The sequence below is a fragment of the Heliobacterium mobile genome (assembly GCF_009720735.1).
Classification (GTDB): Bacteria; Bacillota; Desulfitobacteriia; order Heliobacteriales; family Heliobacteriaceae; genus Heliobacterium; species Heliobacterium mobile.
Map to the genome: position 1 here is coordinate 115,344 of NZ_WNKU01000005.1, position 57,671 is coordinate 173,014.

A 57,671-nucleotide genomic window follows, 5' to 3' on the forward strand; every position below is an offset into this window, starting at 1 on the left:
AGTTCTGCTCATGTTTGACGTGATCGTGATCACGTCGATCGCCTTTATCTTCGGCAAAGCGGTCGCTATGTACACCCTGTTAGCGGTGTTTGTCGCCAGCAGGGTGATTGATTTTGTCCAAGAGGGGGCATACACAGCCCGGGCAGCTATGATCATCTCCGAGAAGTCCGAGGAAATCGCCCGGCGCGTCGTCAGCGAACTGGAACGGGGAGCCACCGTGTTCAGCGGTCGAGGAGCCTATACTGCTGAAGAAAAGAACATTCTTTATTGTGTCGTCAGCCGTTCCGAGTTGGTCCGGCTGAAGGGAGTTGTTTATGATACAGACCCCAAGGCCTTTATGATCATCAACGAAGTCCATGAGGTGCTGGGAGAGGGATTCCGAACTTGGAATTCATAGCAGAAAAAGCGGCGGTGATACCGGTTGGAAAGAGGACGAAACTTCCGAAGGAGGTTTCGTCTTTGCTTTTTCTTGATTGATCTTTGCTTGAATATCGAGTAAGTATTCCAGCGCATGTGTTTCCAGTTTTTCGCTGGACTTTTGACTGTAGATCAAGCGCTCGATGAAGCCGACCGTCTGGGTGAACATCTGGATTTTCTCTTGCAGCAGGTCTAACATGTGCTCTTCGATCGTCCCTCGGGTGCTCAGGTTATAGACGTGAACGTCATGCTTCTGCCCCAAGCGGTGGACGCGGCCGATCCGCTGTTCCAACCGCATCGGATTCCAGGGGAGGTCATAATTGATCACTTGATGGCAAAATTGCAAGTTGATGCCTTCACCGCCCGATTCCGTGGAGATGAGGACGGGAATGTCGCTTTTCTGGAATTCATGCTGGGTCATGGCCCGGGTCCATCGTCCTAAACCGCCATGATAGACAAGCACAGGTATTCTCAGGGCCTGCAGATGCATGGCCAAATAATCTAGGGTTTGAAAGTATTCCGTAAAAATGATAACCTTTTCTTTGCTGTGCTGAAGAAAGTCGGTGACCACCTGGGCTTTGGCGTTCTGGCGGATTTGCTCGGCCAGGGGAATCAGTTCTTCCAAGCCCATCGACTCGATGGTGCCTAAGGCGGCAAAAGAACTGGAACAAACCTCCCGGAGAAGTGTAAGCAAGCCCAAGGTGCTTTTCTTCATCTCTTTGCGGCGGCGGAACTCATTGCGCAGGAAGTCGACGACGGCGTCGTAAAGCGCTTGTTCTGGCTCGGTTAAATCAAGGGGAAGCAGGTGGACATGCCGGTTCGGCAGTTTGATCGCGCATTCGCTGCGGTGATGGCGGATAAGGACGCCTGTGAGGACATCCTGTAGTTCTTTCGGGTTTTTCGGTTCTCGTTTGCCGGCGAGGAAGGCCGATTGAAAATCGGCAAAAGAGCCAAAATAACCGGGCCGCAGCAGGTCTACCAGGTGGAAAAGCTCCTTTAAGTCGTTTTGCACTGGTGTCGCCGTCAACAAAAGCAGGTGTTTCGTTTTTATGGATGATACAAATGCATAATTGCTGGAACGGGGATTTTTCAGGCGGTGTGCTTCATCGACGATGACCACGTCATATTCGATGGCTCTGATGATATCCGCATGGGGAGAGCGCTTCGCTAAGTCGATGGAGGTGACCACAAAGGGATGCCAGTTCCAACCGTATTCCCGCTTGTTGACCCAACAAGGAAAACCGAACTTGGTCCTCATCTCGTGGGCCCACTGTCCAGTCAGGTTTTTCGGCGCCAGAATCAGAACTTTATTCAGTTGGCCTCGGAATTGCAGTTCTTTCAGGACGATGCCGGCTTCAATGGTTTTACCCAGCCCGACTTCGTCGGCTAAGATAGCTCGTCCACCCATAGGATAGAGCACTTTCCAAGCCGTATCGATCTGGTGGGGGAGCGGTTCGAAGTCTAACTGTTGGAGACAGCTAATCCGGCCCAAAAGGAAACCACCTTCCAAAAGGGAGAGAATTTTTCCTCTTTAGTTATTGTGCAGGAATATTGGTTTCTTATGTCTGGAAATTTTCTAGGCTAGGGTGTATATAATATATACAGTGACGTTTTTAGGAGGGATGTGTGGTTGGGCTACAAGTTCGAATTCACCTGGGTCCTTCGACTACCGGTGGACGAGCTTCCCCAGGAACCGCCTCAGTGTCCCGGAAATCATCTGCTGTGGAAACGGACACACGGTAATATTATCCTCGGCTTTACCAAGGAAGGGGGACGGATGTACCCCGTAGGGATGCCCGTGTTGATCGTGACCAACCAAGAAGAAACCGTAGGTATTGGTCGGATTCTACGCTGCGAAATCCATGCGCTGCCGAACGGAAAGCAGACGACAGTAGTGGAATTCTCTGTGGTTCGGATGTTTGAGCCTGACGAAGGTCCCATCGTATCTAAGGTGTTCAAAGAGATGTACGGCTATTTGCCGGAAGGGTTGTAGCCGTTCCGAGCATCCCTTTGCGTACCACCCATAGAAAACCTAAAAATGGAATCAGTTTCTGTAGAGGAGGGCGTTGGCCCTGTATATTCTGTTACCGGCTTACAACGAAGCAAAAAGTTTACCTGGTTTGATGCCGAAATTCGCCGAATTGCTGCCAAAGTTTCCGGACTTACATGTGATCGTGGTGGATGATGGATCGAAAGACGGTACGGCTGAAATCGCCGAAAGTTACCAACGGCTCTATCCAGTGACGGTGCTGCGTCATGAAGTGAACAAAGGTCTGGGCAGAGGTATGATGACAGGCCTGCGCTGGATCGCCGAAAACGGGTCGAGTGATGACGTCGTCGTCACGATGGATGCCGATGATACCCATGATCCCAGCATCATCCCGGCCATGGTGGAGAAGATCAAAAAAGGGACGCATGTGGTCATCGCTTCTCGCTACCAGGACGGGGGCGAGCAAATCGGACTATCCTTTTTCCGCAAGGTCATGTCTTGGGGAGCCTCCACGTTGCTGGGGTTCATCTTTCAAATCGATGGCGTGAGAGACTACTCTTCTGGCTTTCGGGCTTATAAGATCGGCGTTCTTCAAGTTGCCTTCCAACGTTTTGGTGAATATTTTATCGAAGCCAGCGGTTTTCAATGCATGGCCGAGATCTTGCTGAAGCTGCGAACCTTAGGGCTTCGCTTTGATGAGGTTCCTCTAGTATTGCGTTACGACCGGAAAGCGGGACCTAGCAAAATGCCTGTGCTGGAAACGGTACTGCAGTATTTTTTCTTGGCTCGAAAAGTTTCCAGATTGGAGATCGTCCATGAAAAGCGCCTTGGGTAGCGGATTCTATACGATTCTCATTTCGATCTTTTTGGGTGCCTGCGGACAGGTGCTCCTTAAACTGGGTGCCAACCGACTCGCCATTGAGCCGGGTCCCTTATGGGATACGTTGGTCCAAGGGTTACTGCAGATGGCGAAAAATCCCCTCATCATCGGGGGGCTTTTCCTTTTCGGCTGTAGTTCCATTCTCTGGATAATGGCTGTGTCCAAAGTTCAGTTGAGCTTAGCCTATCCCATGGTCAGTTTGTCCTATATCATCGTGCTTTTCGCCTCTTGGGCTCTATTAGGAGAGCCGGTAACGTTAATGCGAATCGGCGGGGTGCTAGTCATTTGTTTTGGCGTTTTCCTGATCGCGCAGAGTTAAGGGAATTGCGTTGGAATTTTTCCCTATGGGCGCTCACTATCATTGTCTTGATCGGTTTCGCCATGCGACTAAAAGGCATTGAGAACCCTTTTGTCGATTTTCATGGCTGGCGTCAAAGCGATACGGCTGCCGTAGCTCGCTATTTTTATGAGCGGGAATTTAATCTGCTCCGTCCACAGCTTCCCTATTATGGGGCGCCGCCCAACTATGCCGAGTTGGAATTCGGTTTGGTTCCAGGCATCACGGCAGCATTGTATTACATATTTGGGGAAGTTCCCTGGGTAGCCCGTTTCGTAATCATCGCTTTTTCCTTGTGGTCCTTGCTGTCGGTCTACCGGATCGGCCGCCAGATCTGGGGTGAATGGGCTGGCCTCGCCGCCGCCCTTACTCTGGCTGTTCATCCCCTGTATGTTTATTTTTCTCGATCCTTTCAACCGGATGTACCCATGATTTCCCTTTCCCTGGCTGCGATGGCGAATTTTCTTGCCTGGGAAAAGGAGGCAGACCGCCGGTATATGTGGCGGGGCGTCCTCTGGATGACCTTAGCTGTCCTCGTTAAACCGCCGGCAGCCTTATTCTACCTGCCCCTCTTTTTCTGGTGGCTCAGGGCACGTGGGCCTAAATGGGAGGCGGGGCTCGCTTATGTCATCATTCCCCTTTTGTTTACGGCGGCTTATCTCCGAGCTATTCATGGCATCGCAGAACATCCTTTTGTATCAGGGCTCACCACTTCCTTTGCGGCAAGGCTCTGGCAAGAAGGGATTCCTCTCGATTGGTTTGCCGACGTCGGTCGGGGTACCTTCTTTTTTGCAGTTACACCCTTTTTTACCATTCCTGTGCTGATCGGTTTGCTGCGGGGTCTTTTTTCCAAAGAACGTTTTTGGATTGCCGGTTGGATCGCTGCTCTGGCGGCTTTCTTTCTGTTGGTCGGCAATCATGTTTTGAACAACCTGCAGTACTATTTCCTACCGGCAGTTCCCTTAGTCGCTCTGCTCACAGGGGCGACGGTGGACATGAGTTTGTCTGATTATCGGAGTTGGAAGCCGAGAACGAGTTTGCTGTTGCTGCTGTTGGTGGGCGGTTCTTTTCTCGTCTCCGCCTCTTTTCAACGGTGGTTGCCGGAAAAGTGGCTGCGGGATCAGCCTTGGACCTATGAGCGTTGGTACGATGTCGATGAGAAGACGCTGAACATCGGTCTCGCTCTGGATAAGGCGACTCCGTCCGAGTCGTTGCTGCTGATCAACGAATACTCGCCTCGCAGTCTCTTTTATAGCAGACGGTTCGGTTGGTTTATCGACCCAGCCGAGTTTTCCGCGGATTTCCTCGAGGAGGCTCGTAAGGGAGGCGCCGACTATCTCGTCTGGATAAATGAAAAGCCGCCTCAAATCGGCGGCCTGCGGGAAGGGAAATGGTTTTCAGAGGGGTTTTGGTTGATACCATTGAGGTAGCGAATACGGCATAGCTCACCGGTAAATATCGAATTGGTAACGCGTTGGCCGGTCGGTCTTATACTATGGGTTGCCCTGCCGTTCACTCGGTTGTTTCCGGTTAGTGCGATCAGCTTGCTTTTTCGGCCGATAGAAAATCTCATAAGCACCCATGGCGACTAAAAAGATGCCGAAGACCTTCCGTAGAACCGGCCCCGGGAGATAGGCAGCCAGCGAGGCGCCGCCCACAGCGCCGACGACGGCGGTCAACGCCAACAAAAAGGCAAGACGAGGCCGAACGTTGCCATTCTTAAAATGGGTCACCAAGGCCACTGCCGACATGGGCAGAAAGGCTGTCAAGGCGACCGCTTGAGCTTGATGTTGCTCTACGTCCATGAGCAGGATCAGGGCCGGGACAAGCAGGGTACCTCCGCCCACAGCGAGCCCGCTCAATATTCCCGATAAGAGCCCTACGACGATCAGCATTATTTCCATAAGAGTCGCACCCCTGCAACGACCATCACGATCCCGAGCAGCATGCGCAGGTGTTTGGGGGAGAACTTGTTCATCATTTTTGCCCCAATGTACGCACCGACCATGCCAGAGAGAGCGACCGAAAGGATCAACGACCAAGCCAGGTATCCTTTTCGCCAGTATACAAAAGCGCTGGCTACCGATGTGGGCAGGATGATCGCCAGCGAAGTTCCATGAGCTTGATGTTGCGATACTCCCAGCAAAAAGACCATGGTAGGGATGACGATGGTCCCTCCGCCGATACCGATAAGGCCGTTGACCAATCCAGTGACGAGGCCTGATGTGATCAGGATGAGATTCGTCCTACCGTTTGCAAGATTAAAAATAATTTCGACCTCCGGTAGAAGCTTTCCCTCGCCGTACTTCTTTTATCATGCACGGCGATCCTCCGGCTTTCCGTGAGCGATCTGTTCCCACCATTGAAGGTGTCCCACCTTTCAAGGCATCCCGCCTTTGAACAGGTGGTTTTTCTTTTTGGACAGGGAACGGGATTCGTTCTTTTTCCCTCCAGGCACCATTATATATCTACAGAAATTCGGCTTTGGAGGGTCCCTTGATGGCTGAACTGTTCCGTGGCGTACCACAGATGCTCTTTGTTAGTTTGATTGCAGGGCTGGCGACGACGGCTGGAGCCCTCGTGGTCCTTATGCTTGGGGTGTTGGGAAAGCGAACCTTAAGTGTCATGCTCGGTTTTGCCGCCGGTGTCATGTTGAGTGTCGTCCTCTTCGATTTACTTCCTTCTTCCTATGCTTGGGGCGGTTTCGAGTCCATGCTGAGCGGTTTTTGTCTAGGAATGATCATGCTCGCTGTGACCGATATGCTATTGACTCGCTTTACCTTATCCAGCCGAAGGGGCAGAGAAGCGGGACCGCTGCGCAAGATGGGCTATCTCATCGCCCTGGGTATTTCCCTGCACGATTTTCCCGAAGGGATCGCTATCGCTGCCGGTTCAGCTGCAGAGACCCATTTGGGCTGGCTTGTCGCCTTAGCTATCGGCTTACATAACATCCCGGAGGGTATTGCTACGGCAGCTCCGCTTAAAATGAGCGGGTTGTCGACATGGAAAATCTTTTTATTGACGGTGGGCATGGCCTTCTTTACCCCGTTAGGTACGCTGCTCGGCTTTGGCATGCTGGCCGTTTCTACGAAAGTGTTGGCGCAGATGCTCAGCCTCGCTGGTGGAGCCATGGTGTACTTGGTTTGGGACGAGTTGTGGCCCGAAGCGAAGAGGTTCTCCCAAAGCCTCGCTCTGGCGGGGATCGCCCTAGGAGGTACGGCCATGAGTGCCATTTCGCTGCTCCATCATTAACATGAAAATACTGGAATAGTTTTCTTCCCTTGTCCATATGTATGAACCAAATGACCGCAAAGGGAGGAAGTATATATGGACAGGGAACGGAGCTGGTCCGCCGGTATCATCTTGCTCGTATCAGCGCTGGTGATAGCCTTTGGTTTAGGCGGATGCCAAGCAATTGATCGGTTTGTATCGATGAAAGCGGACTTTAAAGCCAAAGAAACAGGCCTGGCAGCAAAAGAACAGGAGAAAAGTCCGAGCCTGACTCCGGAGCAGGTTATCCCTGTAGAGACAAAAGAACAACCGATAGCTGCTGGGCAAGAGCAGACGTTGACTCTGTATTTTGCTGACCCGAAAGGACAGAACCTGATCTCAGAGAAACGAGTGATTGCGAAGACGGGCAGTGTGGCCCGGGCAGCGATACAGGAATTGATCAAAGGTCCCAACATTCAATCGAAAGGCATTCCGACCATCCCCGCCGGTACCCGGTTGCTCGATATCAACGTGAAAGAGGGGCTTTGTACCGTTAACTTTAGCAAGGAGCTGCAAAAAAACCACCAAGGCGGCTCAGCCGGTGAAACGATGACGGTCTATTCGATCGTCAACACGCTGACCCAGTATCCGTCGATTGAAAAAGTACAAATTCTTGTCGAAGGGAAAAAGATCGAATCCCTCGCCGGTCACATGGATGTATCTCAAGCGATGGCTCGCAAGAAATCGATGATTATGGATGAAGCGGAGCCGGCGAAGGCAACAGGTTCTTCGGCGACTCAAGGGGACCCTAATTCCATGATGAATAGCGATAAAAAAATCCAATAGGTTCAAAGAACGGTGATGGCTTTCGCGCTGTCACCGTTTATTTTTCTCGATAATTGGCCAATAACTCTGACAATCCATTCTTCCTCTGTCCATTCCAGCGAAAAAGGATTACAATAAAAAACGTAACAGAAAGATGACGGATTTTTTCCAACATCGACATAAAACAGGACGCATCTCCCGAATTATGTAGCATAAAGATCCGCTTGATTTCGCCTTCCGGAAAATGTCCTGTTAGGTAAGTAGGGAGGAAATATGAAACATCGTCGCCTATTGTCCATAGTCCTGGGAGGGACTTTTTTCCTTTTGCCGACATCTGGCGCACTTGGGGCCGATTCGAATGGAGATGCCATCCCTGGATGGGCCTCGAGCAGCCTCAAGACATTAGAAGCTCTCAACGAAGGGGCGACCGTTACGGTGAGCGGACAGGTAGTCAATGTCCGTCGCGGCCCCGGAGTGAATTTCGATATCGTGACCATGGTGTTGAAAGGGAAGAAACTGGCTGTTCTTGATTCGAAAGAGGGGTGGACAAGGGTCCGCTTGGATAATGGGAACACCGGGTGGATTGCCGATTGGCTGCTTGCGAAGGACGATTCCGCTCAGTCTTCCACGCCGCCGGGTACATCTGAAGACAAGTCCCCACCGCTGATCATATCACCTGGCACTGTCGGCCCAGTATCGACACCAGAACCGACGCCAGAACCGAGCCCGGTCAACCCTGCCGCTGCATCGGGACCTGTTGGGTCGAATCCACGGTCATGGAAGGTCACCATACAGTATTCAGCCAATATCCGTACTTCTCCCAGTCTCCAAGGCGATATCGTTAGAACTGCCGCGGTCGGTGAAGTTTACGACCTGGCAAATGTGCAGGATGGATGGTATCAACTCCTCAGTGGGGGAAAGCCTGTCGGGTGGATTGCCTCCTGGCTGACGACAGCCCAGCCGGCGGCAACGAATCAGCCATCGACTCAACCGAGTCGAGGATCAACCAGCAGCACCGTTGCAGCCATCGCTGGTTCCTTGGTAGGAAAGACGATCATCGTCGATCCCGGCCATGGATACTTTAACACGAGTTACAATGTGGTCGACCAAGGTACCTCCGGACAAGGGGGAACGAAGGAAAAGGACATCGTTTTGGATGTGAGCCGTCGTTTGGCCAGCGTCCTGCAGTCAAAGGGCGCCCGGGTGATCATGACGCGTCAGAGTGACCAGGACATAAAGGGTGAATCGGTGGGTGACGACCTCACCTATCGTTCTGATTTAGCGAACAAAGCGAAGGCCGATCTCTTCGTGAGTATACATAACAATTCAAATTCCAGTAGCGATATCAGCGGCATCACGACGTATTATTTCAATAAAGATGGTATGCCGAAAGCTGGAGAAGGGACCCGTATGCGAGTGGCCGGTATGGTACAGCAATCGCTCATCACTGCGCTACAACGGAAAGACCTAAATACTAGAGGAGCAAACTTTGCCGTACTGCGGGAAACGAACATGCCAGCTATCTTGATTGAACTGATGTTTCTCTCCAATCCGGAGGAAGAAAAACTGCTCAATCAGGAAGCGATTCGGCAAAAAGCTGCCGAGGCGATCGCTGCTGGACTGCAAAGGCATTTTGAACAACCCTGAGCATGAGTCACCATTCTTTTCATAGCGAATAATATGTGCTATGGTTTAAAGGGTCCCATGCCGTAACGGCTAGGAGTGAGGTTTTTTGATTCGTTGCCAGCCTATTGGCGTATTTGATTCGGGTGTCGGCGGGTTTACTGTGGCCCGTGAAGTTTTCCGGCAATTGCCGGGAGAAGAGATACTCTATTTTGCCGATACAGCCCATGTACCCTACGGACCACGGCCTGCCGATGAGTTGGTCCGCTTTGCCTTCGAGATCGTCACCTTTTTGATCTCCGAAGGCGCCAAACTGATTCTTGTGGCCTGCAACACCAGCTCTTCGCTGGCCCTTGACTTGCTTCAGGAGCATTTTTCCGTTCCGATTGTAGGCGTGGTGAATCCCGGCGCAGAGGAAGCCGTAAGCGTCAGTAAAAACGGACGCATCGGTGTTTTGGCGACGGAAGCGACGATCCGCAAAGGGGCTCACGCCCAGCGCATCTTTGAACTGAAGGGGCGAGCAAAAGTTTTTGGGCAAGCTTGTCCCCGTTTTGTTCCGCTTGTAGAGACGGGCCGTTACCTCGGGTCTGAGGCTCGGCAGGCTTCCCGCGAATACTTAACCCCTTTGTTAGAAAAGAACATCGATACGATTATTTTAGGGTGTACCCATTATCCTTTCTTGGAGCCGATCATTCGGGACACGATCGGTAAAGAGATCGCTCTGGTTGACCCGGCTTGTCAGACTGTGGCACAGGGAAAAGAACTGATCGAAAAGGGAATCGTCTCGCCCAGGGACCCTCGTCTGGGAAAACCACGCCATCGTTTTTATGTAAGCGGAGATCCGCAAGCTTTTGTTCGGGTCGGGAGTCCCCTCATCGGAGGACGCCTTTTGACCGATGTTCAGCAGGTTTGCTTGGATGGCATTTTGGACAGGGAAAATCAAAAAGTGGTTATCGCCTAAGGCTCATAGGATGGATGTAGACAGAGATGACAAAGAAAATCGGCTTGACGACCACCGTACCTGTAGAGATCCTTTACGCAGCCGGTATGGTTCCGGTCGACTTAAATAATATTTTTATCGCAGGAGATGCGCCCGGTAAAGCCGTAGACTCGGCGGAACAAGCGGGATTCCCTCGCAACGTTTGCGGTTGGATCAAAGGGCTTTATACGACGCTTTTAGAATCGAATGATATCCGGGAAGTCGTGGCGGTGACTCAAGGGGACTGTTCCAATACACATGCATTGATGGAAACATGGCAGTTAGCAGGCGTAAGGGTCTATCCCTTCGCCTTTCCCTATGATCGGGACTATGACCTGCTCAAGCTCCAAATGGAGAAGTTGATCTCTGCCTTCGGCACCGATTGGGAGCAAGTACACCGATGGAAGCGGCGGCTCGATCAAGTCCGCAAAAAGGCTTGGCAGATCGATCAGATGACCTGGGAACTGGGAACGATCAGCGGCGAAAAGAACCATCTGGCTCTTGTAGGTTGTTCCGATTTTAACGGCGATCCCGACCAATACGAACGGTATCTCGATGATATGATCGATGATGCCAAAGGATCCGCCAACGGAGCCTCTCCGAATGCAGAGGCAGTCCGGATCGGATATATCGGAGTTCCGCCGATCACCACGGATCTCTATGCATATATTGAAAGCATGGGCGGTCAGGTGGTCTTTAATGAAGTTCAACGTCAGTTTGCCATGCCTTTCCATGTGGACGACGTGGTCGAGCAGTACCGGATGTATACCTATCCTTATTCGATTTTTGAACGCCTGAGAGACATCGAAGCAGAAGTGCGGCGCCGAAATATCCAGGGGATCATCCATTATACCCAGAGTTTCTGTTTTCGACAGATCGAGGATATCATCATCCGCAAGCAGCTGCCTGTTCCTGTGTTGACTTTGGAGGGCGATCGGCCTGGACCGCTGGATGCGCGAAGCCGTATGCGTGTCGATGCCTTTCTGGATATGCTTCAGGAATAGTTTTTGAAGCGGGACAGTTTAGATTAAAGAAGATTGGATCTGGATTAAAAAAGTATCGCTTTTTCAAATACCTTGATTGAGATAGGAAGAGCAACCTGTGAACATCGGTTTGGATCTCGGAAGCCGCTATGTGAAAGCCCTATTCATGCAAGACGGACAAGTTGTTGACCATCGCTTGTATGACACGTTGAAGTTTTATCGTGAGTACGGCCGTAAAGTGAATGAAGAACTGCTCGTTGATTATGAGGCGCTGAACTGGCCTGAATTCGAGCGGCTGGTTTCGACGGGCTATGGGCGCAATCTGGTCCAATTGGCAGGGGGACAAGTCATTCCAGAACTGCGCGCCCACAGCCGAGGGGCTGTCCATCAAACAGGTCTCAGCGATTTTACCTTGCTCGATCTGGGCGGCCAGGACAGCAAGGTGATCAAAATTCAGAAGGGCCGCATGGTCGACTTTCGGACAAATGATAAGTGCGCCGCCTCCTCAGGAAGATACCTGGAAAATATGGCGGAAGTTCTCGGGCTTGAAGTGCAGGATCTCGGCCATTGTCTGGAGAATCCAGTAGAGTTATCATCGACTTGTGCTGTTTTTGGTGAATCGGAACTGATCGGGAAGATCATTGAAGGCCATCCGATCGAAGACCTGGCCGCCGGTGTCAATCGAACCATCGTGAAGCGGGTCGAACCCATGCTCCGGGAATTGTTCAGCCCCACCATCGTCTTCACAGGTGGTGTCGCCCATAACAAGGCCATCGGACAGATGATCCGGGATATCATGCAGGTGGAAGTGATCATCCCGGCCCATCCCCAATTAAATGGGGCCATAGGCTGTTGTGTGTGAAAAATTTCACCCGTTGATTTTGAAGTCCCTGTCCGATTGACGGATAGGCGGCTTCATAAATAAATATATAAATATAAACGGACAAGTAAGGAGGAGCCTGGATTGCGTACCATCACTTTTGAACAAGTAGCTTCTGCGGTGGAGGAACTCTGCATCAAGGCCAACACCAACATCGGAGCCGACGTGACTGCTGCGCTGGAAAAAGCGAAAGCGACGGAAGAGTCCCCCCTGGGAAAAAGCATCTTAGGTCACATCATGGACAACAATGAAATCGCACGGAATGAACTCGTGCCCATCTGCCAAGATACGGGCATGGCTGTCGTTTTTGTGACGATTGGACAAGATGTTCACGTTGACGGCGGTCTAACCGACGCCATCAACGAAGGCGTTCGCCGCGGTTATGAAAAAGGATACCTGCGCAAGTCTGTCGTCAAAGACCCTCTCGAGCGGGTCAACACGGGCGACAATACCCCTGCCGTCATTCATTATGATATCGTTCCCGGAGACAAGCTGCACATCATGGTAGCCCCGAAAGGTTTTGGCAGCGAAAACATGAGCCAGTTGAAGATGTTCAAACCGGCTGACGGCGTCGAAGCTGTTAAAAAGTTTGTCATCGAAGCGGTCGAAAAAGCCGGTCCGAACCCCTGTCCGCCCATCGTCGTCGGCGTGGGCATCGGCGGCACCATGGAAAAGTGTGCCTTCCTCGCTAAGAAAGCCCTTCTCCGCCACATCGGCCATCGCAATGAAAAAGCTCATCTCGCCTCCCTCGAAGAAGAACTGCTGGAGAAGATCAACAACCTCGGCATTGGGCCCCAAGGTCTCGGCGGCCGCACGACGGCACTCACCGTCAACATTGAATCGTACCCGACGCACATCGCTGGCCTGCCTTGCGCCGTCAACATCAACTGCCATGTGGCCCGTCACACCGAGATTGAACTGTAATCCGGCATAAGAGGGAAGGAGAGTTGGAAATATGAATGCTGTACGCTTAACTACCCCGTTGACTCAGGAAGCCCTGCGCAAACTGAAAGCCGGAGATACGGTTTTCATCAGCGGCACCATCTACACCGGTCGTGACGCCGCCCACAAACGGATGGTCGAAGCACTTGACCGGGGAGAAGATTTACCGTTTAATGTAAAGGATGCGACGATCTACTTCGTCGGACCCTGTCCGGCGAAACCGGGCCAAGTGATCGGTTCTGCCGGCCCCACCTCGTCGTACCGCATGGACTCCTATTCGCCTCGGCTCATCGAAAAAGGACTCACCGGAATGATCGGCAAGGGCCTGCGCAATGCTGACGTGGTCAACGCCATGAAGGAGCACGGCGCTGTATACTTTGTCGCCATCGGCGGCGCCGGCGCTTTGATGGCCCGATCCATCAAGGCATCTAAAGTCATCGCCTATGATGATCTCGGAACAGAAGCTGTACGGGAACTGATCGTCGAAGATTTCCCGGTGATCGTCTGTATCGATGCCGAAGGTAACAATCTTTATGAACAAGGGCGTGCCCAATACCAGCGAGCCGGAGCCTAAAGACTCTTCCCGCTGGCTATAGGCGTCTGCCTGCTCGCCCGTGGAAGGAGGAACGATTATGGTTCGCAAGGACGGTCGTGCCCCGGACCAGATTCGAAGTGTTCAAATAGAACGAAATTATCTCATCCATCCGGAAGGTTCTGTGTTGATCACCATGGGCAATACCAAGGTGATCTGTACGGCTACGGTGGAAGAAAAAGTGCCACCCTTTCAAAAAGGTCAAGGAAAAGGCTGGGTCACTGCCGAATATGGCATGCTTCCCCGTGCCACAGGCACCCGAACCCAACGGGAGGCGACGAAGGGCAAGACGACGGGCCGCACCATGGAGATCCAGCGTCTGATCGGCAGGGCTTTGCGGTCTGTTGTCGATATGCAGGCCCTTGGAGAACGGACCATCTGGATCGACTGTGATGTGATTCAAGCCGACGGCGGAACCCGGACCGCTTCCATCACGGGAGCCTTTGTAGCCTTGAAAGACGCCTGTGATAAACTTCGACAAGCCGGATCTATCAAAAAAGAGCCTGTTCGAGAACAACTGGCCGCCATCAGCGTGGGCAAAGTAGGAGACCAGGTGGTCTTGGACCTTTGCTATGACGAAGATTCTCAGGCAGAAGTGGACATGAACGTGGTGATGACATCAAGCGGCAGGTTCGTCGAATTGCAGGGAACTGCCGAAGGGACCCCCTTTAGCCGCGAAGAGATGGATCAAATGCTCGTCTACGCAGAAAAGGGAATCCGTGAGCTCATGCAGGCCCAGCAGGGAGCAGTAACTTAACGCAAGAAGATGTAAAAAACATTGTGGTAAATCGGGGTGTAATGACTCCGCTCGCTAAGGGCTCCGCGGCTGTTCGCTCGGTTGCTGTGCGGGTGCGCCAAACCTCTGGGCTTTTCTGCATGTAAACCATGGCGCACTATTCCGCTCCGCAACATTCGCTCACGACGCCGCTCCGCCCAAAACGGTCGCTACGTCATTACACCCCAGATTTTATTTGCAGGTTCATAACTCCGTTTGTATAAGAATGAAACGAAAATCGAGATCCATACTATGCTAAGAGCCGGAATGCGGCTCTTTTTTATCATGAAATATGGTTACCCCTGCTTGACAAGACCTTCCTTTGGGACGTAGGATTATTTCGAAAAAACAAAAAAAGGGATAAACAGACGGCGGTAAGGGGGAAAGCCTCATGTATCAAATTATCTTGGCCACCCACAATATGGGGAAAGTTCGTGAATTTGAGGCCATGACTGGTGATCAAAGCTCGGCCTTTCCGATCCAGTGGCTGACCTTGCGTGACTTCCCCCACATAACAGAACTGATTGAAAACGGTGAGACTTTCCGGGACAATGCCATGATGAAGGCGGAACAGGTGGCTCGAGCTACAGGCATTCCGGCTATGGCAGATGATTCCGGTTTGGTTGTAGACGCTTTGAATGGCGCACCGGGTGTTTATTCGGCACGCTATGCTGGTGAATCGAAGGACTCCCAGCGAAATAACGAAAAACTTCTCCATGAACTGACAAATGTACCTCCGGAAAAACGGACGGCCCGTTTTGTCTGTGTGCTGGCATTAGCTCTACCGGACGGACAGAAGTTTTTTTCGGAAGGGGTCTGTCAAGGAGTGATCGCCGCTGAACCGAAAGGCGAGGGCGGCTTTGGCTATGATCCGCTTTTTTATTTACCGGCATATGATAAGACCTTTGCCGAGCTACCGGCGGAGATCAAGAATAAAATCAGTCACCGAGCCTCGGCGATGGAAAAGATGTTCTTCCTACTTAGGGTATTGCTTTTTCCGGAACCGGAACCGATGTACCGGCCGAACTTATAAACCAGTGAGACGATCCCGTCATGAGATGAGTGGCGGGATTTTTTCATGCTCACTAAATGGAAACTTTTTACATTTAAAAGACATAAGATAAATTATCCTGAGAGGAAGGGAGGTTATGAAAGATGTCGAGAGCCAGATTTCCCGTTACCGCAGCTTCTACTTCCATGTGCACCAGCGGTGTTCGCCCTCCTGCAAGCGCCTGCCCTCAGCTTCCCGGTACGTTGCTGAGAATTTTTATCCCGCCTGGAGCAGTGATCAACTTACTCAACTTGCTGGAAGTTAGTTCTCCTGCTGGAATATGCTTAATTGTACGAGTTCCTTTATTAGGCGGCGGTGGTAGCACAAGCGCACTATCGAACCTGATTCAACAGGTTCAACAATGTGGTGGGACTGTACAGTTTCAATAAGCGCAAGAAATGAGACGGTTCGTATTGAATCGTCTCATTTCTTACATCCTATTCGGAGAGCTTGATGTGAATAAGCTTAATGTGGTTAAGCTCAATGTAAAAACTGGATAATATTTTTGATGATTTTTTCTTGACGAGCGGTCGATAATATGATTAAATTTATAGGCGTCGGCATACGGAAGTTAGGCGACGAAAGAAATAAATCTGCGCTTGTAGCTCAGTTGGATAGAGCAACCGCCTTCTAAGCGGTCGGTCGGGGGTTCGAATCCCTCCAGGCGCGCCACATCTGTTGGGGTGTAGCCAAGTGGTAAGGCAGCGGACTTTGACTCCGCCATTCGTTGGTTCGAATCCAGCCTCCCCAGCCATGACTTACTTGACAAAATTGCCTTCTCCGAGTATCATTTTAAGGTGTGAGAAATTCATCGGTAACGCTGCGGGAGTGGCGGAATTGGTAGACGCACTGGATTTAGGTTCCAGCGGGCAACCGTGGGGGTTCGAGTCCCTTCTCCCGCACCATGTTTTTTGGCAGAGTGGCTAAGATACAACCTCGGTGAGCAGTCGCCGAGGTTTTCATTTTAGAATTCTTTCGTGAAAGGAGAATGAAACTCGGTAATCTGGCAAAAATAAGAAGGCTTAAGATTGGATCCCCTGCACAAGCAGGAAATGTGAATTTGCCGTAGAATAACTATCTTATGCTTTTTAATTATAGGGTTATACTGAAGTAGTGAATACGATTTCATTACGATATACAAGATGAGAGGGGTACATAGGTGAAAGCGACGGTCGAAAAAATAGACAAGAATCAAGTGGCACTGCATATCGAAGTAGAAGCCGAAAAACTTGAGAAAGCCATTAATAAAGCCTATAAAAAATTGGTAGGTAAAATCAACATCCCTGGTTTCCGGAAGGGTAAAGCTCCCCGTATGATCATCGAAGCTCGCTTTGGCAAAGAAGTCTTCTATGAAGACGCTCTGGAATTCGTTGTTCCCGAAGCTTATGCGCAAGCTATCGCTGAAAACAACATTGACCCTGTCGATCAACCGGAAATTGACGTTGAGAAAATTGAACAAGGTCAACCGCTGGTCTTTAAGGCCACGGTCACCGTTAAGCCCGAAGTTCAATTGGGCGAATATAAAGGTGTAGAAGTTGAAAATAAACCAGTCACTGTCACTGATGAAGACGTGCAGCGTCAGCTCGAAACCATGCAAAAACGGCATGCCCGCTTAATCACCGTCGGCGAAGAAGGGGAAGCCCAAGTGGGCGACACCGTCACCATTGACTTTGAAGGGTTCAAAGATGACGAGCCGTTCGAAGGCGGGAAAGGTGAAGACTATCCCCTAGAGCTGGGCAGCAACACCTTCATCCCTGGTTTTGAAGAAGCCCTCATCGGCGCTAAAGTGGGCGAAAATCGCGACCTGAACATTACCTTCCCTGCCGAATATCATGTAAAAACCCTGGCCGGCCAACCGGCTGTCTTCAAAACTGTTGTCAAGGAAATCAAGCGCAAAGAATACGCTGCCATTGATGATGAGTTCGCCAAAGATGTCAGCGACTTTGACAGCCTCGACGAACTGAAGGCAGACATTCGCAAGAACCTGGAAGAGTCTGCAGAAAAAACCCGTGAACAGGCAAAGCAAAACGACGTGCTCGAAAAAGTCGTTGCCAATGCGGAACTGGATGTTCCCCAAGTCATGGTTGACAAACGAGTCGAGCAACTGCTCGAAGACTACGGTCAACGCCTCCAGTACCAAGGTCTCTCTTTAGATCAATTTGTCGAGATGACTGGACAATCAAAAGAAGACCTGAAAACCCAATTCGTGCCGGAAGGCCTGAAATCGGTTAAGCAAGAACTCGTGCTGGAAGCGGTCGCGAAAGCAGAAGCATTGACTGTGACCGAAGAAGAAGTAGACGAAGAAATCGAAACCATGGCGAACAATTATAAACAACCAGCAGCAACGATCAAAAAAATGTTGCTGTCCCGTGGTCAAATTGACAACTTGAAGCAAAGCATTCTTCTGGATAAGACGGTCAAGTTCCTCGTAGAAAATGCGAACTTCGTTGAAGCCTAATTGAAATAAGAGAACTTGACATCTTCCCCGGACATAGACTGTACCTGAGGAGGTTCCTGGGATGAGTACTTTGGTTCCGATGGTCGTGGAACAAACCAACCGTGGGGAACGGGCCTACGATATCTACTCCAGGCTCTTAAAAGATCGTATCATAATTCTCGGCAGCCCGATTGACGACGTTGTGGCTAACTTGATTATCGCGCAACTGCTCTTTCTTGAAGCGGAAGATCCGGATAAAGACATTCACCTGTATATCAACAGCCCGGGCGGTTCCATAACATCCGGGTTCGCCATATACGATACAATGCAACTGATCCGGTGTGACGTATCGACCATCTGCGTAGGTATGGCAGCGTCGATGGGCGCCTTTTTGCTGGCGGCCGGCGCCAAAGGAAAGCGCTTCGCGACACCAAACGCAGAGATTATGATTCATCAACCTCTCGGAGGGGTAAAAGGTCAGGCGACAGAGATCGAAATTCACGCTCGACATATTCTAAAGACACGGGACCACTTAAACAGGATCTTGGCTGCTCGTACAGGCCAACCTCTGGAACGGATTGAACGGGATACCGATCGCGATTATTTCATGTCTGCCGATGAATCAAAAGCTTATGGCATCATTGACGGGGTGATGGAATTCAAGCCGGCGAAGGTATGAGCAGCAGAGAGGTGAGGATATGTACAAAGGTTTCGGTGACGATAAAGGTCAACTGAAGTGCTCCTTCTGCGGAAAGCTACAAGATCAGGTCAAAAAGCTGGTAGCCGGCCCTGGAGTTTACATCTGTGATGAGTGTATCGAGTTATGCAACGAAATCATTGAAGAAGAACTGCAGGACGAAAATACTTTTGATTTGGGCGATGTTCCCAAGCCGAAAGAAATTCGAGAAATCCTGGATCAGTATGTCATAGGGCAGGACCAAGCGAAAAAGGCTTTGTCTGTAGCGGTCTATAACCACTATAAGCGCATCAATCTGGGATCCAAAATCGACGACATTGAATTGCAAAAGTCCAATATCGTCATGCTTGGCCCCACCGGCAGCGGTAAAACCCTGTTGGCCCAAACCTTGGCCAGAATCTTAAACGTTCCCTTTGCTATCGCTGACGCTACATCGCTGACGGAAGCTGGTTACGTGGGTGAAGATGTTGAAAACATCCTCCTCAAACTCATCCAGGCGGCCGACTATGATGTGGAAAAAGCGGAAAAGGGTATCGTCTACATCGATGAAATCGATAAGATTGCCCGTAAGTCTGAGAACCCTTCCATCACCCGAGATGTCTCGGGTGAAGGAGTCCAGCAAGCACTGCTGAAAATCCTGGAAGGTACCGTCGCTTCCGTTCCGCCTCAAGGCGGACGCAAGCACCCCCACCAGGAGTTTATCCAACTGGATACAACCAACATCTTGTTTATCTGCGGTGGTGCTTTTGACGGCATCGATAAGCTCATCATGAACCGCGTCGGTAAAAAAGCCATGGGCTTCAACGCCGATATTAAGGGCAAGCAAGATAAAAATATCGGAGAAGTTCTTCGTGATATCCTTCCGGGCGACCTGCTCAAATTCGGCTTGATTCCCGAGTTTGTCGGACGTCTACCGGTTATCGTCACCTTAGACGCTCTTGATGAGGATGCCTTGGTGCGCATCTTGACCGAACCCAAGAACGCCTTGATCAAACAGTATCAAAAATTCTTTGAACTGGATCAAGTGAACTTGGAGTTTCAAGATGAGGCGCTCCGGGCCATCGCTCATGAAGCGATTAAGCGAAACACCGGTGCACGGGGCCTAAGGGCCATCATCGAAGAAGTCATGTTGGACGTCATGTTCGATATTCCCTCGCGGAATGACGTGACCAAATGCATGGTGACTAAGGAAGTTATCCTCAAACAGAAGGAACCTGTTTTGGTGACGGCCGATAGAAAAAAAAAGAAGGAAGAGTCAGCCTAGGAACGCAAGCTGAGGCCTTAGAAAAAGCCGCAGTAACAGTTCCGAACGACGCCGAGCCTTCCACTGCAACCAAACGGTCTGGAAAACCGAAGCCTGGCAATCGCCGCTAAGCTCTTCCCGACCATCACAAAGAACCTCCGAAGGATTATCCTTCGGAGGTTTTGTTTTACTGCGCAAACTCTCATAAAAAGAGCGAACCAATTAGATACTAAGACAGATTGGAACAGAGGAAACGGAGTGACCGCAGTGAATATTTGGTCGGGAATCGGTGGATTGCTAGGTCTCCTGCAGATCTTCTTCGTCATCATCACCGGACTGTACTTCTGGCATCTGCTCAGAAATCAACAGAATAACCGGCAGGCGATGGAACGAGAGTCCCGCAAAGAACTGGAAAAATTGCAGCGCATGCGCAGGTTAGCCCTATCAGAGCCTTTGTCCGAAAAGACACGCCCTAGTCGCTTTGAAGAGATTGTCGGTCAGGAGGACGGCCTTCAAGCCTTAAAAGCAGCCTTATGTGGACCCAATCCACAGCACGTGATCATATACGGGCCACCGGGCGTTGGTAAAACAGCAGCGGCCCGGCTTGTTTTGGAGGAAGCCAAGAAAAACCCTCTCTCTCCTTTTACAGAACAAGCCAAGTTCGTGGAAGTCGACGGCGCCACAGCTCGTTTTGACGAGCGAGGGATCGCCGATCCGTTAATTGGATCTGTCCACGACCCCATCTACCAAGGGGCAGGAGCTCTCGGTATGGCTGGAATCCCCCAACCGAAGCCCGGTGCCGTCACCAAGGCCCATGGAGGAATCCTTTTTATCGATGAAATCGGTGAACTTCACCCGATCCAAATTAATAAACTGTTAAAAGTATTGGAAGACCGCAAGGTTCTTTTGGAGAGCGCCTATTACTCCAGTGAAGACCCGAATGTTCCGAGTCACATACACGATATATTCCAAAACGGGCTGCCGGCAGATTTTCGCCTTGTCGGAGCGACGACACGGCAACCGCAGGAGATACCTGCTGCGATTCGCAGCCGTTGCCTGGAGATTTACTTCCGGCCGCTCACCCGGGAAGAGATCGGGATTGTGGCGTCCAACAGTGCCCGCAAAATTGAGACGGATATTCCCGCCGCCGCTATAGAAGTCATCCAGCGCTACGGGACTAACGGGCGGGAAGCCGTCAACATCGTCCAAATCGCAGCAGGATTGGCCTTAACTCGTGGTGAAGACAGATTGTCTGTCCACGATGTGGAGTGGGTCGTCCACTCCGGTCAATACAACCCACGACCCGATAAAAAAATTCCCTCAGAACCTCAAATCGGCCTTGTCAACGGCCTTGCCCTGGCGGGGCCCTCGATGGGCATCCTCATGGAAATCGAAGCGACGGCGATACCCGCGTCCAAAGGCAAGGGAACCTTAACCCTGACCGGTGTCGTCGACGAAGAGGAGATGGGAGGTCTCGGCGGTCGAACGGTAAAGCGACGGAGCCTGATCAAGACTTCCGTAGATAATGTGCTCACCGTGCTGCGCAGCACCACGGCGTTGGAACCGGATGATTGGCATATCCATATTAACTTTCCGGGAGGTACACCGACTGATGGTCCCTCAGCCGGCATCGCCATTGCCATCGCAATAACTTCAGCAGTGAAAGGGGTTCCTATCGATAACCGGTTGGCCATGACGGGAGAACTCTCTGTGCGGGGTCAGGTGAAGCCCGTCGGTGGTGTCGTCAGCAAAGTGGAAGCGGCTCGCTTAGCCGGTGCCAAACGGGTATTGATTCCGGCAGAAAACTGGCTCGATCGATTCGCCGGATTTTCCGATATCACTGTCATACCCGTACGAACAATCGATCAAGTTTTCGCAGAGACACGATTGGAAAAGCCCATAACCAGCGATACCCCTGTCAACGTAACTGCTGATCTGCTGACGGCGTCAGCCTTTCAAAGTGTAGCCCCCCGGTGAAGCAATTTTTGAGGAAGTAAGTGGGAGGAAAAAGGCTGGGCTTTGATCCCGGAATATAGTAAAATGAGGATAATCTTCTGGTCCAGAACAGGAGAGCAGGAGGTGCTGCCCTAATGGCTGAAGAAAACAAGGCGCGACCGGAAATACAGGAACTTCCCTTATTGCCGTTGCGTGGTATAATCGTTTTCCCTTACATGGTCGTCCATTTAGACGTAGGTCGGGAACGCTCCGTAAACGCCATCGAGGAAGCGATGGCTCAGGATCGGATCATTTTCCTGGCTACCCAAAAAGAAGCGCAAACAGACCAACCTGATAGAGATGACATATTCCAAATTGGCGCGATAGCGGAGATCAAACAACTGCTCAAACTGCCGGGAGGAACCATCCGGATCCTCGTAGAAGGTTTGGCCCGTGCCAGCATCGATGACTTCCTGGAAATGGATCCTTTCATCCGAGTTCGAGTTCGGGAACATCGAGAAAGCGAAACGAAGACGGCCGCTGTGGAAGCCCTCATGCGGTCGTTGATCAACCAATTTGAACAATATGTGAAGTTGTCAAAGAAGATACCGCCCGAGACCTTCGTATCTGTCGTAGCTGTGGAAGATCCGAGCCGCTTGGCTGATGTCATCTCATCCCATCTGACCTTAAAAACACCTGACAAGCAGCGGATCTTAGAAGCTTTGGACATAGAGGAACGTTTAGGCATCTTGACAGAAGTTCTGGCCAAGGAAATGGAAATCCTTGAACTGGAGCGGAAGATCAATTCTCGTGTCCGTAAACAGATGGAAAAAACCCAAAAGGAATACTACCTGCGGGAACAGATCAAAGCGATTCAGAAAGAACTTGGCGAAAAAGAAGATCGCCAGGCGGAAGGAGAAGAGCTTCGCGAGAAGATCGCTAAAGCAAAACTTCCCAAAGAGATGGAAGAAAAGGCTTTGCGCGAAGTCGAACGCCTGGAAAAGATGCCGCCCATGGTAGCCGAGGCGACCGTCGTCCGCAACTACCTCGATTGGGTCTTAGCCTTGCCCTGGGCGAAGCAGACGAAAGACCGTCTCGATATCGAAAAAGCTGAGCAAATTCTCAATGACGAGCATTTCGGTCTAGATAAGGTCAAAGAACGGATCATCGAATACCTGGCGATCCGTAAATTGGCCCAAAAAATGAAAGGCCCTATCATCTGCTTCGGAGGTCCACCTGGCGTCGGCAAAACATCACTCGCTCGTTCTATCGCCCGGGCTTTGGAACGGAAGTTTGTTCGTCTTTCTCTCGGCGGCGTCCGTGATGAGGCGGAGATCCGCGGTCACCGTCGCACATATGTGGGTGCCATGCCCGGTCGGATCATTCAAGGGATGCGAACGGCAGGGACGAAAAACCCCGTCTTCCTCCTCGACGAGATCGACAAGATGAGCAACGACTTCCGCGGTGACCCCTCTTCAGCGCTGCTAGAAGTGCTCGATCCGGAACAGAACAGCACTTTTTCCGATCACTTCATCGAATCTCCCTTCGATCTGTCTAAGGTGTTGTTCATCACCACAGCGAACGCCATTCACAACATCCCCCGGCCGCTGCTCGACCGGATGGAAGTCATCTATATTCCCGGGTACACGGAAGAGGAAAAGGTACACATCGCAATAGACCACCTCGTTCCCAAGCAGATCAAGGAACACGGCTTGAAACCGGAACAGGTGCAAATATCGGAAAACACAGTTCGCCGAGTCATCCGTGAATATACGCGAGAAGCCGGTGTCCGAAACCTGGAGCGGGAAATCGCCGCACTTTGCCGCAAGAGCGCCCGGGCCATCGTCAAGGACCCTAACAAGAAAGTATCGATCTCCTCGGGCAATCTTCCCACATATTTAGGTATCCCACGGTACCGTTACGGCCTCGCCGAAGAAGAATCGCAAGTCGGGGTAGCTACCGGGTTGGCCTGGACGGAGACCGGAGGAGATACGCTCGCCATCGAAGTGGCCTTGTTGCCAGGCAAAGGCGGTCTGTCCCTGACAGGGAAACTGGGCGATGTGATGAAAGAATCGGCTCATGCCGGTATGACTTATGTCCGCTCTCGAGCGAAAGAGTTAGGTATTCCGGAGAACTTCTATCAAACTACGGATATTCACATCCACGTTCCGGAAGGCGCTATCCCGAAGGACGGCCCCTCTGCAGGCATCACCATGGCCACAGCGTTGACGTCTGCTTTGACGAAGCGTCCTGTTCGCCGCGAAGTGGCGATGACGGGAGAGATCACCCTCCGCGGTCGGGCCTTGCCTGTCGGCGGGATCAAAGAAAAGATGTTGGCTGCCCACCGGGCCGGTTGTACAACGGTGATTTTGCCGGCTGAGAATAAAAAAGATCTGGAAGATGTACCGGCCAATATCAAGAAGAAATTGCGTTTCGTTCTCGTGGACCATATGGACCAAGTGATCAAAGAAGCCCTTTTAGAGCCGGAACAATCGACAGAGCCGGAACCGCCGGAAACGATTCCTGCCACCCTGGAGCAGGGATCGATGAACGTTTATCCAGAAGTCTTGGGTGATACTCCGCAGAATTAGTACGAGTGAGAGGTACCTTTTTCGGAGGGTACCTCTTATTACAACTAGAAAGTAATCACAAAAAAAATTCAAGCAACGTCGCCCCCTGTTCATCCTTTTTAGATCAGGGTGAATTTTGAAATGAGGTTTCATTAAATGAACGATCCAAATCAACGAGACGGTCTTAGTACTGATGAACCGAATGTTGCGGTCCCGGATGCTGGCGAACCGAATAATGCCGAATCGAAAGCACCGGAGACGCTAAAAATCAAGGAAGCTGAATTCATCATCAGTGCCGTGAAACCGGAACAGTATCCCGTCGACAATTTACCAGAGGTAGCGATGGCCGGTCGCTCCAACGTCGGCAAATCATCGATGATCAACAAGCTTTGCAACCGGCGCCATTTAGCTCGTACCTCGTCGACGCCGGGGAAGACCCAAACCTTAAACTTTTATCAGATCAACAAAGCCTATTACATCGTCGATCTCCCCGGATACGGCTATGCGAGCGTGTCGAAGACCTTGCGGGCCGGGTGGGGGCCCATGATGGAGAATTACTTGCGCAACCGTCCCCAGTTAAGAGGAGTCATCCAACTGGTCGATATTCGCCATCCACCTTCCAAAGACGACATGGCCATGTACGAATGGCTGACCCACTTTCAAATCGCCACCGCTGTCATTGCCACCAAGTCCGATAAAATCTCCCGAGGTCAGCATGGGAAGCATGTAAAAGTCATCCGGCAAACCCTCAATGTGCCGAAGGAAGTTCCCATTCTCACCTTTTCCTCAGAGACTGGAGAGGGGAAAGAAGATGTTTTGGACTTGCTCGGCTATCTCTGGGGAACGGAGATACTCGAGGCCCATCTATAGACAAGCCGTAGGAAAAAACTGAATTGATAAGGCAATCAAACTTCCAATCTGAAGGATTTACCTCGATTGGAAGTTTTTATTTTTGTCTTGGCGCACCTTTTTCCTATAAAAGTGCATATACATTTGGAGGAAAATATTTCAGCTTATCCGAAGAAGGGAGGCTTTCCGCTTGGTGCATTTTCGGGGAACGGGTTTCAAGCTGTTTCTTTGCAGCCTGCTGACGATAGCTCTCTTGCTTTCGGGCTGCTCTTTCGGCAAGGACAGTCCGACGGGCAGTACCAGCAGCGAACCTGGTAAAACCAAAAAAGTCCGACTCACGGAAGTGGTTCATTCCGTCTTTTATGCCCCCCTCTATGTGGCATTGAACCAAGGCTATTTTCAACAGGAAAACCTGGATGTTGAGAAGACCACCGCTTGGGGCGGTGACAAAGCTATGACAGCACTGGTGACTGACCAAGCTGACATCGGTCTGATCGGACCAGAAACGATCATTTACACGTATCAGCAAGGTTCTGACAAAAAGATCATGACCTTTGCTCAACTCACCCAGAGGGACGGCTCATTTTTGGTGGGCCGTAAGGGCCAGCCCTTCTCTTGGGAAGGCCTGAAAGGAAAGTCGATCATCGGTGCTCGAAAAGGCGGCGTACCGGAAATGGTCTTAGAATGGACGCTGAAGCAAAAGGGATCAAAGCCCTTGGATGATGTGAACATTATTCAAAACATTCAATTCACCGCTACGGCGGGTGCCTTTACCTCGGGTACCGGCGACTACGTAGCCCTGTTCGAGCCAACCGTATCAGAATTAGAAGCTGGCGGTGCCGGTCAGGTTGTCGCTTCCTTAGGGGTAGAGGGAGGCATTCTTCCCTACACTTGCTTTATGGCTAGCGGCGACTATATCCAGCAGAACCGGGAGGCGGTCTTAGCCTTCACCCGGGCCATCTATAAAGCACAACAATGGGTTTCGACTCATAGTGTCGACGAAATCACCGATGCCATCATGCCTTCCTTCGAGGGAAGTGATCGATCTATCGTTCATAATGCCGTAGCGCGGTATCAAGGGCAGGATACCTGGGCGAAGGATCCGAGAATACAACCGGGCGGCTTAAAATACTTGCAAGACATCATTGAATCGGCAGGGGAACTGAAGCAACGTGTACCAGACGAACAAATGGCGCTTACGGATGTAGCTGAAGAAGTCATGGCATCGGTTAAGCAGTGACCATTTAGCCGCTCACTCATCTCGGTGGGCGGCTTTTCTCACGGAAGGGGTGCATGGTGTGACAGAGTTGGCCATAGAACTGCGGAATGTGACGGTGACATACCAGACACCGAAAGGGGAAATTCCTGCCCTAGAAGACATCCAGTTGAAGGTTACACCTGGTGAGTTTGTAGCCCTTGTCGGACCGAGCGGGTGCGGAAAAAGCACGATTTTATCGCTCATCGCCGGTCTCTTTGAGCCCACCTATGGCGAAGTCTTCGTAAAAGGAGAACAGTCTGGGCGACATCAGTGCCGTATCGGATATATGCTACAGCAAGACTTTCTGCTGCCTTGGCGGACCGTTTTGGACAATGCCAATTTAGGGCTGGAACTGCAAAAAGACCGGGGAAAAGAGACCCTGGTGGAAGATTTGCTAAAAACGTATGGGCTGGAAAAATTTCTGCATCATCACCCAACGGAATTATCCGGCGGGATGCGGCAGCGGGTCGCTCTCGTGCGCACTTTGGCCGTCGATCCAGATATATTTTTGCTCGACGAACCTTTCTCAGCGCTTGACTATCAAACTCGAACGACGATCCAGGAAGAAGTTTGGCAGGCATTGAAATCACGCCGCAAGACAACGGTTCTGGTCACCCATGACGTTGGTGAAGCGGTAGCGATGAGTGATCGAGTGATCGTTCTTACATCGAGACCAGCAAAAGTGAAACGAGATCTGACGATCGAATTTGGCAAGGAACACCCCGGCCCTTGGCAAGCACGCAAATCGAAAGGTTTTGTCGATTATGTAGACCTCATCTGGGACGAACTTCGGGAATATGTCGACCGGGAGACGCCGGCAGGGAAAGGAGAGACGTAGCCATGTCAACGATTCCAAGGCAGCAGTATCTACAGAAGATGCGAAAGGAAAAGTGGTTGATCATCCTAACCCAGGCTTTTATCCTAGCTGCTTTTATTGTCGCCTGGGAGGTCATGGCGTCCGCACGCATCATCGACCCATTTCTGTTCAGCCGGCCTTCGCAGATCATTGAGCTGCTGCTCAAACTCGCCCGAGAAGGAGAACTGTTTCACCATGTAGCTGTTACCGTTGGAGAAACTTTGGCCGGCTTTTTCCTGGGAACCTTCTTAGGTTTATTGACGGCCATCCTGCTCTGGTGGTATCCATCATTGGCCCGGCTGATGGATCCCTTCTTAGTGGTGCTCAACAGCACGCCCAAAATCGCCTTAGGCCCCATCTTCATCGTGTGGATGGGCAACGGATATGGGGCAATCTTGACGATGGCCCTGACGATCTCGGTGATAACCACGATTACGGTCATCTACAGCGGTTTCACGGAGGTTCCCGAAGGGTATGTGAAGTTGATCCGCGTCTTTGGTGGGAATCGCTGGGAAATCCTGCGCAAAGTTATCTTGCCGGCATCGGTACCGACGATCATTGCAGCCTTGAAAGTGAATATCGGCTTGACTCTTGTCGGTGTCATCGTCGGTGAATTTCTCGTCTCCAAATCTGGCCTGGGCTATTTGATCATCTATGGCGGTCAGGTCTTTCAACTGACGCTGGTGATCGCGAGCATCGTCATCTTGGCCGTCGTGGCGGCAATCCTCTATCAATTCGTGGCCTGGTTCGAGCGGCGTTGGATATCGAATCCATCGAGCGGGAGTGCCCGGGTACGAGTGGGATCGGGGGGATAAGCAAAGAACGTACGGGCTATTTTTATAAAAGTCCGTTTATTGATTGGTCATCGATGAGCTATCGATGAAGATTGCCGAAATAAAGAAAGACTGCCCAAACTAGGGCAGTCTCTTACGACAATTCAAAGTTCATTCGCAGTTCTATGGCAGTTATTTACTCTTGTCTATACAGAACTGATAAACAGCGCTAGCTATGTGTCAGCCTTGATTCAGATAGTCATAACGATGGTCAAAGACTCGCTTCGTCTTTCGCTCTGTACGAGGCAGAGCGCCATGGGGGAGCACTTCCACATCAGCTAAGATGCCGATGGTCGTCTTAATATTTTTGCGGCAGGCTTTAGCCACTTCATCGACGCTGTGTCCGTTGGCCAGTTCGACACGGATGCGGATGTGATCTTTGTTATCGATCCGCTCCAAAACGATCTGATACTCACTGGACACGCCAGGGGTGTGGCGCAGGACGTGATCGATCTGGCCGGGGTAGATATTAACCCCTTTGATTTTGATCATGTCATCAGTGCGTCCCAATACCCGTCGGATCATCGGATAGGGGCTGCCACAGGAACATGCTGTCGGGATGATCGTCGTTATATCACGCGTCCGGTAGCGGATCAGGGGCATTCCTTGCTTGGCGATGGTGGTGATGACCAGTTCGCCTTCCTCGCCGGGTGGGAGCACAGAGCCAGTTTCCGGATCGATCACCTCGAAGATAAGATAGTCAGACCAGAAATGCAACCCTTCGTGGCAAGGACAGTCGATGGCGATCCCAGGACCGTATATTTCCGTTAGGCCGTATATATCGAAGGTCTCCATACCGAGAAGGCTTTCAATGCGTTCCCGCATCTTTTCGCCCCACCGTTCAGAACCGAAGACACCGATGCGAAGGCGCAACTGGTCGAGAATTCCCCGTCGCTCCGCTTCTTCTGCCAAAAGCAGTCCATAAGAGGAGGTGCCGATAAGGACGGTCGTTTGCAGGTCCGTCATCATTTCCAACTGTTTATCGGTGTTGCCGGGTCCCGTCGGAATCGTCATGGCGCCGAGCTTTTCTACACCGGCCTGAAAGCCGATACCGGCTGTCCAGAGGCCATAGCCGGGAGTCACTTGCACACGGTCACGGCGGTGTACGCCAACCGTTTCTAGACACCGTGCCATCATGATGGCCCAGTCATCCACATCTTGTTGGGTGTAGGGAACGATGACCGGTTTGCCTGTCGTGCCCGAGGAGGAATGAATGCGTACCACGTCGTCTTCGGCACAGGCCATCAACCCGAGCGGATAGCCTTTCCGCAGGTCCTGCTTTGTCGTAAAGGGGAGGCGGGCTAAGTCTTCCAGGCTGCGAATGTCTCCCGGTTGAATGCCGGCTTGTTGGAACCGTTCCCGATAGAAAGGACTTCCCTCATAAGCGCGATGAATGGTACGGATCAGCTTGGGCAGTTGGTCCTCCGCAATTTGTTCGAAATCGATCGGGCGGTTCATCACTGCCCGTTGGCAAGCATTGCTGTTCATGGCCATGTCTTTCTCCTCTCAAACTCATCTAACTCGTCAATAAAGAACCTCTCGGCTCGGCTCGATGGCCGTCTCCGGGGTGGGAAAACTTCTTCTCTTTAAGATACCAGAGGGGCCGCTTGCGGACAAGCCCCTAAGGCTTGGCCGGCCAAAAAGGCCTTTCTGTTTACCTCATGCAGGCGGGGAGGAAGAATTCTTTCAGCGGCTTGCCAGAGCATGTCGGCGCTCACGGGCATATTCGGCAAGGTGGACAGAGCACCGAGCATGACCATATTCGTGGCTCGGGCGGTTCCTGCTTCGATGGCGGCCGAGGTTGCATCAAAGAGACGGACTCGGGTTCCCTGGGACTGAAGAAAGGCCACAATCTCCTCTTCCGGGTACTGAGTCAGGCCCAGTCCTACGGCTGGCGGGATGATCGTACGCCCGTTGATGACGGCCTGTCCTTGGGGGGATAGTTTCGACCAGCCTTTCAGACTTTCCGACAGTTCCAGGCTGACTAAAAGATCGGCTGTGCCTTCGGGGATTAACGCCCCTTGAAGCTTCTCGCCGATGCGGACATGGCTGATTACGGAACCTTCCCGCTGGGCCATGCCGATCGTCTCGGAAGTTCGCACTTCATATCCGGCGGCGAGGGCAGCCTCGGCAAAAACGCGGGAGGCCAGCACGCCTCCTTGCCCGCCGACACCGGTGATCACTAGATTGAAGGTCTTCATCGTTGCACCTCCGGAGAAATGGCATCCCAGGGGCAGACTTGGGCACAGGCGCCACAGCCGAAACATTTTTCCCGGGCGATGCGCACAGCACCGCTTTTCCGTCCTTCTTGCCGTTCCTCCTCCGTGAGAGGCGCTTCAAATAATGCGGGACAGCCAAACTGACGGATACAAAGGCCGCAACGGCGGCAAGCTGCATCGTCGATCCGATGGGGGATCTGACGTTTCGCGATACTGATGCAATCGCGCCGGGCGATGATGACCGATACACCGGGGTACTCTACAGCCTCTTTTGCCGCAGCGATCATGGAGGGTAAGTCATAAGGGTCGACGGTGCGAATCCATTCGACGCCACAAGCCTGAGCGATGGCGGCAATATCGATGTAAGGAGCCGGTTCCTGCTTGCCTTTCCAGCCGAGACCCGGATGGGGCTGATGGCCTGTCATGGCAGTGGTACGGTTGTCCAGGACGACCAGGGTCATGCGAGCCTGATTGTAGACGGCGTTGATCAACGGCGGGATGCCGGAGTGGAAAAAGGTAGAATCGCCTAAAAAAGCAATATGGGGGCGAGCCGGTTCTACTCGGTCAAAACCAGCGGCCATCGCTACCGATGCACCCATACAGACGATGGTATCAGCCGCCCGCAAGGGAGGCATTACACCTAAGGTATAACAGCCGATATCGCCAGTGAATAGAGCATCCTGTCCTTTAAGGGACTTTTTGAAGGCGTAGAAAGAGTTGCGGTGGGGGCAGCCGGCGCAGAGGATCGGCGTCCGCAGGGGAGGAGCGGGGATATCTGTCAGGCCAGCCTGCGCTGTCGGCACTTCCGGCAGGCTGAGTTCGGGCAGGACTTCCGCAAAGTACCGCCGCAACGCCGCCTGTACCGTATTCGTGTTGAATTCGCCCTCGCGGGGGAGGTGGCCCGATAACTTGCCGACAATAGGAATTTGTATGCCGCGGTGGAAGGCCGCCACCGTCAGTTGCTCCTCGATGACCGGCTCCTGTTCCTCCACAATGAACACCGCATGCTTGCCTTGCAGGTAGTCGAGCACATCCTCAGCCGGTAACGGAGTGGGACCGCCCACCTTGTACACGGGCAGGGATACTCCGAGATTCGCTAAGGCTTCCTGCACATAATTGTAAGAGACACCGCCGGTCACGATACCGACCGAAACTGTATCAGCATCGCTGCATTCGGGCACAACCCGGTTCAGTTTTTTTTCTACAAACCAGCGGCCCATATCTTTTTGACAAGCGTTTAACCAGCGATGCTTTTTAGCCGATAAAGTAGGCAGGATGGCCCAATTCGGATCCCGCTCAAAATGAAGAGGAGGAAGAGGTACGGCCGGACGGGGCGGGGGACTGAACTCAACATCCTGACAAACGTGGGCCGTCCGCGTCGTCGGGCGCAGGATGACGGGAACCTTTAAGGACTCGGACAGCTCGAAGGCCAGTTTCGTCATTTCCCGAGCCTCAGCCGGCGTGGAAGGGTCGAGAACGGGAAGCTTGGCAAAGCGGGCAAAGAGCCGTGTGTCCTGTTCCGTCTGAGAACTGTGCGGACCCGGGTCATCGGCGACCACCAGGACCAGACCGCCTTTGGTGCCGAGATAAGCCAGCGTCATCAAGGGATCAGAGGCCACATTCAGGCCGACTTGCTTCATACAAGCCATGGCGCGAGCGCCAGCCCAGGATGCGGCTATCGCTGTTTCAAGGGCCACCTTCTCGTTGACGGACCATTCGGCATATATGCCATAATCAGCGGCGTGCTGAATGATATGTTCGGTCACTTCGGTAGAGGGAGTCCCGGGGTAGGCGGCGACGACGCGAACACCCGCCTCAATCGCTCCCCAGGCGATAGCTTCATTTCCCATCAAAAGCTGTCGAGGTGATGGGGTTTCTGTAGTTAGGCTCATCAGCAGTATCCTTTCCATAGAACGTTCGCTTGGGCAATCGATATCTAGCTTTATTTCGACGTCGATACATAAAACCCTCGTCATCACTGAATTTCGTTCGTCAAAGGGGTAATCTTTCTCTCAACTCCCTATGCTATAATAGGGTTTACACCGACCAGTCAGTCCGGATTCGCATGTACATAAACCGGGAGGAATGCCTTTGCGTTTAACTGAACTCGCGCTCAAACGGCCCGCCATGATGACGATGGTCGTGCTCTTCTTTGTGGTGATCGGTCTATACAGCTACCGGAGCATCGGTGTGGAGCTGTACCCGGCTTTGAATACGCCTTTCGTGACTGTATCTGTATCCTACGACGGTGCCGGTGCGGAAGAGATGGAGACCCAAGTCATCAAACCTCTGGAAGACGGCCTCTCTTCGCTACCCCATTTAAAGAAGATCACTTCCGTAGCCAATGAAGGCCGGGGAAACGTACTATTAGAGTTTGAATTGACGGCGAATGCGGACCAGGCTGCCATTGATGTTCAGAAAAAAGTGGACAGCGTCAAGGGCCGCCTCCCCGATGATGTTTCGGACCCGGTCGTAATCAAACGGGATATGAACGCAACCCCTGTCGCTTCCACCTCCTTCAGCGCCCCTCGTCCCCTTTATGAGACCTTTGACATTGCTAAAGACGTGATTAAAGAACGGCTACAAAAAGTCAACGGCGTTTCTGATGTGACGATCACCGGCGGACAGGAACGGGAGATCACCATCAATATCGACAAGACCAAGCTCCAGATGTACGGTTTGTCTATCAATCAAGTGATCCGGCGGCTTGAACAGGAAAACTTGAACGAACCTTCGGGACGCCTCGATCGTCCCGACAGGGAATACATGGTCCGCGTTCTCGGTGAATTCCGCAGTGTCGAAGAAATTAAGAACCTGGAAATTCCCACAGCTAACGGCAGCAGCATTCCCTTACGGCACATCGCCGACGTGAAAGACGGATATAAAGAAATTCGTGAGTATGCTCGTTTAAACGGCGAACCGGCCCTCGCGATCATGGTGTTTAAACAATCCGACGCCAGCCTCGTCGATGTAGGGGACCGGTTGAAAAAAGAACTGGAGAACATCAAAGCAGAACTTCCGGAAGGCTCTCAGCTCGTCATCGCCCGGGACTTTTCGAACTACATACGCCTCTCCGTCGGGGGAACCCGTTCCAGCATCATTGAAGGCATCCTCTCCACCAGCTTCGCCTTGCTCTTTTTCCTCCGCGATTGGCGGTCGATGGTTTCGGTCTTGATCGCCATCCCTACATCGCTCATCTCCACCTTGGCAGGCATGTACTTCGCCGGCTTTACCTTCAACGTCATGTCCCTCATGGGTATGGCCATGTGTATCGGGATCCTTGTAGACGACTCCATCGTAGTCTTGGAAAATATCTATCGCCACCTCGCCATGGGGAAAAGTCCGAAAAGGGCGGCTCTGGACGGCCGCTCCGAAATTGGACTTGCAGCTATCGCCATCACCGCCTCTGACATCGTCGTCTTTGCACCTATCGCCTTCATGGGGGGGATGGTGGGCCAGTTTTTCCGACAGTTCGGCTTGACTGTCGTCTTCGCCACGCTCATGTCTTTATTCGTGTCCTTTACCCTTACGCCGTTGCTCGCATCTCGACTCTTAAAGCCTATGGGAGAAGGAGAGCAGCTGCACCCGCTGGCCGGCGTTTCCTGGTATAAAGGCGTGCGCAAAGCCTTGCAGCGCTTTTTCATCCCTATCGATCACTTTGCCTGCAAATTCCGGGACACCTATCTGCGTGTCTTGGACTGGTCCTTCGGCCACCGAAAAACCGTTTTGACAGCAGCCCTAGTCGTCTTTTTGTTAGCGGTAGCGATGATTCCCTTAAAGCTCATCGGGATGGAGTTTTCACCTCAATCCGATCAGGGCGACTTACAGGTAAACGTAGAATTGCCGATTGGTACACCGATACAGAAAACAGACCAAGCCTTAAAAGAAGTGGAAGCTTACATCCAAACTATCCCGGAGGTCCGTTACTTTCAAACGGCCATCGGCTCTTCTGGTGGAATCGGGATGAGCTCTACCGGTTCCAACATCGGCCGTGTCGGTGTTTCCCTGGTGAACAAAAAGGATCGTGACCGATCGATCTGGGAAGTATCGGAGCAGATCCGCGATTGGTCGAAGACGTTCCCTTATGGAAGAGTTACTGTCGCTGAAAGCGACAGCATGCATTCCAGTTCTGGAGGACCGGTTGCAATTGAGATTTCCAGCTCCGATCACCAGGCGCTGTTGGAAGCCTCCGAGAAGATCAAGGACATCGTCGCTCAAGCTCCCGGCAGCCGGGATGTGGATACCAACTGGCGAGTCGGCCAACCGGAGGTAAAAGTCCAAATCGACCGGTTGAAAGCGGCCTACTACGGCATATCGGTGAAAGAAGTTTCCGAAACCCTCCGAGCATCCCTCAATGGCAGCGTGGCTACAGAATATCGCCAAGGCGATAAAGAGGTTGACGTTACCGTAAAGATGACCGGTTTGAATAAATCCGACCTTGATGCACTCCGCAGTGTAAACCTGGCTACAAGTGACGGAAAGGTCATACAGCTTCAACAGGTGGCGAAAATCAGCATCGGCTCCGGACCGACGGAAATCCGCCGTTCCGACCGTCAGCGAACGATCACCATCAACGCCGGTTTGCAGGGACGAGTTTTAGACGATTTCCTCAAAGACGTCGATACGGAGATCAAGCAAAAAGGCCTCCCGCGCGGTGTTTCCTACAAATTCACCGGTTCGGCCCAAAACATGCAGGAATCCTTCACAGAACTGGTGGCTGCATTGCTTTTATCGATCGTGCTCGTCTACATGGTGCTCGTCATGCTCTATGAGTCTTACATGACCCCCTTTATCCGGATGCTCTCTTTGCCACTAGGCATCGCCGGCGCCCTCTTTGCGTTGGCCATAGCGAGAAACTCGCTCAACATCTTTTCCTTCATCGGCATCATCATGATGGATGGCCTCGTCGCCAAAAACGGCACTTTGCTCATCGATTATACCCACACCTTGCTGGAACAGGGGCGCACATTGCGGGAAGCCCTGGTGGAAGCTGGCCGAACCCGCCTTCGCCCGATCATCATGACGACGATCACGATGATCTTTGGCATGATGCCTTCCGCACTCGCCTTAACCGAAGGCAGTGAAAGCCGATCCAGCATGGCTTGGGTCTTGATCGGCGGCTTAATTACATCGACCTTTTTCACGCTCATCATCATCCCCGTCGTCTATACGATTATGGATGAATGGAAAGGTAAACTCGGCATGCGGTGGCAGAGAGCGAAGTCTAAATGGACAGGGCCTGCAGCGGAGAATAACGAAGCGTTATAGCATCAAGAGTTCTATAGTGACATGACCGTAAGGTAAAAAGGATAAGCCTTCGCGAGAGGTAACTCTGCCTCTCGCGAAGGCTTTTTACATTGATTCGGCCGAAGAGATAACCCACGGACCGCCGGACAGGCACATTCCGTCATTCTTCGCATATTCATGCAAGGCTACCCGATAGAACATCTCAACGGCAAGCAGCATACAATGGCATCAAATAAATTGAAAATGAAAATCAATCCCAAGAAAGAGAGGCGATAGACATGTGTGGAATCGTTGGTTGGATCGACTGGGAAGGGGATCTCTCTCAACGGGGACCGGTCTTGCACAGCATGGTGGAAACGCTCACTCACCGGGGACCTGATGCATCGGGAGTCTGGATCTCTCCCCAAGCCCTGATCGGCCATCGCCGTCTGATCGTGATCGACCCTGTTGGCGGCGTTCAACCGATGATCCGGCAAGCAGGCGATGGTAAGTATGTACTGGCCTACAACGGCGAACTGTACAACACAGCAGAACTGCGGGAGGAGTTGAAGGCGAAAGGCCATACCTTCCGTTCCCATTCCGATACGGAGGTGCTGCTCGTCGCTTTTATCGAGTGGGGGGAGGCTTGTGTAGAACGCTTCAACGGGATCTACGCCTTCGCCGTCTGGAACGAAGCGGAACAAAGTCTCTTTTTAGCTCGTGACCGCATGGGTGTAAAACCGCTCTTTTACGCCCAACGAGGCAGCGCCTTTTTTTTCGCCTCCGAACTGAAAGCACTCTTGGCCCATCCGGATATACCTGCCCAGTTGGATGCCGAGGGGCTGGCAGAGATCTTCGCCTTAGGGCCGGCACGGACACCGGGTCATGGTGTGCTGAAGGGCATAGCGGAAGTCCGTCCCGGCTGTGCGATGCGAATCGATCGCCAAGGTGCCCGTACACGCCAATACTGGTCTCTCGTAAGCCGACCTCATCAGCATGACCTCGAAAAAACCACTGCAACAGTCCGAGATCTGCTCCTTGATGCGGTGGAGCGTCAGCTGGTCTCCGATGTCCCCGTATGTACACTTCTCTCCGGCGGCCTCGATTCGAGCGCCCTCTCGGCGATCGCAGCCAACTATTACCGCCGAAACCACCTTGGAACTTTACACACCTATTCCGTAGACTATCAGGACAATGAACGCTACTTTACACCGAGTGATTTTCAGCCGAATGCCGATGCGCCATGGATTCAACGCATGACGGAATATCTCGGAACGGTCCACCATCCTGTGGTCATCGATACGCCGCAGTTGGTGGAGGCGTTGAAGGTGTCCCTGCGAGCCCGGGATCTGCCGGGGATGGCTGACGTAGACTCATCCTTGTATTTGTTCTGCCAGGAAATCAAAAAGGGGGCCACAGTGGCCCTTTCTGGGGAGTGCGCTGATGAGGTCTTCGGCGGCTATCCCTGGTTTCACCGAGAAGAGGCACTCTGGGCCGACACCTTCCCCTGGTCCCGCCGTTTGGCCGACCGGGTAAGCCTCTTGGCTCCGGAGATCAAAGAGTATATCCAACCGGAAGCTTATGTTCGCCGCCGGTACGAAGAAACACTGGCTGAAGTTCCGCGATTGCCCGGTGAAGATCGGGAAGAAGCACGCCGCCGGGAGATGTTTTATCTGAATATCAACTGGTTTATGGCTAATCTGCTCGATCGCAAAGACCGCATGAGCATGGCTACAGGGCTGGAGGTCCGGGTTCCGTTCTGTGACCACCGTCTCGTCGAATACGTGTGGAACATCCCCTGGTCTATGAAGACTTGCGAAGGCCGGGAAAAAGGGATCTTACGGCGCGCACTGCAGGGGATTCTTCCAGAAGATGTGCTCTGGCGCAAAAAAAGCCCCTATCCCAAAACCCACCATCCCGCCTATACGTCGGCGGTTCGGGAAGAGCTGGTCCAAATCCTCGATAACCCATCATCGCCCTTGCTCAAACTGATCGATGTGGAAAAAGTCAGAGCGCTGACACGGGCCGAAGCGGCCACCACTTCTTTACCCTGGTTTGGCCAACTGATGGGCATTCCGCAATTATACGCATACCTAGCCCAGATCGACTCCTGGCTGCGAGAGTACCGGGTCACCGTTCGCTGAACCAATCTTGTCGAAGAGGTTAACGATGCTTAACTCCCCGTCTATACCCACAAGTTTCTATCCCAAAGTTCTATAGTCTTTGAAGACCCCGGAATTTAATTTTTCCGGGGTCTTTTGTCAATATCGGGATTGCATAATGTATTGAATATTGCAAAGAAGCTAATACTATTTCCTAAATAAAGCAATCACATAGCGGAACTTTGAAAATGAGATGTGATTCGATTTTGGAGGGTGGTTTTCTAACATGGGTTCCTTACAGGATCTAGCCACAAGGGAGAAAGCTTTACAGACACTAGACGAAGAGTATCGCCGCTACCGGCAGGCGCTCGAAGCCGCCTTTTCTCTGGCCGAAGAAATGATGCAAAAAGCCCTTGAGCCGGTCCGGTCAGAGTTGCAAACCATCCGTGAACGGTTGGAAACGATGCCTTCTAACGCCGATTACGCACAAGGGGTAGGTCAGGGGATTTTAGCAGATCTGTCGGAGAGTGCCCCCAATTTGGCGAACTCCGTCGTCTCCGGCGAGAGCCAGTCCTCGTCAGGTCAACGGCGGACCCGGCCCCGGAAAAAAGAAAAAGAAGAAGAGCGGATGAAAGGTTCCCGCATTCGCTGGGGCAACACGGATGACGAAATCCGCAATACCGTTTTTGAGCAGTTGAAAGCCTTGGAAGAGCGGGGAAAAGAGATCACCATCACCACGATCAAAGCAGAAGTGCCGAGCATGATGCGTTACGTCTACGGGGAGCGGGCTTTGTTCAAAGGCATCGGTGATCTGCTGGAAGAATATCGAACAGCGATGGGCAAAAAAGACTCCCTTTCGATCGCATCGCGAGTGATCGAACTGCCCCATCGACCGGAAAACGCTGACTTTGACGGACCGGACCCAGATCCGGGTCCAATCAGTTCTCCTTCGGTAGGTGTAGAGACGGAAGCGGCACTTTTTCCGGTAAACCCCTTGCTGCCCAAAGAAGGAAATTTCTTTGATTTGTCGAAGCTATAAAGAGAATTCAAACTAGGTAAACAATCACCGCTGAAGCAATTATGGGCAAGAAGCCCGACAAAGGCCACGAAGGTCGGCAGGAGGTCATTCTGTTGACGTCGTGGCCTTTTTGCAGCTATACTGTACTTTTACGCTGCCATTATACAAGCGGGTAGTTAGCGCAGTTCCCGGATACTTTGAGTAGAAAAGGGATCAGACGTCAGCAAAAAAAGAAAAAACGCCACAGGATCACAAACGTTGGGAAGAAAGGAGTGCCCCTCTTGCATATCCCCGACCATTTTTTAAGTCCCACCACCTGGATAGGAGCATCGGCCATAAGCGGAGGCGCTTTGGCTTATGCTGCGAAGAAAACCCAAAAAAAGCTCGATGAGCGGCAGGTACCCTGGATGGGCGTGATGGGCGCCTTTATCTTTGCGGCGCAGATGGTGAACTTCCCCGTCGCCGGCGGAACATCAGGCCATTTGTTAGGCAGCATGCTCGCTGCCGTCGTATTGGGACCCTGGCCGACAATGATCATCATGTCGACCATACTGGGCATACAATGCCTCTTTTTTCAAGACGGAGGGATCACCGCCTTAGGGGCTAACATTTTGAATATGGCTGTCGTCGGCACATGGACCGGATACGGAACCTATCGACTCCTGCTCCGCCTGTTGCCGGGAACATGGGGGCAGAAGGCTGCCATATTTGCAGGAGGCTGGATGTCGGTCTTCCTGGCGTCCATAGTCGCCGCATTTGAACTCGCCTTTTCTGACACACTGCCCTTGAGCCTCGCCTTACCAGCGATGGCTGGCTGGCACAGCCTGATCGGCATCGGTGAAGGGCTGATCACCGTAGCTGTCATCCAATACCTGCTGCGGGTGAAACCAGAACTGAACATCGCCCCAATAAAAGGAGGGATGAATGTTCATGGTTGAACGGAAGAAAAACATGGGCCGCTGGATCGGCCTGCTCGTCATCGCGCTGGCGATCGCCGCCTTCCTTTCACCGTGGGCCTCGTCCTCGCCAGACGGCTTGGAACGAGTCGCTGAAGATTATGGATTTAGCGAAAAGGCCGATAAATCAGTACTAGAAGGAATTTTCCCGGACTATCTCATCCCGGGCTTGGACAATGAAGGACTGGCTACTGCCGCAGCCGGTATCGTGGGAACAACGATCACCTTCGGACTTTTAACTCTGCTCGGCAAGAAAATGGCTCGCCCCTCAGCAGATTCTCGACAGGGAGAGGAAGTCAGCGATTGAACCGGCAGCAACACCTCGGAAAAAACCGCAACAGCTATCGCCATGTAGCTGTTGCGGTTACCTTTGTTTTCATCGCCTCGATCGGCTTGATCGAAAACCTATACATACTGACGGCGCTGCTGTTGGGGATGTGGTCCCTGGGATTTTTCTCCGGTGTCGGTTTGCGAACCATCCTATCCCGGTTGGTTTGGCTCGTTCCATTTTTGGCCCTCACCTTACTGCTCTTTCCCTTTTGGTACCCGGGAGAGACCTTCTGGGTTTGGACGGCTCCCTGGGGAGGGAACTTTCAACTATCCCTGGAAGGCTTGCAGAAGGCACTGCGCTTAGGATTGCGGGTCGCTGTCGCTGTGAGCAGCTTGACCGTTCTCATGGAGTCGATGAGCCGGAGCCAGTTTTTTCAGGCCCTGCGCCGCCTGCGCATCCCGGCACTCTTTCTCCAGCTGGCTGAACTGATCCTACGCTATGTGGAAGTCTTTCGGGATGAAGCGCGACGGATGTCGCGGGCACGGAAAGCTCGTGGCTATGAGGAAAAAGGGGGGATTCTCAACCCCCACGTCCGTGCTGTCTATGCCGGCTTTTTGGGAACGTTGATGCTCCGAGCCATGGATCGGGCGGAACGAGTCTATCTAGCGATGCTGGCTCGTGGCTATAGCGCTACAGATTCTACGGACGGGCCGAGTCAGCCGCCTTTCGACGGTCCCATTGACCGGGAGCACCTGGCCATGGACCGAGCCAAACCAGACAAGTTTAAACTAGATCAATTTGAACTAGAAGAAACGACGGAACCATTGTCGGACTCCACTTGGCGATTGGGGCAAAAGGGGGAGGGAAGCCGTCTGGCTACCGGAAGATTGCAAGTAAAAAACCTATCCTATCGCTACCCAGGGTCAAATCGACCGGTCGACGCTCTGTGCCAGATCCAACTTAAGATAGAGCCGGGCCAGAAGGTGGCTCTCCTCGGTCCGAACGGAGCCGGTAAATCGACACTGATTCATCACTTATGCGGTCTCATCATCCCTCAGAGCGGGGAAGTTCGAATCGACGATCTATCGCTGACTCGAGATACGGCTCGGGAGATTCGCCGCCATGTGGGCTTGGTCTTTCAAGATCCCGACGACCAGCTGTTTTGTGGAACTGTCGCCGAAGACGTGGCCTTTGGACCACAAAATCTCGGTCTGCCTGAAGAAGAGGTCGAGAAGAGGGTGGAATCAGCCCTGGCGGCGGTACAAGGTCTTGATTTAGCCCGATACGCACCGCATCAACTCAGCTATGGGCAAAAGAAACGGGTGGCCATCGCCGGCGTGCTCGCCATGGACCCCGATATCCTCATCTTGGACGAGCCCATGGCTTATCTCGATCCCCAAGGGCAGGATGAAGTCATGCAGATCTTACAGGACTGCAACTGCCGGGGAAAAACGATCATCATGGCAATTCACGATATCGACCTCGCCGAGAGTTGGGCTGATCGAGTCATCATCCTACAGGACGGAGCCCTCCTCGCCGATGGCGGAACAGAAATTCTTGAGAACGAAAAGCTGCTCCAATCGGCTCGGCTATTGAGCAATTTCTCCCAATTGCGTAAACGAAAACAAGCAATTGAATAATCAAGAGGCCTCGGAAATCACCTCCAGAGGCCTCTTTTTCTTGCAATTAAAATATAACAAAATTCTTACTAATTAATTAAAAAAGTAAGGAGAAACTGTATTTGCATATAGGACATTGTTTCTTGTTGACGGACAGAGTATGGAACTCTATAATTAGTTTTAAGATTTACAATCATCAATGAATGATTGGTTTCTTAGAAAAAGGAGGAGAAAAATGGTCAAAAAGACATGGCTGAAAGGGATAGGCCTCTTTCTCAGCTTGGCAATGTTGGCTGGTTGTTCTGGTCAATCGAAGCCGACAGCAGGAGCCGGACAAGACAGCAATGAAATTGTCATCGGCGCCAACTTCGAACTCTCTGGGGACGTTGCTACATATGGTACATCATCATTGAACGCAGCTATGATCGCCTTTGACGAAATCAACGCCAAAGGCGGCATTAACGGCAAAAAGATTCGAGTTGTCAAGTATGACAACAAATCCGATAAGACCGAATCGATGAACGTAGCGACTCGCCTGATCACTCAGGATAAAGTCAGCGCCATCATCGGACCGGTCACCTCCGGCAATACCCTCGGCGTAGTTCCCGTCGTCAACTCCAAGAAAGTTCCTGTCCTCACTCCGACAGCGACCCATCCTGACGTGACGATCGACCCGAACACGAAGAAAGTCAACGAATATGTCTTCCGGGCTTGCTTCATCGATTCCTTCCAAGGAAAAGCAGCTGCTGAATTCGGCCTGAAAAAAGGCAAGAAGGCTGTCGTCCTCGTCAGCCAGGCTGACGAATACTCCAAAGGTCTCGCCAAGTTCTTCAAAGAAGGCTTTGCAGCCGGCGGCGGTACGATCCTCGGTGAAGAAGCTTTCAACAAAGATGACAACGACTACCGGGCCATCCTGACGAAAGTCAAGAGTCAGGAACCAGACGTAATTTACCTCCCCGCCTACTATGAAGTCGTCGCGAAAGTCGTCAAACAAGCCCGTGAACTGGGCATCAAAGCCGCCTTCGTCGGCGGCGACGGCTGGGATTCTCCGAAGCTGGTCGAAGTGGCTGGCAAGGACGTGCTGAACAACTGCTTCTTCACGAACCACTACACCCCGGAAGATCCCGATCCGGCTGTACAGTCTTTCGTAAAAGCCTATAAAGAAAAATACGGCCAAACTCCCGATGCCTTAGCTGCTCTCGCCTACGACGGCGCCCGTTTGCTGGCTGACGCGATCCAACGGGCCGGCAGCACCGAACCCGAAAAAATCAAAGAAGCCCTGGCTGCCACGAAAGACTTCCCGGCCATCACCGGTAAGTTCACTCTCAATGAAAACCATGACCCCGTCAAAGACATCGTCATCATCGAATTAAAAGACGGCAAACAAGTGGTCAGCGAAAAAATCAAATCCAAATAAAATTGACATGTCAATGAATAGGGCAGTAAAATGAAAATGACTTACTTAACTCTCTAGCAATCCAACCGTTAATGGATAGAGGTCGGACAATGAAGTTCGCCGTCAATTGACGACGTCAAAATTGCCCGGCCTTCTTTTTGTATTCAGGAGACTTTTCTGCCGACATAGACCCAATGAGTCTGAGGGGGTGAAGGATTACATAGGGTTTCGGGTCTTGAGGACATATTTCCAACCGGTGAATAAACAATCAGTGAGGAGGTCTACGTTCGCATGAAGTGGAAAAAAGGAATCGCAGCGGTTATCTCCCTCGCATTCTCTGCCAGCTTGCTGACGGCATGTTCTGGAGGGGGAGATAAAAAAACATCAGCCAATCCCGCACCGGCCGACGCCTGGGTGATCGGCGGTAACTTTGAGCTCTCCGGTGGTCAAGCCACCTTCGGTAAGGCCGCCGTCAACGGCGCTCAACTGGTCTTTGATGAAATCAATGCCAAGGGCGGTATCAACGGTAAGCAGATCAAATTCGTCGCCTTAGATAACAAATCGGAGGCAACCGAGTCGACGAACGTGGCGTCCAAACTGATTAACCAGGAAAAGGCTGTCGCCATCCTTGGCTGCACCACCTCTGGCGATACCTTGGGAATGGTCCAAATGGCCATGGATAAGAAGGTCCCTGTCCTGTCCACCTCGGCGACAAACCCGAAAGTGACCGTCGACGAAAAGACGAGCAAGACGAATGACTACATCTTCCGAGCCTGCTTCATCGACCCCTTCCAAGGGACGGTGATGGCCAACTTCTCCTTGAACAACCTGAACAAAAAGACGGCTGCCATTTTGACAGACAACCAGGCGCCTTATGCCAAAGGCTTGGCCCAGTTCTATAAGGAAGCCTTTACGAAAAAAGGCGGCCAAATCGTCGCTGACGAAAGCTATGTAACGGGAGACCAAGACTTCAAAGCGATCCTGACCAAAATCCGTGCGACCAACCCCGACGTGCTCTATGTTCCTGGATACTATGAGGAAGTCGGTAAAATCGTCAAACAAGCTCGCGAACTGGGGATGAACATTCCCGTCATGGGCGGCGACGGTTGGGATTCGCCGAAGTTGGTTGAAATCGCTGGCGCGAGTGCCTTGAACAACACCTTCTTCTCGAACCACTACTCCTCGGAAGACAAAGACCCTATCGTTCAAGATTTTGTGAAGAAATACAAAGCAAAATACAACGAAGTTCCCGATTCCATGGCTGTTCTCGGCTATGACGGCGCCCTGATCCTCGTTGACGCCTTGAAACGGGCTGGTGAACCAAGCGCTGAAAAAATCAAAGAAGCGCTGGCCGCCACGAAAGACGTACAAACCGTCACCGGTAAAATCAGCTACGACGAGTTCCATAACCCCATTAAAGCCGCAGCCATCATCGAAATGAAAGACGGAAAACAAACCTTCAAGGACAAAGTTCAACCGTAAATCAGAAGGGGGGACCTCCCCCCTTCCTATTCAATTAAGAGGAGGGGCTGACAAACGTGGATGTATTTATTCAACAATTAATCAACGGCCTCTCTCTGGGTAGCATCTATGCTCTTATCGCACTCGGCTATACCATGGTTTACGGCATCATCCGCCTAATCAACTTTGCGCACGGAGATGTTTACATGGTGGGTGCCTATGTGGGGTTTTGGGCGACGACCCAGGGATGGGGATTTCTTCCCGCTTTAGTCTTATCAATGGTGGTCAGTGCGATCTTAGGCGTCGTCATTGAACGTCTCGCTTACCGCCGCCTGCGTAATTCACCGAAAATCGCTGTACTCATCACCGCCATCGGCGTATCTTTTCTCTTGGAAAACGGCGGCGTATTGGCATTAGGTGCGAAGATCAGAACGTTCCCCAACGTGTTTCCCGAAGTGCAGTATCATTTTTTCAACGGCGCTGTGGTCATCACCAACCGCCAGTTAGTCATCATGGTGGTCACTACCTTACTGATGCTTTTGCTGCAATATGTGGTGCATAAGACTAAGACCGGCAAGGCGATGCGTGCCGTTTCCCACGATACGCAGGCCGCCATGCTGATGGGGATTAACGTAGACAACACCATCTCTGCCACCTTCGCGATCGGTTCCGCATTGGCTGCGGCGGCAGGCGTCTTGGTGGGGATTTACTATAATGCCATCAACCCCTACATGGGCATCATGCCTGGTTTGAAAGCTTTCGTTGCCGCTGTTGTAGGTGGTATCGGCGTCATCCCCGGGGCCTTTGTGGGCGGCATCTCTCTAGGAGTTATCGAAGCGCTTGTCAGCGGATACGGACAATCCTTGTATCGTGATGCCGTCGCTTTTGCGCTCTTGATCATCATCTTGATTGTCAAACCGTCGGGGCTGTTCGGCAGCAACGTACGGGAGAAAGTGTAGGTGACAGAGATGTTGAAACAATATTTCAAGATGTCTAATATTCTCGTCACTGTTGCCATACTTGTCCTTTTTGTACTGGTCAACGTAGGGATCGAAACAGGCTACATCGACGATTATTACAAGCTAAACCTCTTTCTCATCTGCATTAATATCATCCTGGCCGTATCGCTGAACATCATCAACGGCATGACGGGACAGTTCTCCATCGGTCACGCCGGCTTCATGGCCATCGGTGCTTATGGCTCGGCCATCATGACCTTAAAGCTTGGCTATCCCTTTGCCGTCGGCATCATCGTCGGTGCCGTCGCTGCGGCTCTTTGCGGGATCTTGGTCGGTTTGCCTACGCTTCGCCTTAAAGGGGATTACCTGGCTATCGCCACCTTGGGATTCGGCGAGATCATCCGCGTCGTCATCTTGAATATCGACTATGTCGGCGGGGCGGCTGGCTTAAACGGTATATCCCAGTATACGGACTGGCCTTGGATTTTCTCCCTGACCGTGATCACTGTCTTGGTGATCAAAAACTTTATGACCTCCACCCACGGCCGAGCCTGCATCTCCATCCGTGAAAACGAGATCGCAGCCGAGACGATGGGGATCGACATCACCCGTTACAAAGTCATCGCCTTTACCATGGGCGCCTTCTTTGCCGGAGTGGCTGGTGCGCTCCATGCTCACTATTTTTACACCATTCAGCCGACCACCTTTGGCTTTTTAAAATCCTTTGACATCCTGGTCTATGTTGTACTCGGCGGACTCGGTTCCATGACCGGATCGGTCATCGCCGCAACAGGCTTGACGATTCTCTCAGCCTATCTGCAAGACTATGCCGAACTGCGCATGGTGATCTATTCGCTCCTGCTGATCGTCGTCATGCTCGTCCGCCCGCAAGGCCTGCTCGGTACGGCAGAACTGAGCTTCGACGGCATCCGCCGGTTCTTCGCGCGGCAGACTGGAAAAGGAAGGGGGGCTGGCAATGATTCTGCTGTCGGTTAACCACCTGAGCAAGACCTTTGGAGGACTAAAAGCCGTCTCCGACGTGAATATGGAACTAAAAATCGGCGAACTGGTCGGCCTCATCGGTCCGAACGGCGCCGGCAAGACGACCGTCTTTAACTTGCTGACGGGCGTCTACACACCGACCGAAGGGGACATCGCCCTGCGCCGGGAGACCCTGGTTGGCTTAAAACCCTGGCAGATCAACCAAAAGGGCATCGCCCGCACCTTCCAGAATATCCGTCTCTTCTCCAACCTGACTGTCATGGACAACGTCAAGATCGCCTACCACCAGCACCGCAGCTACGGCATGCTCAGCGCCATTCTCCGCTTGCCTGGTTTTTATCGCGGCGAAGAAGAGATGGTGAAAAAAGCGGAAGACCTTTTAGAGATCTTCAAGCTCTCCCATAAAAAACACGAACTGGCCAAGAACCTTCCTTACGGCGAGCAGCGCCGCTTGGAAATCGCCCGGGCCTTAGCGGCACAGCCGCAACTGCTCCTGCTGGACGAACCGGCCGCTGGCATGAACCCTCAAGAGACGGCGGAACTGATGGAGATGATCCGGTGGGTGAGAAAGCACTTTAATCTCACCATTCTGCTCATCGAACACGATATGTCCTTGGTCATGGGCATCTGCGAACGGATTTATGTCCTCGATTATGGTCAAATTATTGCTCAAGGCACGCCGGACGAAATCAAGTCGAATCCGAAAGTCATCGAAGCTTATCTCGGGGAGGATGTGTCCCATGCTGTCAGTTAAAGATCTTCACGTCTACTATGGGGCCATCCATGCCCTCAAAGGGATTTCCTTGGATGTGGAGCAAGGCGAAATCGTCACCCTCATCGGCGCTAACGGTGCCGGCAAGACGACGACCTTGCATACCTTGTCCGGCTTGCTCAAGCCGAAACAGGGCCAAATTCTCTTTCAGGGTCAAGACATCGCCGGTATGGCCGCCCAAAAGATCGTCTCCTTAGGCATGTCCCAGGTTCCCGAAGGGCGGCGCATTTTCGCCAACATGTCCGTCCTGGAAAACCTTGAACTGGGTGCCTTCTTGCGCAATGACAAAGAGGGTATCAAGGAAGATATGGAAAAAGTCTTTCAACGGTTCCCCCGCTTGAAAGAACGGATTCAGCAGATGGCGGGTACCCTCTCCGGTGGGGAGCAGCAGATGCTCGCCATGGGCCGGGCACTCATGTCCCGCCCGAAGCTCTTGCTGCTGGACGAGCCCTCCATGGGTCTAGCGCCGCTCTTGGTTCAAGAGATCTTTAACATAATTAAAGATATCAACAAAGCAGGCACGACGATCCTCCTGGTCGAACAGAATGCCCATATGGCCCTCTCCATCGCTCATAAGGCCTACGTTCTGGAAACCGGGAAAATCGTTCTCTCGGGCAATGCGAAGGAACTGGCTGAGAGCGAAGAAGTCAAAAAGGCTTACCTCGGCGGATAACGAAACGCACGTGCGCTTGAGAAGTCGGCAGACAAAACAAAGAGCTCATGGGTTTGATATAGCCCATGAGCTCTTTTGGCGTTTTAGTTTTTAATTTGATGGTACATTGTGGTAAATTGGGGTGTCGTGACTCCGCTCGCTAAAGGTTCCACGGCTGTTCGCTCGGTTGCTGCGCGGGTGCGCCAAAGCACAATAGCCTTGTTTGGGAGGCGCCTTATTAATTTAGTCTTCTTGCTTCATATTCTTTGTTTAAGATAAACTTGCACACCAAATCATCGAGACTGTTCGCCATCTTCGCCAAGACTTCCGTTGTGGCGGCGATTTCCTCCATGGTCGCTGTCTGCTCTTGGGACGAAAAAGCGATGCTCCGGGAACTGGCATTATTGTTCTGGGCGATGTGAGAGATACGGTCGACGGCTTGCATGACGGCGGTCTCTTCCCCGGCGATCTGCTGTACGGCCGCTAAGATGGTTTGCATCTTCGCCTCCACATCATGGACAGAGCCGAGGATCTCTTTGAAGGCATGACCGGCTTCCTGCATGACCTGCAAGCCAGCTTCAACGCTTTTCGTCCCGCTATCGACGGAGGAGACAGCCCGAACACTTTCCGTCTGTACGGCTTCGACGAGCCGTGCGATCTCTTGCGCTGAATGTCGAGACTGCTCTGCTAATTTGCGGACTTCTTCAGCGACGACAGAGAATCCACGTCCATGGTCGCCAGCCCGAGCCGCTTCAATAGCTGCATTCAGAGCCAGCAGGTTTGTCTGGTCGGCGATAGCTGTGATCACCTCGACGATGCGGGAGATGTCGGCGGAGCGGCTGCCGAGAGATTGCATGACTTGTGCCGTTCCCGATACGGTGTCATGAATCACACCCATTTGCTCGATCGCCCGAGTGATCGACTGTTGCCCTTCACCGGCCCGGCGGAAGGCCGATGAGGAAGATTGCGCCACTTCTTGGGCGGTGGAAGTCAATGTGACCAGTTGCGAAGTCATCTTGCGCACGAGAGATGCCGTCTGTTCCGTCTCCCGCTCTTGTTCCATAGCGCCGGAAGAGACCTCCTGGACGGCGTGAGCGATCTCTTCGGTGGCGTTGGCTGTTTGTATGGCCGCTGCTTGCAGGTTCTGCGTCAATTGGGCGACTTGACGGGAACTTTGCATAATGCTGTCCACGAGAGAGCGAACATTTTCGATCATGTGGTTGAAAGCCCGCCCTAACAAGCCCACTTCATCGTCTTGGCGAACATCGATAGCGTGGGTAAAATCCCCCTGCGCCAGTTTTTTAGACACTTCAACCATGGCATGGATGGGACGGACGATGATCAAGGAGATGATCAGAATGGTCGTGCCGGCCAAACCGATGAGCGAGACGATCGCCACAATCGACAGTTTCCAGATGAGCTGATTCGTCCGGGCAGCGATCAACTGGTCAGCCCGTTCCTTACTGATGGAAATGCGAAAACCGCCCCAGTGTTTGCCGTCGATATAGATAGGGTAAGACATATCCCACATGGTGACGGTTCGCCCATCGATCTTTCGTTCATAGACTGTCTTCTGGGGCTTATCACGGTTTTCGTTGGCGGTGGCGGCTCCTCCGGCAAGGTCATTGAAGATCCGGTTCGCCCGGTATTTTTGGCTCAATAGGCCGATAGCGCCCCAATTATCACGAGACTTTTCCGGATCGGTCGGGCTATAAAAGCTGTTGTGAGTAGGAATAAAGCCTGTTTTGGCCGGATCGGGGGAGTACTTAGTCGGCAGTGCGAACACGACATCAGGATCGCCCATAAAAGCATCGATATACTGCTGCCAATAGGTGTCTGTGTAAGGATCCGCTTTGGACATGTATTTATACTCGTACTGGGCCATGGGGATTTCGACCCCATCAAAGCGCTTGACTTTATCTGTCGGTTTATAGCGTTTATCGGCCTCTAGCTTGCTCTCTGGAATCAAGGTCAGTTCATCATCAAAAAGCATCTGTGTCAGTTGGGTGCCGCCGACCGTTGAGCCGTCCGGCAGTTTTACGCCGTTTCGGATGTGGTCGTTGGTCATAGCCTCCAAGCCTTTCGTTGCCGAGATGATCAGCGCTTCTCCTTTGGAAGTGAGATCCCCTTCGACCCGTTCCTTCAATCCCTGCGTCTCCCAAAAGCCGTAGACAGTGAGTGTAGCGACGAGACCCAAAGTGAGGGTCGAGCAGGTCCAAGCCATCAACTTTGTTTGGAGTTTCACCGCCACCCCACCTTTTTCTGAAAATTCAATATAATCCAATTTTACGAGAAAGCCAGGGAAGATTCAAGATGTTCCCAGAAACTCTTTAATAAAAACAACTGTAATTTCGTAGGTATCGCATTATTAAAATTCAAGTACGTTGACCATCCTGTGTTCCACGACTAGAATGGGTTCTAGAGAAACATTTTGGTATTGGTTCAAGGCAAGCGAATGAAATTAAAGTATCCTGTTAAAGTATCGCTGCCGAATGAACGATACTTATAGATAGGGGAGGGAATGGACTTTGCTGTCACCGATACAAATCGCCGGCGGGTTGTTGTCCGCCGATAACAATCAAAAAAAAGCATCCAGCCTAACCAGTGCCAATCCGGCCGGTGGACAAGGCTTTCAAAACTTGCTCGAGGAATCAGTCAAAAAAAAGGCGGAAGAATTGAACAAAGAGAGCACCGGGTCCATAACGGAAGAGGAGAAGGCGAAAAAACAGAAGCAGCTCCGTGAACTTTGCCAAGAGTTCGAATCGGTCTTTATCTACCAGATGTTCAAAGGGATGCGCAGCACCGTCATGAAGTCAGACTTCGTGGAAGCTGCACCGGGACGAGATATCTGGGAAGACATGCGGGACCAAGAATATGCGAAGCAGATGGCCAAGCGGGAAGACATGGGATTGGCCAAGATGCTCTATACAGAACTGAGCCGCTCATTGAAATGATGAGACGGCTTTTTTCTTGTCTTGCCCGGGGCAGGAACCCCTTTAGACCTTCGCGAAATAGATTAAAGGTAGAGGGAAAAGGAGGAATGGCCACCGGTGACAAAGACCAAAGCGATACCTGACGCTCTATTGAAATCACGACGACTGGAGCCGGAACGGTTACGGACCGACTGCGATCCAACGCTGTTTCCATTTACCTCAACAGACGAAATCACTGCCATAGAAGACGGTATCATCGGCCAACCCCGTGCAGTCAAAGCGATGGAGTTTGGACTCTCGGCCAAACATCCTGGTTTTCATATTTTCATCACCGGCCCTGTTGGTTCCGGAAAGACCAGTTTTGCCGTGACGAAAGTAAAATCGGTCGCCCAAAGCAGTGCGACACCGCCGGATATCTGTTTTGTCAATCATTTCGATCAACCGGACCGCCCGATCGTGCTCTTGCTTGCGCCGGGATTAGGCAGTGAACTGCGGCGGGATATGATCGAATTAGTCAAAGATCTGCAGACGGAAATTCATAAGGCGCTCGAAAGCGAAGAATACGAAAAAAGCCGCACCGCCTACCTTCGCCAAGTGGAGACAAAGCTGACAGCGCTATTTAAAGAGATGGAAGATATGGCTCAAGCCGAGGGATTTACCTTGCAAAAGGGCCAGTCAGGCATCTTCACCGTACCGTTGAACGAAGAAGGCAAAGGGATGTCCAAGGAGGAATTTGAGGCCCTCGAGGATGAACAACGGCAGGACATCTCCGACCGGGAACATAAACTCGAATCTCGTTTAGGTGAAAGCTTGCGCCGTTCCCGGACGTTGCAAAAGGAAGCGGCTCAGCAACTCAAAGAGATAGAACGGGAAACGGCGGAGTACGCCTCCCGGGATTTGATGGAAACGGTCCGGGAAAAATATAAAGACTACCCGAAAGTGCTCAGTTATTTTGATAAGGTACGAGAAGAGGTCATGGAAAGCGTGACCGAATCAAAAGAAGAGAGTTCCGGTGAAGAGACGATACCGGCTTCGTTGATGGGTTTGCTCAAGCAACAAAAAAGAGCGATCAGCCATCGCTACGAAGTGAATCTCTTTGTCGAGAATTCCAGCCAAATCGGTGCGCCTGTCGTCGTCGAGTCTAACCCTACTTTCACCAACCTTTTCGGCAAGGTCGAATATCGCAGTTCTTTCGGCAGTTTAGCTACTGATTTTACGATGATCAAACCAGGTTCGCTCCACCAAGCCAATGGAGGCTACCTCATCGTGCAGTCGCTGCCCTTGTTGACCTCACCGGGCGCTTGGGAAGGACTCAAGCGGGTGCTGAAAACGCGGGAACTGCGCATCGAAAACCTCGGTGAACAGATGGGACTGCCCTCGACGGCCACTTTAAAACCGGAACCGGTTCCGATTGACGTAAAGTTGATCCTGATCGGCAGCCCCCGCATTTATCACTTGCTGTACGAAGCGGATGAGGATTTCCGCAAATTTTTCAAAGTGCGCGTCGATTTTGACAGCGCCATGGAACGGAATGAATCGAACATCGGTAAATATGCCGCCTTCATCCGGTCTGTCTGCCAACGGGAAAACCTGCTCCCCTTTACGGCTCAAGCGGTAGGCGCCGTGATCGACTATTCCAGCCGGCTCGTCGCTCACCAACGAAAGCTGTCGACAAGCTTTCATGACATCAAAGATATCGTCGTCGAATCGGCCTTGTGGGCGCAAAACCAGGGTGCGGAAGCAGTCGATGAAGACCATGTGGAACAGGCGATCGAGGAGAAGGAGTTCCGCGTCAATCGCATCGAGGAACGGCTCCAGGAAGCGATGCAGGAGGGTACCCTTTTGGTCGATACGGAAGGAAGCGTCGTCGGTCAAGTGAACGGATTGGCTGTTCTCGGCCTGAGCGACCACACTTTCGGCAAGCCCAGCCGCATCACTGCCCGGGTGTACCTGGGGCGAGAAGGGGTTGTCAACATCGAGCGGGAGATCCGCATGAGCGGTCTGTCCCATTCCAAAGGCGTCCTCATCTTATCGTCCTTCTTCTCTTCTCGATTTGCCCAGGACCATCCGCTGTCCCTGTCGGCCACGTTGACTTTCGAACAGCTTTACGAAGGTGTCGACGGAGACAGCGCCTCATCGACAGAACTGTACGCGCTGTTGTCGGCCATCACCGGCCTGCCCATCCGCCAGGAGATCGCCGTCACCGGCTCGGTCAATCAGCGGGGCGAAATCCAGCCTATCGGTGGTGTCAATGAAAAAGTGGAAGGTTTCTTCCGTCTCTGTAAAGCCCGGGGGCTGACAGGAAAGCAAGGCGTGATCATCCCCGTTCAGAACGTGCCGAACCTGATGCTGGCCAAAGACATCGTCGAAGCGGTACGGGAAGACCAGTTTCATATCTATGCAGTTAGACATGTGGATGAAGGGATCGAAATCCTCACCGGTGTCATCGCTGGGGAGCGGGGAGCAAACGGCAATTACCCGGCCGGAACGATCAACTACATGGTGGCCGAGAGATTGCGCATGATGGAGGAAAAATGGCAGGCTGCGGCCAAACCGCCCCGAGCCAGCCGAAAGACTGCCGCGACGACCCAGAAGAGTCGGACGAGCGGGAGAACAAAGCTATGAAGTTTGGACTACTAAGACTCCCATACCGCAAAAGCGGCACCATTAGGGGAATGAAAATGATTAGTTTTCAGGATAGAAAGAAGGATCTTCGTGTATTCGATGGATAAGGACCGTTCTTCCGAGAACGGTCATAAGATGATCCTTGGGGCCATTCTTTTTTTGGCCTTAGTGCTTCGCTTTGGTGTGGTCTATGTTCAAGGCCCTGAATTGCTATTAAATAGTGATGATCGTTGGTACGTTCAGTCAGCTGCGAACTGGCTTACTACGGGGACGATGACTTTCTGTTCCGATAGCCCATCGGCCTTTATCGGACCGGTCTATCCAGCATTTTTGGCTGTCATCTTTTCTGCCTTTGGTAGTGACGACCAGGGTTTGCAGGCCGTACGGTATGGGCAGGCTTTTCTCGGCGTACTCATCGTACTGTTGACGTACCTGCTGGCCCGGCGCGTCACAGAGCCTCGGACGGCATTGCTGGCTGCCTTTTTGATGTCTTTTTACCCGCCCAATATCCTGATCAACGGGTTGTTTCTGACGGAAACATTGTTTACCTTTTTTAACTTAGCCTATATGCTTTTGCTGGTGAAACTGAGTCATGAGGATCAGTTGAGTGAAAAAGGGGAGACCTTTCTCTTCGGATTGTTAGGAGCTTTTACGGCCTTATTGGCCCTTACCCGAGCCACTTCGGCCCTCTATCCAGCCGTTTTCATGGTCTATTTGCTCTGGCGGCGGAAGCTGCCGCTGCAACGGTGGTTCCGTAACGGCTTGGTCCTTTGTATGGCTTTCTGCATCTTCATGTCCCCTTGGTGGATTCGAAACTATGTGCAGTTTGACCGTTTCATCCCCTTTTCGACAGGCGCCGGTGATCCCTTGTTGCTCGGGACCTATGTAGACATGGAGGGAATCGTCGACGGGGTGGGACCGGATTGGCCCACGGGGAATGGCGAATTAGACCTGCAAGAGAAGTACAAACAATATGCCATCGAACGGCTGAAAGAAAATGTGCCTAAGGAGCCCTGGCGGTATCTGAAATGGTACACCGTCGGCAAATTTCTGCTCATGTGGGGAGGGCCCTTCATGTGGCCCTCTATCTGGGACAACCTAAGACCTTGGGTGGATTACTATCACCAATACTTGATGATCTTCGCTTTTGGCGGTGCCGCCTTGGCACTGTGGCGCTGGTGGAACCGCCGTAAAGATCTCGAAGGGATTGGTGGCGGCCTACAGCATGATCAAGTTCCCCGGGACCGTTGGGGTGCCGGCGGACAGTTTTTGGGGCCATTGCTGCTCCTGTCGATTCCCGTTTATTATTCGATCTTGCACAATCTTTACTTCGGCTTTGGCCGCTATAACATCCCTTTCATGCCGCTCGTGCTTCTCTTTGTTTCCTATTTCATCGTGGAAGTCTATGATGTGCTGATGGGTGTGCGAAAAGGCGATTACGCGAAAGGGATCCTGCGGTAGGAAACGGAAAGACCCTGAGCACAGGATGCTCAGGGTCTTTCGTCAGGCGGGTGTTTACTCGGCCAAGGTCCGGGATCGCTCGGCTTGTCGACTGTCGGCTGATGGTCGATCAGCAGGTCGTCTCCCAAGTTATTGGCCTCTTCCGTGAGAGCCATATGATCGAAACGGGTAAACCGGGAGCGCTGTTCCGGTTGATCTGGATTACCAGGTCTCAACTTCGGGCTCCTCACAGGCGCCACATTTTCCCGCTTTGTTCGGGGTCAACTCGTTGGCGGCCTCCATTTGATGGGCGTTGGTGTTTTTGGCTTGTTGGTCACAGTTATTCTTGCTATCCAAAATGATCACCTCCGCCTTTAGTGTTAGCCGTGGCTGATGGAAACATACGGGCGAATATGGAGCCATTCGGCAAACATATCGACGTCGACGATCGTCTGAAAGTGAGCTTGAATCGCACGCAAGGGTTCCTCGGGACGGCTCTTGATAAAGGCGGTTCGAGCCGTACGGTAGATATCTCCGGAAAAATCATCTATGTAGGGGTAGCGTCCATAAGTCCCATAGAACCAGGCGCAGAAGGCTTGAAGGCGGTTGAAGATACGGGCCATTTCTTTTTCCCTCATCCCTGGCGGGAGGGTTGCCATATAGCCGTCGATCAAATTGTCTAAAGCGACGATCTCTTTCTTCAATCCTATCCCCCCTTGACTTTGCATTGTCCAGAATGAAGCGTGTTTTATACTCCTTTAAGTATATCAAATTTCGACAGCACTTGACCGATAGGAAAAAAGACCCTAAGCGAATGATGCTTACGGTCTTTACATAGGGGAGAATTATCGGATGCGTCTAGTCCTGGGATGAAAAATGATGATTTACCTGCCAGATCTTTTTTCCTGTATTTATGTCATCCTTAAAGAAGTCATGCCTGTTGAGATGGTCGAATTCATCTTCATTTGAAATAGCCGCAAAAAGGATCTCCATCATACGGTTTGCCCGCTGGGACCAGGACAAAGACCGAGCGGCCCCGACCCGCTGGGATGAACGAAAAGAGTCTTTACGCAGAACTTCATCACGTAAGACTTGGTTGAGTGCTTGTAAGATGTCGTCGTGACTTTCACCTAGATAGATGAGGTCTCGGAAGCGCAAGGCACTCGGGAGAGCCGACGAAAGAACTGGCTTTCCGGTAGCGAGATACTCGTAGAGCTTTAACGGGTCAGAGGCGAGCGAATGGGGTTGATAGTTGCGCGGCAGCAGCAGTATATCGAATTGGTGCAGAAAGTGGGGCACCCGTTCGTAAGGTTGAGCGCCGAGAAAAACGACGCGACGATGGTCTCTCAGTGCGTCCATAGCCGCCTTGTCCACAGCAGACTCAACGACGGGACCGACGAGCACCACCGTTCCTTGCGATAGAGATTCGGCGATTTTCTGGAGCAGTTCTAGATCAACCCAACTGGTGATTGCCCCGACAAAACCTAGCAAGGGTCCTTCGAGCCCAGCCAGTTCAGGCAGTGCTTCGCCATAATCGGGATGATAAGCGAAGCGATCGACATCGACGCCGTTTGGCAGCCAGGCCGCCTTTTTCTCATGGTCATAGGAAATCTTATCGACGAGATGGCTGGAAACAGCCGTCACGACGGTCGATTCTCGGAGAAGCTGGGAGAACTGACGATAGAGGGACTGCAACTCCGAGTCGGACAAACCGGGAAAGCCGAGGTTATCATCAAGGACATCGAAGATGGTGAAGCGTGGACGTAGTGCCTGGAAGATCTCATAAGATTGCCCGATTCCCCCAGATGATAAATAGACGACCGTCTGATCTCGCCAATTCGATGTGCCCAGCATTTGCTCGATAAACCGGGGAAGTTGAGCCGATGCCCAGCGATTTTTAACGTGATGCAGCCGAAAGGCCGAAGGCAGTCGTTCCAAGGGTGGTGTACAGACGTACACGTCACCGTCGAGGCGGCTTGTCCATCCCATCTGCCAAGGATAACGGTCAGTTCGCGCCTGCCGAGCACCGACAGGCGGATTCAAAAAGAGCTTCCGGCGTACCGGAAAAACGCGAGTCATCATCCGCATGGTGTCACTGAGTTCTCGATGATGCCAAGGATAAGGATACATGCCTAGAACGAGGACGTTATCAATGGGCATCGGTTCACATCCAGACAAGGGAGAATCTTAAGAAAGTCCCGGGAAAATCTTCTCCCGGGACTGCTTTTTTGCCATAGTATAACCAAAAGGGGAATTAAAGTCAAAAATTAGTAGATATTGCTACTTAGTGGATATTTGTCGATGAGAGGCCCAGTGCTTTTCGTTTTGCTTCGATTTCGTCCAGGTAAATCTGGACGGTTTTTTCCGCATCCAGTTCCACGACCACTTTACCCAGGCCTAATGTGGCTGTGGTCTCCGTAAGCGTTTTGACGACGACGTCGCTGCCGGTAATGGAAGGCACCGGTGCCACGTGGACCATCCAGCCGAGAGCCAAGGCGGTGCAGGCGTCAGCGACGGCTTTTTGCTCCAAGTATTCGGGAGCGCCGATGACGAGAGGCAATTGATTGGTGTCCACATCCAACTCATCGGCGATCTCTTTGGCGGTCAAGGTCATCTTACCGATATCGACACAAGCGCCGAAGGAGAGGACCGGCGGGATGCCGAGGGATTGACAGACTTTGCGGAGCCCCTCACCGGCTTCGGAAGCCGCCGCCGGATCGGTAAGACCGGTGTACTCCATGACGGAAGAGGTGCAGCCGCCGGAGAGGACGAGAACATTGTTTTTGATGAGCCCTTGGGTGATTTTAAAGATATTGCTGCCGCCTTGACCGTAGCGGGCGGTGGTGCAGCCGACAATC

At 52.1% G+C, this 57,671-nt stretch carries 52 protein-coding genes and 3 tRNA genes (2 of these 55 cut by a window edge); 43 read left to right on the top strand and 12 right to left on the bottom strand.

What is annotated here, in order from left to right; translation table 11 throughout:
* Positions 1-397: the final stretch of a YitT family protein gene (locus tag GJ688_RS06590; RefSeq protein WP_155475754.1), read on the top strand. Its footprint begins 455 nt before the window's first position; 397 of the gene's 852 nt are visible here — the last part of the coding sequence; its start codon lies beyond the left edge, outside the window; its stop codon occupies positions 395-397.
* On the opposite strand, the gene GJ688_RS06595 is transcribed toward GJ688_RS06590, so the two are convergent.
* On the bottom strand, positions 392-1,909 hold the full coding sequence (locus tag GJ688_RS06595) for a DEAD/DEAH box helicase (protein WP_155475755.1): 1,518 nt from the start codon (positions 1,907-1,909) through the stop codon (positions 392-394). The two genes, GJ688_RS06590 and GJ688_RS06595, sit on opposite strands and share 6 nt — an antisense overlap.
* A gap of 132 nt (positions 1,910-2,041) precedes the next feature.
* Between GJ688_RS06595 and GJ688_RS06600 the strand changes: the two genes are divergently transcribed.
* From GJ688_RS06600 to GJ688_RS06615, 4 genes are all read left to right on the top strand, one after another.
* The gene (locus GJ688_RS06600) at positions 2,042-2,410 is read left to right on the top strand and encodes a hypothetical protein (protein ID WP_328597327.1); all 369 of its coding nucleotides are present in this window, start codon (positions 2,042-2,044) and stop codon (positions 2,408-2,410) included.
* 73 nt (positions 2,411-2,483) lie between these two features.
* Positions 2,484-3,242, top strand: coding sequence for a glycosyltransferase (locus GJ688_RS06605; protein ID WP_155475757.1), 759 nt, complete (start codon positions 2,484-2,486; stop codon positions 3,240-3,242).
* On the top strand, positions 3,223-3,606 hold the full coding sequence (locus GJ688_RS06610; protein ID WP_155475758.1) for an EamA family transporter: 384 nt from the start codon (positions 3,223-3,225) through the stop codon (positions 3,604-3,606). The genes GJ688_RS06605 and GJ688_RS06610 overlap by 20 nt, the downstream gene beginning before the upstream one ends.
* A gap of 5 nt (positions 3,607-3,611) precedes the next feature.
* On the top strand, positions 3,612-5,054 hold the full coding sequence (locus GJ688_RS06615; RefSeq protein ID WP_155475759.1) for an ArnT family glycosyltransferase: 1,443 nt from the start codon (positions 3,612-3,614) through the stop codon (positions 5,052-5,054).
* Between the two features lie 63 nt (positions 5,055-5,117).
* On the opposite strand, the gene GJ688_RS06620 is transcribed toward GJ688_RS06615, so the two are convergent.
* Both GJ688_RS06620 and GJ688_RS06625 read right to left on the bottom strand, forming a co-directional pair.
* Entirely contained in the window at positions 5,118-5,528 is a 411-nt protein-coding gene (locus GJ688_RS06620; RefSeq protein WP_155475760.1) for a sulfite exporter TauE/SafE family protein, read from the bottom strand.
* Complete coding sequence (locus GJ688_RS06625; protein WP_328597329.1) at positions 5,519-5,896, bottom strand: sulfite exporter TauE/SafE family protein; 378 nt, start codon at positions 5,894-5,896, stop codon at positions 5,519-5,521. The genes GJ688_RS06620 and GJ688_RS06625 overlap by 10 nt, the downstream gene beginning before the upstream one ends.
* Before the next feature lie 227 nt (positions 5,897-6,123).
* Between GJ688_RS06625 and GJ688_RS06630 the strand changes: the two genes are divergently transcribed.
* From GJ688_RS06630 to GJ688_RS06740, 23 genes are all read left to right on the top strand, one after another.
* A complete protein-coding gene (locus GJ688_RS06630; protein ID WP_155475762.1) occupies positions 6,124-6,876 on the top strand; it encodes a ZIP family metal transporter in 753 nt (250 codons plus the stop codon).
* A 75-nt stretch (positions 6,877-6,951) separates the two neighbouring features.
* Entirely contained in the window at positions 6,952-7,680 is a 729-nt protein-coding gene (locus GJ688_RS06635) for a GerMN domain-containing protein (protein ID WP_155475763.1), read from the top strand.
* 303 nt (positions 7,681-7,983) lie between these two features.
* The gene (locus tag GJ688_RS06640; protein ID WP_170291745.1) at positions 7,984-9,306 is read left to right on the top strand and encodes an N-acetylmuramoyl-L-alanine amidase; all 1,323 of its coding nucleotides are present in this window, start codon (positions 7,984-7,986) and stop codon (positions 9,304-9,306) included.
* Between the two features lie 85 nt (positions 9,307-9,391).
* Positions 9,392-10,243, top strand: a complete 852-nt coding sequence (murI, locus tag GJ688_RS06645; protein WP_155475765.1) for a glutamate racemase — start codon at positions 9,392-9,394, stop codon at positions 10,241-10,243.
* Positions 10,244-10,269: 26 nt separating this feature from the next.
* Entirely contained in the window at positions 10,270-11,265 is a 996-nt protein-coding gene (locus tag GJ688_RS06650; RefSeq protein WP_155475766.1) for a 2-hydroxyacyl-CoA dehydratase family protein, read from the top strand.
* Positions 11,266-11,362: 97 nt separating this feature from the next.
* Positions 11,363-12,106 carry an acyl-CoA dehydratase activase gene (locus tag GJ688_RS06655; protein ID WP_170291746.1) on the top strand — a complete coding sequence of 248 codons (744 nt, stop codon included), beginning with the start codon at positions 11,363-11,365 and terminating at the stop codon, positions 12,104-12,106.
* Positions 12,107-12,208: 102 nt separating this feature from the next.
* Positions 12,209-13,048 carry a fumarate hydratase gene (locus GJ688_RS06660; protein ID WP_155475767.1) on the top strand — a complete coding sequence of 280 codons (840 nt, stop codon included), beginning with the start codon at positions 12,209-12,211 and terminating at the stop codon, positions 13,046-13,048.
* Between the two features lie 31 nt (positions 13,049-13,079).
* Positions 13,080-13,640: a Fe-S-containing hydro-lyase gene (locus GJ688_RS06665; protein WP_155475768.1), complete on the top strand. Its 561-nt coding sequence runs from the start codon at positions 13,080-13,082 to the stop codon at positions 13,638-13,640.
* A gap of 58 nt (positions 13,641-13,698) precedes the next feature.
* Positions 13,699-14,415 carry a ribonuclease PH gene (gene rph / locus GJ688_RS06670; RefSeq protein WP_155475769.1) on the top strand — a complete coding sequence of 239 codons (717 nt, stop codon included), beginning with the start codon at positions 13,699-13,701 and terminating at the stop codon, positions 14,413-14,415.
* A gap of 409 nt (positions 14,416-14,824) precedes the next feature.
* The gene (locus GJ688_RS06675; protein WP_155475770.1) at positions 14,825-15,466 is read left to right on the top strand and encodes an XTP/dITP diphosphatase; all 642 of its coding nucleotides are present in this window, start codon (positions 14,825-14,827) and stop codon (positions 15,464-15,466) included.
* Between the two features lie 122 nt (positions 15,467-15,588).
* Positions 15,589-15,873, top strand: a complete 285-nt coding sequence (locus GJ688_RS06680; RefSeq protein ID WP_235910820.1) for a hypothetical protein — start codon at positions 15,589-15,591, stop codon at positions 15,871-15,873.
* 206 nt (positions 15,874-16,079) lie between these two features.
* Positions 16,080-16,156, top strand: a tRNA-Arg gene (locus GJ688_RS06685).
* Positions 16,157-16,163: 7 nt separating this feature from the next.
* A tRNA-Gln gene (locus GJ688_RS06690) sits at positions 16,164-16,238 on the top strand.
* A gap of 68 nt (positions 16,239-16,306) precedes the next feature.
* A tRNA-Leu gene (locus GJ688_RS06695) sits at positions 16,307-16,389 on the top strand.
* A 254-nt stretch (positions 16,390-16,643) separates the two neighbouring features.
* Positions 16,644-17,942 carry a trigger factor gene (tig, locus tag GJ688_RS06700; RefSeq protein WP_170291747.1) on the top strand — a complete coding sequence of 433 codons (1,299 nt, stop codon included), beginning with the start codon at positions 16,644-16,646 and terminating at the stop codon, positions 17,940-17,942.
* Positions 17,943-18,003: 61 nt separating this feature from the next.
* Complete coding sequence (gene clpP, locus GJ688_RS06705; protein WP_155475771.1) at positions 18,004-18,600, top strand: ATP-dependent Clp endopeptidase proteolytic subunit ClpP; 597 nt, start codon at positions 18,004-18,006, stop codon at positions 18,598-18,600.
* Positions 18,601-18,619: 19 nt separating this feature from the next.
* Positions 18,620-19,882: an ATP-dependent protease ATP-binding subunit ClpX gene (gene clpX, locus GJ688_RS06710; RefSeq protein ID WP_155475772.1), complete on the top strand. Its 1,263-nt coding sequence runs from the start codon at positions 18,620-18,622 to the stop codon at positions 19,880-19,882.
* Positions 19,883-20,128: 246 nt separating this feature from the next.
* Entirely contained in the window at positions 20,129-21,838 is a 1,710-nt protein-coding gene (lonB, locus tag GJ688_RS06715; RefSeq protein WP_170291748.1) for an ATP-dependent protease LonB, read from the top strand.
* A 113-nt stretch (positions 21,839-21,951) separates the two neighbouring features.
* A complete protein-coding gene (gene lon / locus GJ688_RS06720) occupies positions 21,952-24,387 on the top strand; it encodes an endopeptidase La (RefSeq protein ID WP_155475773.1) in 2,436 nt (811 codons plus the stop codon).
* 135 nt (positions 24,388-24,522) lie between these two features.
* Entirely contained in the window at positions 24,523-25,236 is a 714-nt protein-coding gene (yihA, locus tag GJ688_RS06725) for a ribosome biogenesis GTP-binding protein YihA/YsxC (RefSeq protein ID WP_155475774.1), read from the top strand.
* Between the two features lie 172 nt (positions 25,237-25,408).
* Positions 25,409-26,455, top strand: coding sequence for an ABC transporter substrate-binding protein (locus GJ688_RS06730; RefSeq protein ID WP_328597330.1), 1,047 nt, complete (start codon positions 25,409-25,411; stop codon positions 26,453-26,455).
* 58 nt (positions 26,456-26,513) lie between these two features.
* Entirely contained in the window at positions 26,514-27,311 is a 798-nt protein-coding gene (locus GJ688_RS06735; RefSeq protein WP_170291749.1) for an ABC transporter ATP-binding protein, read from the top strand.
* A 2-nt stretch (positions 27,312-27,313) separates the two neighbouring features.
* On the top strand, positions 27,314-28,144 hold the full coding sequence (locus GJ688_RS06740; RefSeq protein WP_155475776.1) for an ABC transporter permease: 831 nt from the start codon (positions 27,314-27,316) through the stop codon (positions 28,142-28,144).
* Between the two features lie 198 nt (positions 28,145-28,342).
* Here the strand turns inward: GJ688_RS06740 and GJ688_RS06745 are convergent, their stop codons facing one another.
* The 3 genes from GJ688_RS06745 to iorA form a co-directional block, all read right to left on the bottom strand.
* Positions 28,343-29,656, bottom strand: a complete 1,314-nt coding sequence (locus tag GJ688_RS06745; RefSeq protein ID WP_155475777.1) for a phenylacetate--CoA ligase family protein — start codon at positions 29,654-29,656, stop codon at positions 28,343-28,345.
* A 92-nt stretch (positions 29,657-29,748) separates the two neighbouring features.
* On the bottom strand, positions 29,749-30,363 hold the full coding sequence (locus tag GJ688_RS06750; protein WP_155475778.1) for an indolepyruvate oxidoreductase subunit beta: 615 nt from the start codon (positions 30,361-30,363) through the stop codon (positions 29,749-29,751).
* Complete coding sequence (gene iorA / locus GJ688_RS06755; RefSeq protein WP_155475818.1) at positions 30,360-32,273, bottom strand: indolepyruvate ferredoxin oxidoreductase subunit alpha; 1,914 nt, start codon at positions 32,271-32,273, stop codon at positions 30,360-30,362. The genes GJ688_RS06750 and iorA overlap by 4 nt, the downstream gene beginning before the upstream one ends.
* Before the next feature lie 199 nt (positions 32,274-32,472).
* Here iorA and GJ688_RS06760 point away from each other — a divergent pair, with 199 nt between their 5' ends.
* The 12 genes from GJ688_RS06760 to GJ688_RS06815 all read left to right on the top strand — a co-directional run bounded on the left by GJ688_RS06760 (position 32,473) and on the right by GJ688_RS06815 (position 47,836).
* On the top strand, positions 32,473-35,649 hold the full coding sequence (locus GJ688_RS06760) for an efflux RND transporter permease subunit (RefSeq protein ID WP_155475779.1): 3,177 nt from the start codon (positions 32,473-32,475) through the stop codon (positions 35,647-35,649).
* A 257-nt stretch (positions 35,650-35,906) separates the two neighbouring features.
* A complete protein-coding gene (gene asnB / locus GJ688_RS06765; RefSeq protein ID WP_155475780.1) occupies positions 35,907-37,751 on the top strand; it encodes an asparagine synthase (glutamine-hydrolyzing) in 1,845 nt (614 codons plus the stop codon).
* Between the two features lie 244 nt (positions 37,752-37,995).
* Complete coding sequence (locus GJ688_RS06770; RefSeq protein ID WP_155475781.1) at positions 37,996-38,748, top strand: hypothetical protein; 753 nt, start codon at positions 37,996-37,998, stop codon at positions 38,746-38,748.
* Between the two features lie 260 nt (positions 38,749-39,008).
* Entirely contained in the window at positions 39,009-39,665 is a 657-nt protein-coding gene (locus GJ688_RS06775; protein ID WP_155475782.1) for an energy-coupling factor ABC transporter permease, read from the top strand.
* A complete protein-coding gene (locus GJ688_RS06780; protein WP_235910821.1) occupies positions 39,658-39,990 on the top strand; it encodes a PDGLE domain-containing protein in 333 nt (110 codons plus the stop codon). The genes GJ688_RS06775 and GJ688_RS06780 overlap by 8 nt, the downstream gene beginning before the upstream one ends.
* Complete coding sequence (locus tag GJ688_RS06785; protein WP_155475783.1) at positions 39,987-41,594, top strand: ATP-binding cassette domain-containing protein; 1,608 nt, start codon at positions 39,987-39,989, stop codon at positions 41,592-41,594. Before GJ688_RS06780 ends, GJ688_RS06785 begins: the two co-directional genes overlap by 4 nt.
* A gap of 214 nt (positions 41,595-41,808) precedes the next feature.
* Positions 41,809-42,990 (top strand): ABC transporter substrate-binding protein, encoded by a 1,182-nt coding sequence (locus GJ688_RS06790; RefSeq protein WP_155475784.1) that lies wholly within the window; start codon positions 41,809-41,811, stop codon positions 42,988-42,990.
* A gap of 270 nt (positions 42,991-43,260) precedes the next feature.
* Complete coding sequence (locus GJ688_RS06795) at positions 43,261-44,451, top strand: ABC transporter substrate-binding protein (protein WP_155475785.1); 1,191 nt, start codon at positions 43,261-43,263, stop codon at positions 44,449-44,451.
* A 56-nt stretch (positions 44,452-44,507) separates the two neighbouring features.
* Positions 44,508-45,389 (top strand): branched-chain amino acid ABC transporter permease, encoded by an 882-nt coding sequence (locus tag GJ688_RS06800; RefSeq protein ID WP_170291750.1) that lies wholly within the window; start codon positions 44,508-44,510, stop codon positions 45,387-45,389.
* Positions 45,390-45,398: 9 nt separating this feature from the next.
* Positions 45,399-46,385 carry a branched-chain amino acid ABC transporter permease gene (locus tag GJ688_RS06805; RefSeq protein ID WP_155475820.1) on the top strand — a complete coding sequence of 329 codons (987 nt, stop codon included), beginning with the start codon at positions 45,399-45,401 and terminating at the stop codon, positions 46,383-46,385.
* Positions 46,366-47,145 (top strand): ABC transporter ATP-binding protein, encoded by a 780-nt coding sequence (locus tag GJ688_RS06810; protein ID WP_155475787.1) that lies wholly within the window; start codon positions 46,366-46,368, stop codon positions 47,143-47,145. The genes GJ688_RS06805 and GJ688_RS06810 overlap by 20 nt, the downstream gene beginning before the upstream one ends.
* Entirely contained in the window at positions 47,132-47,836 is a 705-nt protein-coding gene (locus tag GJ688_RS06815; RefSeq protein WP_155475788.1) for an ABC transporter ATP-binding protein, read from the top strand. Before GJ688_RS06810 ends, GJ688_RS06815 begins: the two co-directional genes overlap by 14 nt.
* 217 nt (positions 47,837-48,053) lie before the next feature.
* On the opposite strand, the gene GJ688_RS21295 is transcribed toward GJ688_RS06815, so the two are convergent.
* Positions 48,054-50,060, bottom strand: a complete 2,007-nt coding sequence (locus tag GJ688_RS21295) for a methyl-accepting chemotaxis protein (RefSeq protein WP_155475789.1) — start codon at positions 50,058-50,060, stop codon at positions 48,054-48,056.
* Between the two features lie 283 nt (positions 50,061-50,343).
* Here GJ688_RS21295 and GJ688_RS06825 point away from each other — a divergent pair, with 283 nt between their 5' ends.
* The 3 genes from GJ688_RS06825 (at position 50,344) to GJ688_RS06835 (ending at position 54,834) form a co-directional block, all read left to right on the top strand.
* The gene (locus GJ688_RS06825; protein WP_155475790.1) at positions 50,344-50,769 is read left to right on the top strand and encodes a rod-binding protein; all 426 of its coding nucleotides are present in this window, start codon (positions 50,344-50,346) and stop codon (positions 50,767-50,769) included.
* A gap of 96 nt (positions 50,770-50,865) precedes the next feature.
* The gene (locus GJ688_RS06830; RefSeq protein WP_170291751.1) at positions 50,866-53,373 is read left to right on the top strand and encodes an AAA family ATPase; all 2,508 of its coding nucleotides are present in this window, start codon (positions 50,866-50,868) and stop codon (positions 53,371-53,373) included.
* A gap of 99 nt (positions 53,374-53,472) precedes the next feature.
* Positions 53,473-54,834, top strand: coding sequence for a glycosyltransferase family 39 protein (locus GJ688_RS06835; protein WP_155475791.1), 1,362 nt, complete (start codon positions 53,473-53,475; stop codon positions 54,832-54,834).
* A 29-nt stretch (positions 54,835-54,863) separates the two neighbouring features.
* Here GJ688_RS06835 and GJ688_RS06840 read toward each other — a convergent pair whose 3' ends face one another.
* The 5 genes from GJ688_RS06840 to cooS form a co-directional block, all read right to left on the bottom strand.
* The gene (locus tag GJ688_RS06840; RefSeq protein WP_155475792.1) at positions 54,864-55,049 is read right to left on the bottom strand and encodes a hypothetical protein; all 186 of its coding nucleotides are present in this window, start codon (positions 55,047-55,049) and stop codon (positions 54,864-54,866) included.
* Positions 55,036-55,170 carry a hypothetical protein gene (locus GJ688_RS20980; protein ID WP_268892037.1) on the bottom strand — a complete coding sequence of 45 codons (135 nt, stop codon included), beginning with the start codon at positions 55,168-55,170 and terminating at the stop codon, positions 55,036-55,038. The genes GJ688_RS06840 and GJ688_RS20980 overlap by 14 nt, the downstream gene beginning before the upstream one ends.
* 23 nt (positions 55,171-55,193) lie before the next feature.
* The gene (locus tag GJ688_RS06845; protein WP_155475793.1) at positions 55,194-55,517 is read right to left on the bottom strand and encodes a hypothetical protein; all 324 of its coding nucleotides are present in this window, start codon (positions 55,515-55,517) and stop codon (positions 55,194-55,196) included.
* 154 nt (positions 55,518-55,671) lie between these two features.
* On the bottom strand, positions 55,672-56,973 hold the full coding sequence (locus GJ688_RS06850) for a glycosyltransferase (protein WP_170291753.1): 1,302 nt from the start codon (positions 56,971-56,973) through the stop codon (positions 55,672-55,674).
* A gap of 124 nt (positions 56,974-57,097) precedes the next feature.
* Positions 57,098-57,671 carry the 3' end of an anaerobic carbon-monoxide dehydrogenase catalytic subunit gene (gene cooS, locus GJ688_RS06855; RefSeq protein WP_155475822.1) on the bottom strand. The gene runs 1,538 nt beyond the window's last position, so the window shows 574 of its 2,112 coding nt (coding positions 1,539-2,112); its start codon lies beyond the right edge, outside the window — the gene reads right to left on this strand; its stop codon occupies positions 57,098-57,100.

Coding starts and splice junctions, on each gene's coding strand:
- GJ688_RS06610 (WP_155475758.1), top strand. CDS start 3,223: ATGAAAAGCGCCTTGGGTAGCGGATTCTATACGATTCTCATTTCGATC.
- GJ688_RS06620 (WP_155475760.1), bottom strand. CDS start 5,528: ATGGAAATAATGCTGATCGTCGTAGGGCTCTTATCGGGAATATTGAGC.
- GJ688_RS06630 (WP_155475762.1), top strand. CDS start 6,124: ATGGCTGAACTGTTCCGTGGCGTACCACAGATGCTCTTTGTTAGTTTG.
- GJ688_RS06635 (WP_155475763.1), top strand. CDS start 6,952: ATGGACAGGGAACGGAGCTGGTCCGCCGGTATCATCTTGCTCGTATCA.
- GJ688_RS06650 (WP_155475766.1), top strand. CDS start 10,270: ATGACAAAGAAAATCGGCTTGACGACCACCGTACCTGTAGAGATCCTT.
- GJ688_RS06665 (WP_155475768.1), top strand. CDS start 13,080: ATGAATGCTGTACGCTTAACTACCCCGTTGACTCAGGAAGCCCTGCGC.
- rph (WP_155475769.1), top strand. CDS start 13,699: ATGGTTCGCAAGGACGGTCGTGCCCCGGACCAGATTCGAAGTGTTCAA.
- GJ688_RS06675 (WP_155475770.1), top strand. CDS start 14,825: ATGTATCAAATTATCTTGGCCACCCACAATATGGGGAAAGTTCGTGAA.
- GJ688_RS06680 (WP_235910820.1), top strand. CDS start 15,589: ATGTCGAGAGCCAGATTTCCCGTTACCGCAGCTTCTACTTCCATGTGC.
- clpP (WP_155475771.1), top strand. CDS start 18,004: ATGAGTACTTTGGTTCCGATGGTCGTGGAACAAACCAACCGTGGGGAA.
- clpX (WP_155475772.1), top strand. CDS start 18,620: ATGTACAAAGGTTTCGGTGACGATAAAGGTCAACTGAAGTGCTCCTTC.
- lon (WP_155475773.1), top strand. CDS start 21,952: ATGGCTGAAGAAAACAAGGCGCGACCGGAAATACAGGAACTTCCCTTA.
- yihA (WP_155475774.1), top strand. CDS start 24,523: ATGAACGATCCAAATCAACGAGACGGTCTTAGTACTGATGAACCGAAT.
- GJ688_RS06740 (WP_155475776.1), top strand. CDS start 27,314: ATGTCAACGATTCCAAGGCAGCAGTATCTACAGAAGATGCGAAAGGAA.
- GJ688_RS06745 (WP_155475777.1), bottom strand. CDS start 29,656: ATGGCCATGAACAGCAATGCTTGCCAACGGGCAGTGATGAACCGCCCG.
- GJ688_RS06750 (WP_155475778.1), bottom strand. CDS start 30,363: ATGAAGACCTTCAATCTAGTGATCACCGGTGTCGGCGGGCAAGGAGGC.
- iorA (WP_155475818.1), bottom strand. CDS start 32,273: ATGAGCCTAACTACAGAAACCCCATCACCTCGACAGCTTTTGATGGGA.
- asnB (WP_155475780.1), top strand. CDS start 35,907: ATGTGTGGAATCGTTGGTTGGATCGACTGGGAAGGGGATCTCTCTCAA.
- GJ688_RS06770 (WP_155475781.1), top strand. CDS start 37,996: ATGGGTTCCTTACAGGATCTAGCCACAAGGGAGAAAGCTTTACAGACA.
- GJ688_RS06780 (WP_235910821.1), top strand. CDS start 39,658: ATGGTTGAACGGAAGAAAAACATGGGCCGCTGGATCGGCCTGCTCGTC.
- GJ688_RS06790 (WP_155475784.1), top strand. CDS start 41,809: ATGGTCAAAAAGACATGGCTGAAAGGGATAGGCCTCTTTCTCAGCTTG.
- GJ688_RS06795 (WP_155475785.1), top strand. CDS start 43,261: ATGAAGTGGAAAAAAGGAATCGCAGCGGTTATCTCCCTCGCATTCTCT.
- GJ688_RS06805 (WP_155475820.1), top strand. CDS start 45,399: ATGTTGAAACAATATTTCAAGATGTCTAATATTCTCGTCACTGTTGCC.
- GJ688_RS06810 (WP_155475787.1), top strand. CDS start 46,366: ATGATTCTGCTGTCGGTTAACCACCTGAGCAAGACCTTTGGAGGACTA.
- GJ688_RS06815 (WP_155475788.1), top strand. CDS start 47,132: ATGCTGTCAGTTAAAGATCTTCACGTCTACTATGGGGCCATCCATGCC.
- GJ688_RS06835 (WP_155475791.1), top strand. CDS start 53,473: ATGGATAAGGACCGTTCTTCCGAGAACGGTCATAAGATGATCCTTGGG.
- GJ688_RS06850 (WP_170291753.1), bottom strand. CDS start 56,973: ATGCCCATTGATAACGTCCTCGTTCTAGGCATGTATCCTTATCCTTGG.